The organism is Stenotrophomonas sp. 78350_Sma, assembly GCF_056482105.1.
Map to the genome: position 1 here is coordinate 3682838 of NZ_CM151182.1, position 56970 is coordinate 3739807.

48 protein-coding genes (2 of these 48 only partly in view) are annotated in these 56970 nt (G+C 67.3%); 14 read left to right on the top strand and 34 right to left on the bottom strand.

The features are described 5' to 3' along the window. The 3 genes in view from ACZK4H_RS17075 to ACZK4H_RS17085 are tightly spaced (at most 27 nt apart) and all read left to right on the top strand, a layout consistent with a single transcriptional unit that may run on beyond the window. Positions 1–114, top strand: the 3' end of a protein-coding gene (locus tag ACZK4H_RS17075; RefSeq protein ID WP_005410813.1) for a thiazole synthase. Its footprint begins 681 nt before the window's first position; the window shows 114 of its 795 coding nt (coding positions 682–795); its start codon lies off the left edge, out of view; it ends in the stop codon at positions 112–114. Continuing rightward, positions 114–848 (top strand): tRNA (guanosine(46)-N7)-methyltransferase TrmB, encoded by a 735-nt coding sequence (trmB, locus tag ACZK4H_RS17080; RefSeq protein WP_010481468.1) that lies wholly within the window; start codon positions 114–116, stop codon positions 846–848. The genes ACZK4H_RS17075 and trmB overlap by 1 nt, the downstream gene beginning before the upstream one ends. 27 nt (positions 849–875) lie before the next feature. Next, positions 876–2723, top strand: a complete 1848-nt coding sequence (locus tag ACZK4H_RS17085) for an SLC13 family permease (protein WP_099553757.1) — start codon at positions 876–878, stop codon at positions 2721–2723. A 506-nt stretch (positions 2724–3229) separates the two neighbouring features. On the opposite strand, the gene ACZK4H_RS17090 is transcribed toward ACZK4H_RS17085, so the two are convergent. Continuing rightward, positions 3230–3565, bottom strand: coding sequence for a Rieske (2Fe-2S) protein (locus ACZK4H_RS17090; protein WP_099553760.1), 336 nt, complete (start codon positions 3563–3565; stop codon positions 3230–3232). A gap of 178 nt (positions 3566–3743) precedes the next feature. On the opposite strand from ACZK4H_RS17090, the gene ACZK4H_RS17095 reads away from it, so the two are divergent. The 4 genes from ACZK4H_RS17095 to ACZK4H_RS17110 all read left to right on the top strand — a co-directional run bounded on the left by ACZK4H_RS17095 (position 3744) and on the right by ACZK4H_RS17110 (position 6942). After that, positions 3744–4025, top strand: coding sequence for a hypothetical protein (locus ACZK4H_RS17095; protein ID WP_005410817.1), 282 nt, complete (start codon positions 3744–3746; stop codon positions 4023–4025). Between the two features lie 75 nt (positions 4026–4100). After that, positions 4101–4817: a fumarylacetoacetate hydrolase family protein gene (locus ACZK4H_RS17100; RefSeq protein WP_099553762.1), complete on the top strand. Its 717-nt coding sequence runs from the start codon at positions 4101–4103 to the stop codon at positions 4815–4817. A gap of 55 nt (positions 4818–4872) precedes the next feature. Then, the gene (gene mscL / locus ACZK4H_RS17105) at positions 4873–5277 is read left to right on the top strand and encodes a large-conductance mechanosensitive channel protein MscL (RefSeq protein ID WP_093999605.1); all 405 of its coding nucleotides are present in this window, start codon (positions 4873–4875) and stop codon (positions 5275–5277) included. 243 nt (positions 5278–5520) lie between these two features. Continuing rightward, complete coding sequence (locus tag ACZK4H_RS17110; RefSeq protein ID WP_099553764.1) at positions 5521–6942, top strand: M28 family peptidase; 1422 nt, start codon at positions 5521–5523, stop codon at positions 6940–6942. 164 nt (positions 6943–7106) lie between these two features. On the opposite strand, the gene ACZK4H_RS17115 is transcribed toward ACZK4H_RS17110, so the two are convergent. The 8 genes from ACZK4H_RS17115 to ACZK4H_RS17150 form a co-directional block, all read right to left on the bottom strand. Then, positions 7107–7940, bottom strand: coding sequence for a TrmH family RNA methyltransferase (locus tag ACZK4H_RS17115; protein ID WP_099553766.1), 834 nt, complete (start codon positions 7938–7940; stop codon positions 7107–7109). Next, positions 7933–9453, bottom strand: coding sequence for an alanine/glycine:cation symporter family protein (locus tag ACZK4H_RS17120; protein ID WP_099553768.1), 1521 nt, complete (start codon positions 9451–9453; stop codon positions 7933–7935). Before ACZK4H_RS17120 ends, ACZK4H_RS17115 begins: the two co-directional genes overlap by 8 nt. Before the next feature lie 180 nt (positions 9454–9633). After that, positions 9634–10215, bottom strand: coding sequence for a GNAT family N-acetyltransferase (locus ACZK4H_RS17125; RefSeq protein ID WP_099553770.1), 582 nt, complete (start codon positions 10213–10215; stop codon positions 9634–9636). Beyond that, positions 10208–13333, bottom strand: a complete 3126-nt coding sequence (locus ACZK4H_RS17130; protein WP_099553772.1) for an efflux RND transporter permease subunit — start codon at positions 13331–13333, stop codon at positions 10208–10210. Before ACZK4H_RS17130 ends, ACZK4H_RS17125 begins: the two co-directional genes overlap by 8 nt. After that, positions 13330–14436: an efflux RND transporter periplasmic adaptor subunit gene (locus ACZK4H_RS17135; protein WP_099553775.1), complete on the bottom strand. Its 1107-nt coding sequence runs from the start codon at positions 14434–14436 to the stop codon at positions 13330–13332. The genes ACZK4H_RS17130 and ACZK4H_RS17135 overlap by 4 nt, the downstream gene beginning before the upstream one ends. A 312-nt stretch (positions 14437–14748) precedes the next feature. Beyond that, positions 14749–16812, bottom strand: coding sequence for a TonB-dependent copper receptor (locus ACZK4H_RS17140; RefSeq protein ID WP_099553777.1), 2064 nt, complete (start codon positions 16810–16812; stop codon positions 14749–14751). 71 nt (positions 16813–16883) lie between these two features. After that, the gene (locus tag ACZK4H_RS17145; protein WP_099553808.1) at positions 16884–17315 is read right to left on the bottom strand and encodes a DUF2946 family protein; all 432 of its coding nucleotides are present in this window, start codon (positions 17313–17315) and stop codon (positions 16884–16886) included. A gap of 590 nt (positions 17316–17905) precedes the next feature. Next, complete coding sequence (locus ACZK4H_RS17150; protein ID WP_010481448.1) at positions 17906–18889, bottom strand: LysR family transcriptional regulator; 984 nt, start codon at positions 18887–18889, stop codon at positions 17906–17908. A gap of 207 nt (positions 18890–19096) precedes the next feature. Between ACZK4H_RS17150 and cysK the strand changes: the two genes are divergently transcribed. Beyond that, positions 19097–20056 (top strand): cysteine synthase A, encoded by a 960-nt coding sequence (gene cysK, locus ACZK4H_RS17155; RefSeq protein ID WP_049427425.1) that lies wholly within the window; start codon positions 19097–19099, stop codon positions 20054–20056. Between the two features lie 211 nt (positions 20057–20267). Beyond that, positions 20268–20867, top strand: a complete 600-nt coding sequence (locus tag ACZK4H_RS17160) for an O-acetyl-ADP-ribose deacetylase (protein WP_099555127.1) — start codon at positions 20268–20270, stop codon at positions 20865–20867. Positions 20868–20959: 92 nt separating this feature from the next. Here ACZK4H_RS17160 and ACZK4H_RS17165 read toward each other — a convergent pair whose 3' ends face one another. The 8 genes from ACZK4H_RS17165 to gap all read right to left on the bottom strand — a co-directional run bounded on the left by ACZK4H_RS17165 (position 20960) and on the right by gap (position 32782). Beyond that, positions 20960–22105 carry an iron-sulfur cluster assembly protein gene (locus tag ACZK4H_RS17165; protein ID WP_099555129.1) on the bottom strand — a complete coding sequence of 382 codons (1146 nt, stop codon included), beginning with the start codon at positions 22103–22105 and terminating at the stop codon, positions 20960–20962. Positions 22106–22234: 129 nt separating this feature from the next. Next, positions 22235–23239 carry a class I fructose-bisphosphate aldolase gene (locus ACZK4H_RS17170; RefSeq protein WP_005410832.1) on the bottom strand — a complete coding sequence of 335 codons (1005 nt, stop codon included), beginning with the start codon at positions 23237–23239 and terminating at the stop codon, positions 22235–22237. A 227-nt stretch (positions 23240–23466) separates the two neighbouring features. Beyond that, positions 23467–24933 carry a pyruvate kinase gene (gene pyk, locus ACZK4H_RS17175; protein WP_099555131.1) on the bottom strand — a complete coding sequence of 489 codons (1467 nt, stop codon included), beginning with the start codon at positions 24931–24933 and terminating at the stop codon, positions 23467–23469. Between the two features lie 215 nt (positions 24934–25148). Next, the gene (locus ACZK4H_RS17180; protein WP_099555133.1) at positions 25149–25802 is read right to left on the bottom strand and encodes an HAD hydrolase-like protein; all 654 of its coding nucleotides are present in this window, start codon (positions 25800–25802) and stop codon (positions 25149–25151) included. Then, on the bottom strand, positions 25799–26974 hold the full coding sequence (locus ACZK4H_RS17185; protein WP_099555135.1) for a phosphoglycerate kinase: 1176 nt from the start codon (positions 26972–26974) through the stop codon (positions 25799–25801). The genes ACZK4H_RS17180 and ACZK4H_RS17185 overlap by 4 nt, the downstream gene beginning before the upstream one ends. 626 nt (positions 26975–27600) lie before the next feature. After that, entirely contained in the window at positions 27601–28977 is a 1377-nt protein-coding gene (locus ACZK4H_RS17190; protein WP_099555190.1) for a DUF3999 domain-containing protein, read from the bottom strand. Beyond that, complete coding sequence (locus ACZK4H_RS17195) at positions 28974–31652, bottom strand: DUF2339 domain-containing protein (protein ID WP_099555187.1); 2679 nt, start codon at positions 31650–31652, stop codon at positions 28974–28976. Before ACZK4H_RS17195 ends, ACZK4H_RS17190 begins: the two co-directional genes overlap by 4 nt. A gap of 125 nt (positions 31653–31777) precedes the next feature. After that, positions 31778–32782 carry a type I glyceraldehyde-3-phosphate dehydrogenase gene (gene gap, locus ACZK4H_RS17200; RefSeq protein ID WP_099555186.1) on the bottom strand — a complete coding sequence of 335 codons (1005 nt, stop codon included), beginning with the start codon at positions 32780–32782 and terminating at the stop codon, positions 31778–31780. A gap of 192 nt (positions 32783–32974) precedes the next feature. Between gap and ACZK4H_RS17205 the strand changes: the two genes are divergently transcribed. The 3 genes from ACZK4H_RS17205 (at position 32975) to ACZK4H_RS17215 (ending at position 35780) form a co-directional block, all read left to right on the top strand. Continuing rightward, entirely contained in the window at positions 32975–33604 is a 630-nt protein-coding gene (locus ACZK4H_RS17205) for an OmpW/AlkL family protein (protein ID WP_099555183.1), read from the top strand. A gap of 557 nt (positions 33605–34161) precedes the next feature. After that, the gene (locus ACZK4H_RS17210) at positions 34162–34968 is read left to right on the top strand and encodes a S1/P1 nuclease (protein ID WP_099555181.1); all 807 of its coding nucleotides are present in this window, start codon (positions 34162–34164) and stop codon (positions 34966–34968) included. Between the two features lie 11 nt (positions 34969–34979). Continuing rightward, positions 34980–35780 carry an MBL fold metallo-hydrolase gene (locus ACZK4H_RS17215; RefSeq protein ID WP_099555179.1) on the top strand — a complete coding sequence of 267 codons (801 nt, stop codon included), beginning with the start codon at positions 34980–34982 and terminating at the stop codon, positions 35778–35780. 22 nt (positions 35781–35802) lie between these two features. On the opposite strand, the gene ACZK4H_RS17220 is transcribed toward ACZK4H_RS17215, so the two are convergent. The 5 genes from ACZK4H_RS17220 to ACZK4H_RS17240 form a co-directional block, all read right to left on the bottom strand. Further along, positions 35803–36207: a hypothetical protein gene (locus tag ACZK4H_RS17220; RefSeq protein WP_143567728.1), complete on the bottom strand. Its 405-nt coding sequence runs from the start codon at positions 36205–36207 to the stop codon at positions 35803–35805. 43 nt (positions 36208–36250) lie between these two features. Continuing rightward, positions 36251–37129, bottom strand: coding sequence for a hypothetical protein (locus ACZK4H_RS17225; RefSeq protein ID WP_099555175.1), 879 nt, complete (start codon positions 37127–37129; stop codon positions 36251–36253). 80 nt (positions 37130–37209) lie between these two features. After that, positions 37210–37773 carry a hypothetical protein gene (locus ACZK4H_RS17230; RefSeq protein ID WP_099555173.1) on the bottom strand — a complete coding sequence of 188 codons (564 nt, stop codon included), beginning with the start codon at positions 37771–37773 and terminating at the stop codon, positions 37210–37212. Next, positions 37770–39011 (bottom strand): M56 family metallopeptidase, encoded by a 1242-nt coding sequence (locus ACZK4H_RS17235; protein WP_099555171.1) that lies wholly within the window; start codon positions 39009–39011, stop codon positions 37770–37772. The genes ACZK4H_RS17230 and ACZK4H_RS17235 overlap by 4 nt, the downstream gene beginning before the upstream one ends. After that, positions 39004–39369 (bottom strand): BlaI/MecI/CopY family transcriptional regulator, encoded by a 366-nt coding sequence (locus tag ACZK4H_RS17240; protein ID WP_010484077.1) that lies wholly within the window; start codon positions 39367–39369, stop codon positions 39004–39006. Before ACZK4H_RS17240 ends, ACZK4H_RS17235 begins: the two co-directional genes overlap by 8 nt. A 118-nt stretch (positions 39370–39487) precedes the next feature. On the opposite strand from ACZK4H_RS17240, the gene ACZK4H_RS17245 reads away from it, so the two are divergent. Beyond that, the gene (locus tag ACZK4H_RS17245) at positions 39488–40045 is read left to right on the top strand and encodes a flavin reductase family protein (RefSeq protein ID WP_099555169.1); all 558 of its coding nucleotides are present in this window, start codon (positions 39488–39490) and stop codon (positions 40043–40045) included. A gap of 33 nt (positions 40046–40078) precedes the next feature. Beyond that, complete coding sequence (locus ACZK4H_RS17250; protein ID WP_099555168.1) at positions 40079–42031, top strand: acetyl-CoA hydrolase/transferase C-terminal domain-containing protein; 1953 nt, start codon at positions 40079–40081, stop codon at positions 42029–42031. A gap of 126 nt (positions 42032–42157) precedes the next feature. On the opposite strand, the gene tkt is transcribed toward ACZK4H_RS17250, so the two are convergent. The 12 genes from tkt to ACZK4H_RS17310 all read right to left on the bottom strand — a co-directional run. After that, entirely contained in the window at positions 42158–44155 is a 1998-nt protein-coding gene (gene tkt, locus ACZK4H_RS17255) for a transketolase (protein ID WP_099555166.1), read from the bottom strand. 215 nt (positions 44156–44370) lie between these two features. Then, a complete protein-coding gene (locus ACZK4H_RS17260; RefSeq protein WP_099555164.1) occupies positions 44371–45690 on the bottom strand; it encodes a dicarboxylate/amino acid:cation symporter in 1320 nt (439 codons plus the stop codon). 57 nt (positions 45691–45747) lie between these two features. Further along, complete coding sequence (locus ACZK4H_RS17265) at positions 45748–47463, bottom strand: BatD family protein (protein WP_099555162.1); 1716 nt, start codon at positions 47461–47463, stop codon at positions 45748–45750. Next, positions 47460–49298, bottom strand: a complete 1839-nt coding sequence (locus tag ACZK4H_RS17270) for a VWA domain-containing protein (protein WP_099555160.1) — start codon at positions 49296–49298, stop codon at positions 47460–47462. The genes ACZK4H_RS17265 and ACZK4H_RS17270 overlap by 4 nt, the downstream gene beginning before the upstream one ends. Next, positions 49295–50299, bottom strand: a complete 1005-nt coding sequence (locus ACZK4H_RS17275) for a vWA domain-containing protein (RefSeq protein ID WP_099555158.1) — start codon at positions 50297–50299, stop codon at positions 49295–49297. Before ACZK4H_RS17275 ends, ACZK4H_RS17270 begins: the two co-directional genes overlap by 4 nt. Then, positions 50296–50745 (bottom strand): DUF4381 family protein, encoded by a 450-nt coding sequence (locus ACZK4H_RS17280; protein WP_049432655.1) that lies wholly within the window; start codon positions 50743–50745, stop codon positions 50296–50298. Before ACZK4H_RS17280 ends, ACZK4H_RS17275 begins: the two co-directional genes overlap by 4 nt. After that, entirely contained in the window at positions 50742–51671 is a 930-nt protein-coding gene (locus tag ACZK4H_RS17285; RefSeq protein ID WP_099555156.1) for a DUF58 domain-containing protein, read from the bottom strand. The genes ACZK4H_RS17280 and ACZK4H_RS17285 overlap by 4 nt, the downstream gene beginning before the upstream one ends. An 8-nt stretch (positions 51672–51679) precedes the next feature. Further along, positions 51680–52705: an AAA family ATPase gene (locus ACZK4H_RS17290; protein ID WP_099555154.1), complete on the bottom strand. Its 1026-nt coding sequence runs from the start codon at positions 52703–52705 to the stop codon at positions 51680–51682. A gap of 198 nt (positions 52706–52903) precedes the next feature. Further along, positions 52904–54871 (bottom strand): type IV pilus secretin PilQ, encoded by a 1968-nt coding sequence (locus ACZK4H_RS17295; protein WP_099603963.1) that lies wholly within the window; start codon positions 54869–54871, stop codon positions 52904–52906. A gap of 21 nt (positions 54872–54892) precedes the next feature. Beyond that, positions 54893–55396, bottom strand: a complete 504-nt coding sequence (locus ACZK4H_RS17300; protein ID WP_043035665.1) for a pilus assembly protein PilP — start codon at positions 55394–55396, stop codon at positions 54893–54895. A gap of 26 nt (positions 55397–55422) precedes the next feature. Continuing rightward, positions 55423–56079, bottom strand: a complete 657-nt coding sequence (locus ACZK4H_RS17305) for a type IV pilus inner membrane component PilO (protein ID WP_005410857.1) — start codon at positions 56077–56079, stop codon at positions 55423–55425. Beyond that, on the bottom strand, positions 56076–56970 hold the 3' portion of the coding sequence (locus ACZK4H_RS17310) for a PilN domain-containing protein (protein ID WP_099552985.1). The gene runs 8 nt beyond the window's last position; the window shows 895 of its 903 coding nt (coding positions 9–903); its start codon lies off the right edge, out of view; its stop codon occupies positions 56076–56078. The genes ACZK4H_RS17305 and ACZK4H_RS17310 overlap by 4 nt, the downstream gene beginning before the upstream one ends.

Genomic DNA, 56970 nt, shown 5'->3' on the forward strand with positions numbered 1-56970 from the left:
GCCAGCGCCATGCGCAAGGCGGTCGAGGCCGGCCGCGAAGCCTTCCTGGCCGGACGCATCCCGCGCAAGCGCTACGCCAGCGCCTCTTCTCCGGTGGATGGGCTGATCGGCTGATGACCAATCCATTTGACAGCGCCGGTTCCAAGGCCCCGCCCAAGCCCTTCACCGTCAGCGAGGGCCGCCGCGAGGTGCGCAGCTTCGTGTTGCGCCAGGGCCGTTTCACTCCCGCCCAGCAGCGCGCGTTCGACGAACGCTGGCCGCGCTTCGGCATCGACTACAACGGCCAGCCGCGTGACCTGGACGCCACTTTCGGCCGCCCGGCGCACAAGGTGCTGGAAATCGGCTTCGGCAACGGCGCCGCGCTGCGCTTCGCCGCCCAGCACGATCCGTCGCGCGACTACATCGGCATCGAGGTGCACGCCCCGGGCGTGGGCCGCCTGCTGAACGCGCTGGCCGACGACAACGCCGACCACGTGCGCCTGTACCACCACGATGCGGTGGAAGTGCTGCAGAACGAGATCGCCGATGGCGCGCTGGATGAAGTGCGCATCTACTTCCCGGACCCGTGGCACAAGAAGCGCCACAACAAGCGCCGCCTGCTGCAGCCTGCATTCGCCGAGCTGCTGGTGCGCAAGCTGCGCCCGGGTGGCCGCCTGCACTGCGCCACCGACTGGGAAGACTACGCCGAGCAGATGTGGGACGTGCTTGACGCGACTGCCGGACTGGTCAACCGCGCCGGCCCGCGGGGCAGCGTGCCGCGCCCCGACTGGCGCCCGCAGACGCACTTCGAGACCCGCGGCCAGAAGCTCGGCCACGGTGTCTGGGACCTGTTGTACGACCGCACCTGACGATCGCCTGAGGACGCCGCGCCCCACATGGATACCGCGCTGACGCTGACCAACGACATGAAGCTCGTGCTCGGGCTGGTCGGCTTCACGATGGCGATGTTCCTGTTCGAGCGCATCCGCGCCGACGTGGTCGCGCTGGTGGTGCTGGTGGTGCTCGGTGTCACCGGGCTGATCGCGCCGGAGGAAATCTTCGGCGGCTTCTCGGGCAACGCGGTGATGAGCATCATCGCCACCACCATCCTCGGTGCCGGCCTGGACCGCACCGGGGCACTGAACCGGCTGGCCGCGTGGCTGCTGCGGCGCGGCCATGGTGTCGAGCAGCGGCTGCTGATGATGACCACGGCCATCGCCGGCCTGAACTCGTCCTTCATGCAGAACCCGTCGGTGATGGCGCTGTACCTGCCGGTCGCCTCGCGACTGGCGGCGCGCACCGGCCTGACGATGCAGCGCCTGCTGCTGCCGATCTCGGCAGCGATCGTGATGGGCGGCGCGCTGACCATGGTCGGCAACTCGCCGCTGATCCTGCTGAACGACCTGCTGGCCTCGGCCAACAACAACCTGCCCTCGGGCCTGGCCACCATCGAGCCGCTGCGCATGTTCGCGCCGCTGCCGATCGGTGTGGCCCTGCTGATCGCCTCGCTGCTGTACTTCCGCTACTACGGCGACCGCAAGCTGGTTGAAGAAGAAAGCCTGGTCAACGACGGCGTCACGCCGGCACGCACCGAGAGCTACTTCGCCAAAACCTACGGCATCGAAGGTGATGTGTTCGAGCTGGTGGTCAGTGCTGAAAGCCCGCTGGTCGGCATGACCCTGGGCGAGGCCGAGAACCTGCACGATGCCCCGCTGCTGCTGGCGCTGAAGACCGGCAATGACACCCGCCTGGCACCGCCTGCGGAGATGCGCATCTGGGTCGGCAGCGTGCTCGGTGCAATGGGCCCGCGCGAGCAGATCAACGACTTCGCGCAGAACCAGTTCCTGCGCATGTCTTCGCGCCTGAAGCACCTGGGTGACCTGTTCAACCCGAGCCGTGCCGGTATTTCCGAGGCGGTGGTGCCGCCGACCTCGAACGTGATCGGCAAGAGCGCGGCCGACCTGCGCCTGCGCAAGGAGCGCGGCATCAGCCTGCTGGCGATCAACCGCGACAAGCAGGTGATCCGCGAGGACGTGCGCGACGTGCAGCTGCGTGCCGGCGACATGCTGGTCTTCCACAGCATCTGGACCGACCTGGCACAGGCGGCCAAGAGCCGCGACTTCGTGGTGGTGACTGACTACCCGACCGGCGAGCAGCGACCGCACAAGTTCAAGATCGCGATGGCGATCTTCGCGTTGACCATCCTGATCGCGCTGACCAGCAAGCTGCCGGTGGCGCTGACGCTGATGACCGGCGTGGCCGGCATGCTGCTGACCGGCGTGCTGCGCATGGACGAGGCCTATGCCTCGATCAACTGGAAAACGGTATTCATGATGGCCGGGCTGATTCCGCTCGGCTGGGCAATGGACTCCAGTGGTGCGGCGGCATGGGTGGCCGGCCATACCATCGACAAGCTGCCCACCGGCATTCCGGTGTGGGTGCTGGAGGTGGCGCTGGCACTGCTGACCACGGCGTTCTCGCTGGTGATCAGCCATGTGGGCGCGACCATCGTAATGGTGCCCATTGCGGTGAACCTGGCACTGGCGGCGGGTGGCAACCCGACCGCGTTCGCGCTGATCGTGGCGTTGTCGGCATCCAACAACCTGATGACGGCCTCCAACCCAGTGATCTCGATGATCACCGGCCCGGCCAACTACACCCCGCGCGAGATGTGGCGGGTCGGCGGCCCACTGTCGCTGATCTACACCTGCGTGGTGGTGCTGATGATCAACCTGATGTTCTGAGGGTTGGGGTTTGTTGGCAGGGCTGCGCCCTGCACCCGCAGAAGCCGAAGCAACAGCAACAGCGTGCATTCCGTGGGATGGCGGGGTGGGTCCAGTTGCGGGGGACGTCGTGAACCCGTCCATGGGGGCTTGGCCGCGGCATCCATGCCGCGGACACCCCCGCAACCGGACCCACCCCGCCTTCGACAGATTTCTGCCATCTGCCGGAACGGCATTCTGTGCTGCTGGTGGGTGTCGACCTTGGTCGACACAGTAGATCCACGCCATGCGTGGATGAATCCATGGATACCCATTGATCCTGTGGGTGCGAACCTTGGTTCGCACGCCGGTTGCCTCAAGCCAGATAGACCTGCCCGTCGCGCACATCCATCTGCCAGAACGGCGTCGTGCATCGCTTCGGTAGGTGTCGACCTTGGTCGACACAGTAGATCCACGCCATGCATAGATGAATCTCTGGATACCCATTGATCCTGTGGGTGCGAACCTTGGTTCGCACACCGGTTACATCAGGCCAGGTAAACCTGCCCGTCACGCACGTCCACCGGCACGGCGCGCAGGCGGTCGCCCTTGCACGGGCCGGCAATGCAGTCGCCGCTGTCCAGTGCGAACGAGGCGCCATGCGCGGCGCACACCAGGTGGCCCTCGCGGCTCTTCAGGAACTGGCCAGGGGCCCAGTCCAGGCGGCGGCCGGCGTGCGGGCAGATGTTCAGGAAGGCACGGACCTGCCCGCCGTCGCGGTACAGCACCAGCGACTCGGCATCGCCATCGACCACCGCTTCGACCTCGGCAAACGCGCCATCGGCAATGGCTTCAAGGGCGATCAGGGCAGCGGCGGTAGTCATGGCGAAGGCTCGGACGGTAAACCGGAATTGTCGCATGCCTGCTCAGGTGACTGGCTGCGACATGAACACAAGTCATTGATCCGTAATAAGCACAGGCTATATTTAACGAGTTTTTCACTCAATGACAGTGGCACGTCCCGATACTTTGGTTTCGCTGATCCCAGCCTATCGAGCCGCCATGTTCAATCGCGCATCCGCCTTCAACCAGTTCCGCACCCTGTTCGCGCCGCGCAAGCCGCGCCATCCGTTGGTGCGCGTTGCCGTGGGCCTGCTTGGCCTGGCGATCCTGGCGGCGATGGTGTTCATCGGCGTGTTCGTCGGTGCAGCGATGATCCTGGTCGGCCTGGCGTGGAAGCTGCTGGCCTCGCGCAAGCCGGGCGTTGCCCGTCCTGTCGATCCGACGGTGGTCGAAGGCGAGTACCGCGTAGTGCGCAAGCCGGTGCTGCCGGCCTCGCGCTGATCCACGTGCTCCGCGCCCGCTGACGGCGGGCGCCATGCGTTCTAGACTGCGGGCACGCCCTTCCTGGATGCCCGCATGTCCGATGTCTCCGATGTGATCCCTGCCGTAGCCCTGCCGCGTGTACCGGTAGCCGGTGGCGGCAGTTTCCCCGTGCACCGCATCTACTGCGTCGGCCGCAATTTCGCCGACCACGCCCGCGAAATGGGCGCGGCGGTGCCGGCGGCCGATGACCGTGGCCGCCCGATGTTCTTCAGCAAGCCGGCCGATGCGATCGTGGTCGGCCATGACGACGCCATCCCCTACCCGCCGGCGACCGCCAATCTGCACCACGAAGTGGAGCTGGTGGTGGCGATCGGCCGTGATGCGCCCGCAGGCGAGCTGGCCGTGGCCGATGCCGAAGCACTGGTCTACGGCTACGCCGTCGGCTTGGACCTGACCCGCCGCGACCTGCAGGCTGCGGCCAAGGACAAGGGCCACCCGTGGGATGCTGCCAAGGGTTTCGATGCCTCCGCGCCAATCAGCGAAATCGTCCACGCCGAGGAAGTCGGCGACCTGGCCGCGCTGAACCTGTCGCTGGAGGTCAATGGTGAAGTGCGCCAGCAGGCGCTGCTCGACCAGATGATCTGGAACGTGCCGGAGATCCTGCATGAGCTGTCCAAGCTGTGGCAGCTGCGTGCCGGCGACCTGGTGTTCATGGGTACCCCGTCCGGCGTGGCAGCACTCAAGCCGGGCGACCGCTTCAGCGCGCGCCTGGAGAACGTGGCCGAGCGCCACGGCGTGATCGCCGGCTGACACCACCTGCGCTACCCTGCGCGCTGTCCACTTCCCCCACCGGAGAAAAACAACAATGGGAATGCTCACCGAGTTCAAGGAATTCGCGATGCGCGGCAACGTCATCGACCTCGCCGTCGGCGTGGTGATCGGCGCGGCCTTCGGCAAGATCGTGACCGCGCTGGTCGAGAAAATCATCATGCCGCCGCTGGGCATGCTGATCGGCAAGGTGGATTTCTCGCAGCTGGCGTGGACGTTGTCACCGGCCAGCATCGGTGCCGACGGCAAGGAAATCCCGGCCGTGGTGATCGGCTACGGCGACTTCATCAACACGCTGATCCAGTTCGTGATCGTGGCCTTCGCCATCTTCCTGGTGGTCAAGGCGATCAACCGCCTGTCGCGCAAGCAGGAAGCCGCTCCGGCCGCTCCGGCCGAGGAAGTGGTGCTGCTGCGCGAGATCCGCGACAGCCTGAAGAAGTAAGGGGATCGGGCGCCGACTGGCGTCCCTCCCATCTGTAGAGCCGAGCCCACGCTCGGCTGATCTGCAAAAGGCAGCCGAGCATAGGCTCGGCTCTACAGAAGCACACGAAAGCCCCGCTCCGGCGGGGCTTTCGCTTTGCCGGTCATGGCGGAAAACAGCGTTCGCGCCAGCCATGACCTCCCGCCCATGCGCCGGGCTGAACGACTGTTAAGCTCCAAGGCTTGGTCCCTTCCGGAGTTGCCCATGCGTCGCCGCGTCCTTGCCATCGCATCCTCCCTCGCCCTGCTGGCCGCTCCGGCCTTTGCGGCGCCGCACACCACTACCCTGCCCCCGACGTCTCTGGCCACCGCTGCGCAGCTGCGCGACCAGGCACTGGCCGACGACACCGGCTGGAAGGTGGTCGAGTCGCTCACCACCGAGATCGGCCCGCGCATCGCCGGCAGCGAAGCCGACGCCCGCGCCGTGGCCTGGGCTGAGGCCAAGTTCAAGGCACTGGGCTTCGACAAGGTGTGGAAGGAACCGGTGACCTTCCCGAAGTGGGAGCGCCGCAGTGAACATGCTGCCGTGACCGGCAGGAACCCGCAGCCGCTGCAGATCACGGCGCTGGGCGGCAGCCCGGGCGGCACGGTGGAAGCCGAGGTGGTGCGCTTCGCCGACCTGGCCGCCCTGCAGGCCGCGCCCGCCGGTTCGCTGAAGGGCAAGATCGCCTTCGTCGATTACCAGATGCTGCCGTTCCGCGATGGCCGCGACTATGGCCGTGGCGGCGCGATCCGCAGCAAGGGCCCGTCCGAGGCGATCCGCAAGGGCGCGGTTGGTTTCCTGATGCGCTCGGCCGGTACCGATTCGCACCGCGTGCCACACACCGGCATCACCCGTTTTGACGATGGCCTGACCCCGGTGCCGTCAGCCGCGCTGTCGGTGCCCGATGCCGACCAGCTGGCCCGCCTGCTGGCCCGTGGCAGCACCACGGTGAAGGTGGCGCTGGACTGCGGCTGGGATGGCACGGCGACCTCGTACAACGTGATCGGCGAGATCACCGGCCGCAGCCTGCCGAAGGAAGTGGTGGTGATCGGCGGTCACCTGGATTCCTGGGACCTGGGCACCGGCGCGGTGGATGACGGCGCGGGCGTGGGCATCACCATGGCTGCGGGCCACCTGATCGGCCTGCTCAAGCAGGCACCGAAGCGCACCATCCGCGTGATCGCCTTCGCCAACGAGGAGCAGGGCCTGTACGGCGGCAAGGCCTACGCCGAGGCGCATGCCAAGGACGTGGCCCTGCACCAGCTGGCTGCCGAGAGTGACTTCGGTGCCGGCCGCATCTATGCCTTCAATACCGGTTCGCCGAACCCTGAAGGCTCGCGCGAAGCGACCAGGCAGATTGCCGAAGTGATGAAGCCGCTGGGGATCGAGTACCAGGCCGACAAGGGGGGCCCGGGCCCGGACGTCGGCCCGCTGGCCGCCAAGGGCGGTGCGTGGGCGTGGCTGGCGCAGGACGGATCGGACTACTTCCACCTGCACCACACCGCCGACGACACGCTGGACAAGATCGACCCGAAGGCGCTGGCGCAGAACGTGGCCGCATACACCGTGTTCGCGTACCTGGCGGCGGAAGCCGATGGCAGCTTCGGCAGCGAGGCCAAGGCGACCACGCCGCCGAACGAATGATGCGGTAAGCGCCGGGCCATGCCCGGCGAACGCAGCGGCAGGAGCGGTGCGAACCAAGGTTCGCATCCACCACCGCAGATCCTGCATCGGTAGTGCCGGGCCATGCCCGGCGAGCGCAACGGGAAAAGCGGTGCGAACCGAGGTTCGCACCCACCGGGCGTCACTCAGCCGCGGCGACTTGCCCACTGCGCCAGCAGCACGGCCGTGGCGGAAGCAACATTCAGGCTTTCAACCGCACCGCTGCCGGGAATCGACAGCTGCTGGTCACACTGACTGGCCAGGCTGCGGTCCATGCCCTCGCCTTCAGCGCCCATCACGTACACAAGACGCGACGGCAGCGACGCACGGAACACGTCATCACCGCCCTCGACCAGGGTTGCGGCCAGACCGAAACCGGCACTGCGCAGCTGCGCCATCGCCTCTGCAGTCTCCGGCAACTGCACCAGCGGCACCGATTCCGCACCGCCTTCGGCCACGCGTGCGGCAGCACCGGACAGCGCCAGCGTGCTGCCGGCCGGCAGCAGCAGCGCCTTGACGCCGAAGTGCGCGGCCGAGCGCAGGATCGCACCGAAGTTGTGCGGGTTGCCGACACCATCCAGCCACAACGCCAGCGCCGGGCCCTGCTCCAGATCGGCCAGCCACTGTGCCAGCGGCACGACCGGCGCGCGCAGCACGTCGGCCACCAGGCCTTCGTGGTGCGTGGTAGCGGCCAGCTTGTTGAGGTCGCCCTCCTCCACCACGCGATAGCCCACGCGGTTGGCCACGCACCACTTCAGCACCGGCTGCATGCGCGGAATCAGCGCGTCCACCAGGTACAGCTTGCGCAGCGCCTGCGGGCGCTTGGCGAACAGCGCCTGCACGGCGTTCCAGCCATACAGGCGCAGTTCGTCGTTGCCGCGCCCCGGCGGCGGCGGGGTGCCGCCCTCACGCGGAGGCAGCGGGGTGGCCCGCGGCGGTCGCGACGACGGGCGGCGGGCATTCTTCCAGGGATCATTCACTACGGGACAACTCCAGCTTGCGTTGACGCCAGAAATCGGCGTTCTTGATGCCCAGGGCATCGGGGTCGAAGATCGGATCGAGGCCGAGCTTCTTCTGTCGTTCGTAATCACGCAGGGCCAGCATGGCCGGCTTCTGGATGATGAGGATGGCAATGATGTTCAGCCAGGCCATCAGGCCCACGCCGATGTCACCCAGCGCCCAGGCCAGGGTGGCATTGTGGAACGCACCGAACACCACCATGCCGATGATGCCCAGGCGCAGCAGCAGCACGGTCAGCGGGCGCTTCTTGTTGTGGTTCACATAGCTGAGGTTGGTCTCGGCCATGTAGTAGTACGCCATGATGGTGGTGAAAGCGAAGAAGAAGATGGCGATCGAGACGAACGCCGAGCCCCAGCCCGGCAGCACCGCTTCCACGCCGGCCTGGGCGTAGCCCGCGCCTTCCGGGATGCCGGCCAGGCCCTGGAAGATCGGCGGGGCGCCGGCACCTGCCGGCGAGTACACGTTGTAGGTGCCGCTGGCCAGGATCAGGAACGCGGTGGCGGTGCACACCATCATGGTGTCGAAGTAGATGGCGAAGGCCTGCACGTAGCCCTGCTTGGCCGGGTGCGAGACTTCCGAAGCGGCCGCCGCGTGCGGGCCCGAACCCTGCCCGGCTTCATTGGCGTAGATGCCGCGCTTGATGCCCCACTCCACCGCCAGGCCCATCATCGCGCCGAATGCGGCGTGGGTGCCGAAGGCGCTCTTGAAGATGATGCCGAACATTTCCGGCACGCGATCGTAGTTGATGATCATGATGACGATGGCCATCAGGATGAAACCGGCGGCCATGAACGGCACCACCACTTCAGCGAAGTTGGCGATGCGCTTGACGCCACCAAAGATCACCACGCCCAGCAGCAGGGCCACGACGATGCCGATGCCCAGCTTCAGCGCCTGCACCGACTCCATGCCGAAGGCCTGGCCATCGAGCGGGCCGCACAGTGCGGTGCCACGGCAGGCGTTGATGATGCTGTCGGCGATGGCGTTGGCCTGCACGCCCGGCATCAGGAAGCCGGCGGCGATGATCGTGGCGATGGCGAAGGCCAGCGCGTACCACTTCAGGCCCATGGCCTTTTCGATGTAGTACGCCGGGCCACCGCGGTAGCGGCCTTCGGCGTCCTTGGTCTTGTAGATCTGCGCCAGGGTGCATTCCACGTACGAGGTGGACGCGCCGAGGAAGCCCATCACCCACATCCAGAAGATGGCACCCGGGCCGCCGAAGGCGATGGCGGTGGCCACGCCGGCGATGTTGCCGATGCCCATGCGGCCGGCCATCGACATGGCCAGGGCCTGGAACGAGGACACGCCAGCGTCGGATTTCTCACCCTTGACGGTGAGGCGGCACATCTCGAAGAAGCCGCGGATCTGCATGAAGCGGGTGCGCAGGCTGAAGAACAGGCCGGCGGCCAGGCACATGAAGATCAGTGCCTTGCTCCAGATGATGCTGTTGATGAAATGTACGGTAGCTTCCACGCGCGCTCTCTCCAGTCGGCGGGTTGTAAGGACGTCCCGTCGGCTGGAGGGGACCGGTCGATTCTCCCTGATCGAAGGCCGCTGCGGTAGCGCTGTTTTGTAGAGCCGAGCCCATGCTCGGCTTGGGCCCCCGAGGGCAGCCGAGCATGGGCTCGGCTCTACAGCGGCCAGCCTGCGTGTTCAGGGCAGCTGGGTGCGCACCCGGGCGAAACGGCGCAGGTCGTGCAGTTCGCCGCGCTTGTAGACCGCGCAGCGGTCCACGCCCTCTTCCTGGAAGCCGTTCTTCTCCAGCACCCGCGCCGAGCCGAGGTTGAAGTCGACTACCCCGGCCTGCAGCCTGAACAGGCGCAGCTCATCCATCACCCACGGCGCGAACAGGCCGACCACGCGGGTCATCAGGCCCTGGCCCCAGTAGGCCTGGCCCAGCCAGTAGCCGAGTTCAGCCATATGACCGCGCTCGGCACTGCCCTGCTGGGCGCCGACGCTGCCGCAGGCCTGGCCATCGATCTCGATGGCCAGATTCAGGGTACCCGGCGTGAGCACGCGACCGGCGAGGAAGGCCTCGCCGTCGGCGCGCGTGTACGGGTACGGGAAGCGGTCGCGCAGGCCGCGCGACACGTCGGGGTCGTTGGCGTGGCGCAACAGGGATTCCAGATCATCCGGGCGCCAGGGGCGCAGCTGGAAGCCGTCGCCTCGAAGTGGGGTCAGCGCCCTTTCCCTTTGGGAAAGGGATCCGACCCCGTCGGCGGGCCGGTCAGGCATGACCACCCACCGAGGGCGATTCCGCTTCCTGCTTCTCCAGCTCGCGCTTCACCGCTTCCGGCGAACGCGTGTACGGGGCCAGCCGCGCGTAGAACGCCGGCACCACGAACAGAGACAGGAAGGTCGAAAGAGTCACGCCGAAGATGATCACGATGCCGATGGTGCCACGGCTGGCCGAGCCGGGGCCACCGGCCACCACCAACGGGATCGCGCCGACCACGGTGGCGATCGAGGTCATCAGGATCGGGCGCAGGCGCACCATCGCCGATTCGATGATCGCCTCGCGTACCGTGCGCCCGTCATCGCGCAGCTGGTTGGCGAATTCGACGATGAGGATGCCGTTCTTTGCCGCCAGGCCCACCAGCATGACGATGCCGATCTGGCTGAAAAGATTCACCGTGCCCCCGCTCACCCACAAGCCGACCAGCGCGCCGAGCACGCCCAGCGGCACTGTCAGCATGATGGTGAGCGGGTGGATGAAGCTTTCAAACTGCGCGGCCAGCACCAGGTACACCACCAGCAGGGCCATGGCGAAGGTCAGCAGCACTGCGCCACCGGCACTCTGGTATTCGCGCGATTCGCCCTTCCAGTTCACCTGCGCGTACTGCGGCAGCTCTTCGCGGGCCACGTTCTGCGCCCAGGCGATGGCCTCGCCCAGCGGATAGCCCGGCGCCAGGCCGGCGGTGATGGTGATCGAGCGCAGGCGGTTGAAGCGGTTCAGCGTGCCCGCCTCGGCCACTTCACTGAGCGTGACCAGGTTGGACAGCGGCACCAGCTCGCCGGAGGTGGCACGCACGCGGATCGCGGCCAGGTCGGCCGGGCTGGCACGGCCATCGCGACCGGCCTGCACCAGCACGTCGTACTCCTCGCCGTTGTCGACGAATGTAGTGACGCGGCGCGAGCCCATCATGGTTTCCAGCGCCGAACCGATCGCGGTGACCGGCACGCCGAGATCGGCCGCACGCTGGCGGTCGATGTTCACCCGCATCTGTGGCCGGGTTTCCTTGTAGTCCGAATCCGGGCCGACCAGGCCGGGATTGTCGGCCATGCGCAGCAGGATGCGGTCGCGCCACTGCGCGATCTCGGCATATTCCGGGCCGCCCAGCACGATCTGGAACGGCTGGCCGCCGCTGCGCACCAGGCCACCGCCCACCTGCGTGCGAACGCGTACGCCGCGCATGGTGTCCAGTTCTTTCTGCAGCTCATTGGCCACTTCCGGCGTGCCCTCGCTGCGCTGGCGCCACGGCTGCAGGAAGATGCTGACGCGGCCGGTATGCATTTCCTCGCTGGCGCCCCACCCGCCGGGTACGCGCGGGTTGGCGCGCACAATCGGCTTGTCCGGACCGACGTGCGGGGCCAGCAGCGCTTCCACCTGCTGTACCTGCTGCACGGTGTAGTCGTAGCCGGCGCCTTCCGGGCCGTCGATCATGATCTGGAACGAACCGCGGTCTTCGGCTGGCGCCAGCTCCGATGGCAGCAGTTTCAGCAGGCCCCAGCTGGCGGCCAGCGCGGCCACCATCACCAGCAGATAGATCCAGGTGCGGTCGACATGGTGGTCGAGCACGCGGCCATAGCCCGAGGCCAGGCGTTCCAGGTTGCGGTTGATGAAGCCATGCAGGCCGCGCGGTGCCTGCCCGGTGTGTGGCTTGAGCAGCTTGGAGGCCATCATCGGCGTCAGCGTCAGCGCCACGAACGCGGACAACGCCACCGCTGCCGCCAGCGCCACCGCCAGTTCGCGGAACAGGCGGCCGGTATTGCCTTCCAGGAAACCGACCGGCAGGAACACCGCCACCAGCACGGCGGTGGTGGCGATCACCGCGAAGGCAACCTGCGTGGTACCACGCTTGGAGGCCACCAGCGGGGGCTCGCCCAGGTCGATGCGGCGCTGCACGTTCTCCACCACCACGATCGCGTCGTCCACCACCAGGCCGATGCACAGCACCAGGGCAAGCAGGGTCAGCAGGTTGATCGAAAAATCGAACGCATACAGTGCGATGAACGCAGCCACCAGGCAGACCGGCACCGTCACCGCCGGAATCAGTGCGGCGCGGAAGCTGCCGAGGAACAGCCAGATCACCGCCAGCACCAGGATCATCGCCTCCACCAGCGTGGCGTAGACGCGGTCCACGGCAGCTTCGATGAAGGTGGTGTTGTCGAACGCCACGAAGATCTGCGTGCCCTTGGGCAGCGACAGCGCAACGCGTTCGGCTTCGGCACGCGCGGTGCGCGCCACGTCCAGCGAGTTGGCGGTGGAGGTCTTGACGATGCCCAGGCCGATGCCGGGCTCACCGTTGCTGCGGTAGTACGCGCGACGCTCGGCCGAGGCCAGTTCGATCTTCGCCACGTCGCCCATGCGCACCACGTAGCCGTCGCGCCCCTTGCCCAGCGGGATGGTCGCAAAGTCTTCCGGCTTGACGTAGTTGCGCTCCACGCGCAGGGTGAAATCGCGGTCGGTCGACTCGATGCGGCCGGCCGGCAGTTCCACATTCTCGTTGCGCAGTGCGGTTTCCACATCGCCGGTGGTCAGCCCGCGCGCGGCCAGCTGGTCACGGTCCAGCCAGATGCGCATCGCATAGCGCTGGCGGCCGCCGATGCGGACCTGGGCCACGCCATCGAGGCTGGAAAAGCGATCAACCACGTAGCGGTCGGCGTAGTCGCTCAGTTCCAGCGTGTCCATGGTCGAGGAGACCATGTTGAACCAGATGATCGGGTCGGCATCGCTCTCGACCTTGGCGATTTCCGGCGGCCGCGCTTCTTCCGGCATGCGGTCGGCGACGCGGCTGACCGCATCGCGCACGTCGTTGGCCGCCGCTTCGATATCGCGGTTGGAGGTGAACTCGATGCTGACCTGCGAACGGCCGTTGGTGCTGCGCGCGTTGATGGTATCGATGCCTTCGATGCCGGCCAGCGCATCTTCCAGCACCTGGGTGATGCGGCTTTCGATGACGGCCGCCGAGGCGCCGGTGTAGTCCACCGACACCGACACGATCGGTGGATCGATGGCGGGCAGTTCGCGCAGGGTCAGGCGGGTAAAGGACATCACGCCCAGCACCAGCAGCAGCAGGCTCATCACCACGGCGAACACCGGCCGCTGGATGGAGATGTCGGACAGCTTCATCCGCCGTGGCCCTCGGCCGCGACCGGAGCCGGCGCATCAGCCGGCTTCGCACCGCTGGCCGGTGCCGCATCCTTGGCCGCGACCTTCAGGCCCGGGCGCAGCTTGCCGGTACCATCGACCACGATGCGCTGGCCGGCGTCCAGGCCCTGCTTGATCTCGACCACGCCGGCACGGCGAGCACCGGTCACCACGTCCACGCGCTCGACGCTGTCGTCGTTCTTGATGCGGTACACGAAGGTATCGCGGCCCACCTGCACCACGGCGATTTCCGGCACCACCAGCGCCGGGCGCTCGGGACGGAACAGGCGCACGTCCAGCAGCATGCCCGGGCGCAGTGCGTGGTCGCCGTTGGCGAAGTCGGCACGCACGGTCACCGCACGGGTGGCCGGATCGATACGTGCATCGATGGTGCTGACCACGCCTTCGAAGCTGCGGCCCGGCCACGCCACGCTGGTGGCGCTGACCTTGTCACCGACGCCCAGTGCGGCCAGTTCCACTTCCGGCACCTGGAAATCGATGTGCATGTGCTCGATGTCGTCGAGCGTGGCGATCACCGTGGTCGGCGTCAGCAGCGTGCCCGGGCTGACCTGGCGGATGCCAAGCACGCCGGCGAACGGCGCGCGCACACGACGGTCACCGATGTCCGACTGCATCTGCGTCACCCGCGCCTCGGCGGCATCGCGGATCGACTTCTGCGTATCCAGCGTGGCGCTGGACACCAGCCGCTGCGTGGCCAGTTCGCGCTGCCGCTTGTACAGCTGGTCGGCTTCGTGGAAGGTGGCCTGCGCCTGCACCAGCGCCGCTTCCTGGGCCTGCCCGCGCAGGGTCACGATCGGTGCACCGGCGGCAATGTGCTGGCCGCTTTCGAAATGCACCTTCTCGACGATTTCGCTGACCTTGGCGGTGACGCTGATCGACTCGCGCGCCTTGGCCGTGCCCAGCGCCTGCAGGGTGTCATTCCACAACGTGGGCTGCACCACCTGCGCAGTGACCGGCACCGCTTCGCCCTGCCGACGTGCGGCGGCCTCCTGTTTGCCTGCGCACCCGGCCAGCACAGCCAGGCTGAGGCCAAGGGCCAGGGTCGAAGCGATACGAGCCAACATGAACGGTCCTGATTGATCCACGGCCGCCGAGTGTAGGCAAGGGCCCGCAAAAGCGGTATGTGCCAAGCGTTTACCGGCGTGGAACCGAAGCCGTGATAGCGCCTTGAACCCGTTCCGTGCAAGGCTGCCCCTGGCAGTGTCGGCGTGTGTCGGGGTGTATCCAGCTACCCATCGCCGGTGCCGCCATCGTAGAGTCGAAGCTGCCCGACGGAGGGCGTTGGGCAGGGGGCGGATCCTGGCGGGGATCCGGCCCCGTTTTTTTGTCCGGCAGCAACGCCGGGCATGGCCCGGCGCTACCGTTCCGCACGTTGGTCAATACCGGTAGTTCACCTTCATCCACAGGCTGCGCCCGGGCTCATTGATGCGCACCGGGTCGGCCGGAAAGCCGAAATCGGCACTGCCGGCCAGGTTCAGGTGCTCGCTGTAGGCGCGGTCGAACAGGTTGTCGACGCCCGCGCTGAGCTGCAGCTGCGAACTGAAACGGTACGCGGCGTTGAGCGCGAACGTGGCGAAACCGGCACTCGGCCCGAGGTCCTGGGCCACCACGTTGCCTTGACCGTCGGCCACGCGGTGCTGGTGGGTGACCGCACGCAGCAGTGCCCCGGCACTCCAGCGCTGGCCTTCCCAGTTCGCACTCAGGCGCGCTTCCAGCGGCGGCATCTGCGGCAGCGGACGCTGCTGGTCGCGGTTCTCGCCCCACGCGTAGGCCAGCGTGCCCCCCAGCTTCCACTGTTCGGCCAGGCTTACTTCCAGCCCCGCCTCGGCACCGGCGATGCGCGCATCAATGTTGCTGGCCTGGCTCATGCCCATCATGCCGCTGCCGTGATAGGTGAACAGGATGTAGTCCTGGATCTGCCCGGCGTAGGCCGAGACCCAGGCCTGCACGCGTGGGCCCTTGTACTGCAGGCCGACGTCGAGCTGGGTGGTGTGCTCGGGCTGGATGCCGGCGAAGGCGTTCGATGCACCGGCCGGACCGTGATCGGGCGAGAACAGCTCCCAGTAATCGGGCATGCGCTGGCTGTGGCCGAGACCGGCATACCAGGTCAGGCCGTCGGCCAGGTCCTGCTCGTAACGCAGGAAACCACTGCCGAGCCACTCCTTGCGACGCTGGCCTGCGGTCGGATTGGGCATGTTCCCCATCATCCCGCGGATCGACTGCCGCTCATCGCGCACGCTGGCGCGATCGATGCGCAGACCACTGATCCAGCGCTGGTCGGTGCCGGCGCCCAGGGTCAGTTCGGTGAACACGCCATAGCGACGGAAGTTGGCATCGGTCTGCCAGTCGGCCTGCCTGTAGGTGTCACGCCCCATGCCCATGCGTCCACGATGGCGGCTGTCTTCGCCATCCACCCCCGCCACCAGCTGCACGTCCTGCCAGCGCCACTCGGAACTGACCCGGCCGCCCTGGGTACGGCGGTCCACGTTCGACGCCATCGGCATCGGCATCATGCTGTTGGGATTCGGCGTGCGCAGCGTGTAGTTGTCCATCACGTGGTCGGCTTCGTTGTAGTACACGTTGGCCTGCACCGTGTCCCACGCGCCCGGCAGGTTGCGCTTCTCGAAGCGTGCCGCGTAACTGGTGCGTTCGAACGCGGCGCCGTCCATGCCACGCCCGGCATAGCGCGCGATCGCATCACCGGCCCCGGCGGAGATCTCCAGCAGCGTGTCGGCATCCGGCGTCCAGCCAATGGCCACGTCACCGTTCCACTTGCGCCACTTCGACGGCACCACATCGCCGTGGCCGTCCTTGTAGTCATCGGCTTCGGACCGGTTGCCGCTGGCGCGCACATAGCCGGTCGGGTTGCCCAGGGTCAGGTCCAGCACCTGGTCGTTGCGGTTGCGCGAGCCAACCAGCGCACTGGCATCAGCACGCAGGCCCGGTTCCTCGAAGCGCGGCGTATCGCGCTCGAAACGCACGGTGCCGGCCGAGGCGCCTGCGCCCCAGCGCACGCTCTGCGGGCCCTTGATGATGGTCAACCGATCGAAGCTCTCCGGCGCGATGTAGGACAACGGATTGTCCATGCGCGACGGGCAGGCACCGATCAGGTTGCCATCGTTGCTGAGGATGTTCAGCCGCGAACCGAACATGCCGCGCAGCACCGGGTCGCCGTTGGTGCCGCCATTGCGGATGGCGGAGAAGCCGGGGACGGTCTTCAGGTAATCGGCACCGTCGCTGGCCGGCACCGGCTGCCGCGGCAGGCGCGGATCGGTCACCCAGTGCAGCGGCGAGGACGGTGCGGCGGCGGTGACCACCATCGTGTCGAGGGTGCGCGCCTCGTCGGCGGGCGCAGCGTGGGCCAGTGACGCGGCCACGGCCAGGCCAAGGGCAACCGGCAGGCGCGCACGGGCACCCGCGGGGCGGGAAGTCATTTTCATCGGAACAGCTCCAAAGTACGCACGCGCGCACGGCGCCCGGGCAGGCGTCGTGCGGCAGATTCATGGGGATATCAGCGGACGATGGAGGGGGGCGGTGGCCCACGTGCGGCGTGCGCCGGCCAGCGCAGTGCCAGCAGCACCTGCTGTGACCACGGGAACACCAGGCGCGGCCGCCACAGCAGCGGCAACAGCAGCACCAGCACCGCCAGCCATGGCAGCAGGCGCATGGCCAGTACGCAGTACTCGCAGGCTTCGCCATGCATGGCGTGGGGGTCGGCCGGGCGGTCAGGCGCTGCCGGCGTGGCCCCGTGTAGATCGTGCCCGGCCATGGCCATGCCGTGCATGTCATGGCCCATCGCGGCGTGGTCCATGCCCGCCATTGCAGCGTGGTCCATCGGGTGCGCCTGCAGCGCGCGGCTGACCAGTGGCGCAAGCACCATCAGCAGCGTCGCCAGGATGGCGAGCCGGAGCAGAAGGCGTTGCGGGCGGGACAGGCGGGTCACCCCGCTAGTGTAGAGCCGGGTCCAGGGTTGCCCGTGCGACGAACGGTCGCAGGAAGGGGGGGTTATCGGCAGGGCTGCGCCCTGCACCCGCAGAGACCACGGCAAGAGCCGAAGCAAAAAGCAAAAGCGGTTTCCTGTGGGTAGGCGGGGTGGGTCCGGTTGCGGGAGACGCCGTAAACCCGTCCTTGGGGGCTTGGCCGCGGCATCCATGCCGCGGACACTCCCGCAACCGGACCCACCCCGCCTTCGACAGATCTCTGCGATCTGCAGTAGATCCACGCCATGCGTGGATGAATCTCCATCGGAATCGAATATTTCGAATTGGAATCGAAAAGCATCCACGCATGGCGTGGATCTACCGTGTCGACCAAGGTCGACACCTACCAACAGCCATCGGAATCTGTCAGAGGTGGGGCGGTGTCGGAGTGCGGGGTGTCAGCCGCATGGATGCGGCTGCCAAGCCCCCAGGGACGGGTTCACGGCGTCCCCGCACTCCGACACCGCCCCGCCATCCCACGGAATGCAAGCTTTTGCCATTGACGTTGCCGTTGATTCTGCGGGTGCAGGGCGCAGCCCTGCCCGACCCACCCTCACACCGTGATGGTCTGGGTCAGTGACTCCCAGGTCGGTGGCACCGGCCACGCGGCCGCCTGGTTGCCATCCAGCACCCGCCGCAGGTCACGCGGATCGATCTGCGGTGCCAGTACGTGCACCAGCTCCAGCGCGTAATCGCGCAGCACGCGGTCGCGCGGCAGCACCGCCCAGGCGATGCACTCGCTGATCGGATCCGGAGCAGGCCACGACCTCAGGTCTTCGTCGTTGGAACTGACCGCCATCTCGGCCAGCAGCCCCACGCCCAGACCCGTACGCACGTAGGTCTTGATCAGGTCGGCATCGAGCGCGGTCAGTGCCAGGTCCGGCACCAGCCCATTTGCGGCAAAGGCGCGCTGCAGCGACGAGTTCGGCCGTGTCGAGGATTCATAGCTGATCAACGGCTGGCGGGCCAGCGCGGCCAGGTCCGGCGCACGACCGGCGCGATCCAGTGGATGGCCCTTGGGCACCACCACCAGCCGGCGCCAGCGGAACAGCGGCACCGCGATGCCATCGGTGGGTTCGCCACCGGCGGTACTGATGATCGCGATATCGGCATCGCCCTGGTTCAGGCGGTCCAGTGCGTCGGCTTCACCGGCCTGCTGCAGGTGCACGCTCACCTGCGGGTAGGCCTGCTTGATCGCCGCCACCGCCGGCGGCAGCACGAAGCGCGCCTGGGTGTGGGTGGTGGTCAGGATCAGCTGGCCCTGGCTCTCGCGGCGCTGGTTGGCCGCGTAGGTGCGGATGTTGTTGGCCTCGGCCAGCACCGCGCGGGCGCGGGCGATGACCTCGGTGCCGGCCGGGGTGACCGACTCCAGACTGCGGCCCTTGCGCACGAACAGCAGGAAGCCGAGCTCGTCCTCCAGCTGCTTGAGCTGCTTGGACAGGCCGGGCTGGGTGGCGTGCACGCGCGAGGCGGCCAGCGTGATGTTCAGCTCGGCGTCGGCGATGGCAACCAGGTAGCGCAGCTGGGTCAGCGTCATGGGAGGCAGGCGGCGTGGGGCGGAGGTCCACTCTAGGGTCAATTGCCGTCACCAGCTTATAACCAAAGGTTGTTTAAGAAAGGTATCTGGTCATTTCCGGGCGTCATATGCCGGCGCTACGGTCAGCCGGCAGCCGCTGGCCTGAACAGCCAGCCCTCCCCTTTCGCCCGCCGGCGTCCGGCGCGGCCCCGTTCCCGGAGCGCTTCCATGGCCCTGTACGACTCCATCCTCGATACCGTCGGCAACACCCCCATCGTCAAGCTGCAGCGCCTGGCGCCGCCGCAGGTCAGCCTCTACGCCAAGGTCGAGTCGTTCAACCCGGGCGGCTCGGTGAAAGACCGCCTGGCACTGGCGATCATCCTCGACGCCGAAGCGCGCGGCCTCCTCAAGCCCGGCGACACGATCGTGGAGGCCACCTCGGGCAACACCGGCGTGGCGCTGGCGATGGTCGCCGCGGCACGTGGTTACAAGTTCGTGGCGACCATGGTCGAGACCTTCTCGGTGGAGCGTCGCAAGCTGATGCGCGCGTATGGCGCGAAGGTGATCCTGACCCCAGCCGCCGAACGCGGCAGCGGCATGGTGCGCAAGGCGCGCGAACTGGCCGAGCAGCACGGCTGGTTCCTGGCCAGCCAGTTCGCCAATCCGGCCAATCCGGCGTATCACCGCAATACCACCGCCGCCGAAATCCTGCGCGACTTTGCCGGCAAGCGGCTGGACTACTTCGTCAGCGGCTGGGGCACCGGTGGCACGCTCACCGGCGTGGGCGAAGTACTGAAGGTCGCGCGCCCGCAGACCCGCATCATCGCCACCGAGCCGGCCGGCGCCGCACTGCTGAAGGGCGATGACTGGAAGCCGCACAAGATCCAGGGCTGGACCCCGGATTTCGTGCCCGACGTACTCAACCGCGATGTGGTGGATGAACTGGTGTCGGTTGATGATGACCGCGCCATCGCCACCGCGCGCCGGCTGGCGGCGGAGGAAGGCATCTTCGTCGGCATCTCCGCCGGCGCTACTGTGGCCAGCGCACTGGACGTGGCCGCACGCGCCGAACCGGGTTCAGTGATTCTGGCCATGCTTCCGGACACCGGTGAGCGCTACTTCTCCACGCCGCTGTTTGCCGATGTGAATGAAGGCTCCGACGACGAGTGGCTGGCCGGCCTGCCGTGATGCACAGGGTCGGATCCCTTTCCCGTCGGGAAAGGGCTCTGACCCCCTTCTGCTTCAGCCTGCGTGAAGGCGTCGCCCGCCATCGTGCATGAAGGCCGTCGGATCGCAGCGCGTGAGACGGTCATGACGCAGTATCGATGCCCTGTCCCCTACCGTGGGAACAGCCGGCGCAGATGCTGCGCGGATCACCTCACAGGCAGGAGACGGACGCATGAAGATCGAAGTTTGGCAGGGCGACATCACGACCCTGGCGGTGGATGCGATCGTCAACGCGGCCAACGAAACACTGCTCGGTGGCGGCGGTGTCGACGGCGCGATCCATCGTGCAGCCGGCCCCGCATTGCTGGCCGAATGCCAGCAGTTGCCGGAGCTGCGCCCGGGCGTGCGTTGCCCGACCGGCGAAGTGCGCGCCACCGGTGCCCATGCGCTGCCGGCACGCCACGTACTGCACACGGTCGGTCCGGTCTGGCATGACGGCCAGCGCGACGAACCGGCACTGCTGGCCAACTGCTACTGGAAATCGCTGCAGCTTGCCGAGTCGCTGGGCGTACAGTCGATCGCGTTCCCGGCCATCAGTTGCGGCGTGTATGGCTATCCGCTGTACCAGGCTGCACAGATCGCGGTGACGGAAACGCTGGCATGGCAGCGCAGCCACGCGCAACCGATGCGCATCGTGCTGGTCGCGTTCAACACGGCCACTGCCAAGGCCTACCAGCAGGCGCTGGCCACCGCCGGACAGAGCACGGAAAGCGAGCCACGCGGCACGCTGCTGCCGCCGCTCGGCGATGCAGGCCTTGCCGCCGCGCATTGAAACGCGACGCAGCATGGAAAGGAAAAGGCCGGGCATTGCCCGGCCTTTTCCGTTGCACCGTCGATGTCATCCACGCATGGCGTGGATCACACTCAACGACTGGCAGCTTCCACCGCAGCAGCGTCATCGGCCACGGCGGCTGCCGCGTCGGCTGCGGCGCGTGCAGCCGACGCGGCAGCACCGTCGGCACTGGCGCCCTCAACCTGCACGCGCACTTCCACCATGCCTGCGCCATTGTTCAGGCCGGACACGTCGACGGTGTAGTGGCCGGCCGGCAGCGTTTCTTCCAGCCGCGCATTGGTGCCATTGCCACCGTCGTCGTTGGTCAGCTCGACATCCCCGCCGACCACGCGCAGCACGGTATCGACCTGGCTGGAGATCGCATCCAGGCGCACGTCGGCGGGACGATCCAGGGTCAGCAGGAAGCGGCGACGGCCGTCGTTGTCCAGCATGGTGTACACGCTGCCCGACTTCGGCAGGGCGGTACCATCGCGCTCGACCAGATTCCCCGGCAGTTCGATGCGGTTGGCCGACAGGGTGAACATGCCATTGACGCCGCTGCCGAGGCCACGCGCGGTCAGGGTGTACTTGCCCGGCTTCAGCGACAGGGTCAGCCGCGAGTTGGTGCTGTCGTTGCCATCGTCGTTCTCGGCTTCAACGCCCTGGCCCGACAGCTTCAGCACCGGATCGAAGACATCCGACACCAGGCGGATTTCGTACAGGCCGGCCTTGTCCACCTGCAGGGTGTAGTCCTGCGAGTCACTGGCCAGCATGTCCACGATTTCGCCACTGCCCGCCAACGGCTTGCCGTCGTAGGGTTTCAGCTTCTCGGCGCGCAGGCGATACGGACCAAAGGCGGTCGGGCCATCGGCATTGACCGCCACCTGGTAGGTGCCGCCGCCATTGGCACGGAACGCCAGCGAGACGTCGCCTTCGCGTTCGTAACCGGTGTTGCTGGTGGAAACAAGGCTGCCGTTGTTGAACACGGCGATCGAGCCGCTGAGGGCACCGGTCAGCTTCAGGCCAACCAGTTCCCTGTCTTCCAGCTTGATCTGGTAGAGCTGGTGATGGCTGCCGTCGTTGAAGTTGATGCCGCTGCGCGAGGTGATCTCGCCGGACACCGGCTTGTCGAAATCGAGCGACGCGGCCTTGCCTGCGTCACCACTGCTGCCGATGCGGTTGCAACCGCCGGCGACCAGGACCGCGGCTACGGTCAGTGTGAGTGCTGCCAAACGCATGTTGTTTCTCCTTGGCCTTCCATGTAGTTCCCGCGTGCCGGCCGGGCGCGCGGGGCCGGAAACGATACCCGCAAAAGCAAACGCCGGCGTGATGCCGGCGTTGCCCTGTTCATCCAGCGATGGGACGGATCAACCGTTCCACTTGCCCAGCGCGGCCAGGCCGTTGTCCTTGGCGCGCTCGTACACGGTCTTCTGGGCAGCGGCGTAGTTGCCCTTCATGTCCTTGGCCCACAGCTTCAGCGCGGCCTGCTGCATGGCGCGGCCGTAGGAGAAGCTCAGCGGCCACGGCAGGTTGCCCAGCTGGTTCATCGCGTTCAGGTGCTCGGTCGACTGTTCGTCGCTCTGGCCACCGGACAGGAACACCACGCCCGGCAGGATCGCCGGCACGGTGCTCTTCAGGCACATCACGGTCGACTCGGCCACTTCCTCGACGTCGGCCTGCTCATCGCAGTTCTTGCCGGAGATGACCATCGACGCCTTCAGGATGGTGCCTTCCAGCAGCACGTTCTGCTGGTACAGCGCGTCGAACAGCGAACGCAGGGTGGCTTCGGTGACTTCGTAGCAGGTCTCGATGTCGTGGTCGCCGTCCATGATCACTTCCGGCTCGACCATCGGCACCAGGCCGCATTCCTGGCACAGGGCGGCATAACGGGCCAGCGCGTGAGCGTTGGACTCGATGCAGGTGCCCGACGGAATGCTCTCGCCGATGTTGATGACCGCACGCCACTTGGCGAAGCGCGCACCCAGCTTGTAGTACTCCTGCAGGCGCTCGCGCAGGCCGTCCAGGCCTTCGGTGACCAGTTCGCCCGGGCAGCCGGCCAGCGGGTGCGCACCCTTGTCCACCTTGATGCCCGGAATCATGCCGTGGTCGGCCATGTACTTGGCGAACGGCACGCCGTCCCTGGTCGACTGGCGGATGGTTTCGTCGTACAGGATGGCGCCGGAAATGTGCTCGTTGAGCTTCGGCGTGGTCAGCAGCAGCTCGCGGTAGGCACGACGGTTCTCCTCGGTGTTCTCGATACCGACGCCGGCGAAACGCTTGGCGATGGTAGCGGTGGATTCGTCGATCGCGATGATGCCCTTGCCCGGGGCGACCATGGCCTGGGCGGTTTCGGCCAGCTGTTCGATGCTCATGTATTTCCTGTGGCGGGTGCGGGAAAAACGTAAGTATAGCCCCGCTGCCCGTTGCCCCGGTGTCGAGGTCAGGATGGAAACGATTCCAAGTCTGCACAGGACAAAGAATGTCCTGCCGTTGGGGGTCAGAGCCCCTGCGGGGATCTGCCTCTGGGCCGGCGTGAGGGTCAGATCCCTGCAGGGGCTCTGACCCCGGATCGGCAGCGCCGACCCGATACCGTCAAGGCTTACAGATCGCCCAGGCCGATGGCGCGGCCGTCGTCGCCCACTTCCAGCAGGCGCAGGGTGTTGGTCGCGCCCAGGGTTTCCATATGCTCGCCGCTGGTGAACACGACGCGGTTGCCGGCCTGCAGCAATTCGGCTTCGACCAGCAGGCGGATGCTGCCACGCGCGGCTTCGCGCGGGGTCAGGCCGCGGCTGTCGAAATTGATCGGATAGACATCGCGCATCAGCGCCATCTGCCGGCGTGCGCCGTCATGGCGGGTGACCGCGAACACCGGCGCCTTGGCACGGAAACGCGACAGGTAACGCGCAGTGCCACCGGATTCGGTCATCGCCACGATCGCGCGCACGCCCACGTGCTGGGACAGGAACATGGTGGCCATGGCAATGGCCTGGTCGGCACGTTCCAGGTTGCGCGGCGAAGCGTTGAAGTCGGTCTCGGTCTGGAACTGGCGCTCGGCCCCCAGGCAGATGCGCGCCATCGCTTCGACGGCCTTGACCGGCCAGGCACCGGCAGCGGTCTCGGCCGACAGCATCACCGCATCGGTGCCATCGATGACCGAGTTGGCCACGTCCAGCACTTCAGCACGGGTCGGGATCGGGCTTTCCACCATCGACTGCAGCATCTGCGTGGCGGTGATCACCACCTTGTTCTGCGCCAGCGAGGCCTTGATGATCTTCTTCTGCAGGCCCGGCAGTTCGGCATCGCCGATTTCCACGCCGAGGTCGCCACGGGCCACCATCACCACGTCGCTGGCCTCGACGATTTCTTCCAGGTTCTCGATGGCCTCCGTGCGCTCGATCTTCGACACCAGCGCAGCGTCACAGCCATGCGAGCGGGCGATATCACGCGCGTCGTTCATGTCCTGCGCGTTGCGGCAGAACGACACGGCGATGAAGTCGACGCCGATCTTGGCGACGATGCCGATCAGCTCCTTGTCACGCTCGGTCAGCGCGCCCAGCGACAGGCCGCCGCCCTGCTTGTTCAGGCCCTTGCGGTCGGACAGTACGCCGTCGTTGAGCACGGTGTTGATGATGCGTTCGCCCTGCACCTCGACCACCTGCAGCTGCATCAGGCCATCGTCGAGCAGCAGCACATCACCCGGGCCGACGTCCTGCGGCAGGCCGAGGTAACTGACACCGACCTGGGTGGCATCACCCGGGCCGGCGTTGGTGCTGGCGATCAGGTCGAAGCGGTTGCCCGCCTTCAGTTGCACCTTGCCTTCGGCGAAGCGCTCGATGCGGATCTTCGGGCCTGGCAGGTCGGCCAGGATGCCCACTTCCACACCCACGCGGGCGGCGGCGGCACGCACTTCGGCAGCACGTTTGGCCTGGCCGGAGGGGTCACCGTGGCTGAAGTTGAGGCGCACCACGTTGACGCCGGCGCGGAACAGATCCTCCAGCACGCCCGGCGGATCAGTGGCCGGGCCGAGGGTGGCAAGGATCTTGGTGCGACGCTGACGCTCGAACATGGTGAATGGGCCTCTCCCGATAAAGAACGGAAATTAGCACATCCTTCACGCCGCATGTATACGGTTACAGCCTTGTGCTGCCTGACTCCGCGGGTCATGGAACGGACATGGTCCGGACATACGCTGGCGCAGGCCCCCCGGTAGCGCCGGGCCATGCCCGGCGGGCGTTGGGCAAAGCCGCCGGGCATGGCCCGGCGCCACCGGTCAAAGGTGTGTCAGGCCAACAGCGTCGTCAGCTGTGCCGGCTCGCGTGCCAGCTGGCCCGCACCGGCTTCAGTGAGTTCCGCTTCACCACCAAAGCCCCACAGCACGCCCACGCTTCGCAGACCATGGTGGCGAGCGCCCTCGATGTCCATGCGGCGGTCGCCGATCATCCAGCACTGCACGGGCTGCACCTGCAGGCGGCGCAGCGCCTCCCCGACCAGTTCCGGCTTGTGGCTGCGCGAACCGTCCAGGGTCGAACCGACGATCTCCTCGAACAATCCACCAAAAGGCAGGTGGGCGAGGATGCGGCGCGCGTGCGGCTCGTTCTTGGCAGTGACCACCGCCAGGCGGTGGCCACGACCATGCAGCGTACGCAGCGTGTCTTCAATCTGCGGGTACACCGTGTGCTCGCGCCAACCTTCGGCGTCGAAGCGCTCGCGGTAATAGCCCACCGCCTGCTCCACCCGCGCCGGTTCACCGAACAGCGGCGCGAAGGTGGTGCGCAGCGACGGACCGATCCAGCCCAGCAGCGTTTCCTGCGCCGGCACCGGATGGTCCATCTTCTGCAGCGCGTAGGCGATGCAGGCGGTAATGCCCACCTGCGAATCGATCAGCGTGCCGTCCAGGTCGAAGAACAGGACATCCTTGCCGTGGCCGGCACTCATGCGCCGCGCGCGTCGAGTGCCGCCACTGCAGGCAGGGTCTTGCCTTCCAGGAACTCCAGGAACGCGCCGCCACCGGTGGAGATGTAGCTGACGTCCTTGGCGATATCGAACTTGTCGACCGCCGCCAGAGTGTCGCCGCCGCCCGCGATGGAGAAGGCCGGCGAGCTGGCAATCGCACGGGCCAGTGCTTCGGTGCCCTTGCTGAAGGCTTCGAACTCGAACACACCGACCGGGCCGTTCCAGACCACGGTGCCGGCCTTCTCGATCAGCTGCGCGTACTGCGCGGCGGTCTGCGGGCCGATATCCAGGATCAGATCGTCTTCGGCAACGGCATCGACCGCCTTCACTTCGGCGACGGCGTCGGGCAGGAACTGCTTGGCGGTGACCACGTCCACCGGCAGTGGAATGTCGGCGCCACGCGCCTTGGCATCGGCCACGATCTTCCTGGCGGTGTCCAGCAGATCCGGCTCGCACAGCGACTTGCCGACGTTGTAGCCAGCGGCAGCGATGAAGGTGTTGGCGATGCCGCCACCGACGATCAGCTGATCGACCTTGACGACCAGGTTGGCCAGCAGTTCCAGCTTGGTGCTGACCTTGCTGCCGGCAACAATGGCCAGCAACGGCTTGGCCGGTGCGTCCAGCGCCTGTGCCAGTGCATCCAGCTCGGCCATCAGCAGCGGGCCACCGGCAGCCACCGGGGCGAAGCGGATGACGCCGTGGGTGGAGGCCTGGGCGCGATGCGCGGTACCAAACGCATCCATCACGAACACGTCGCACAGCGCGGCGTACTTCTTCGACAGGGCCTCATCGTCCTTGCCCTCGCCGACGTTCATGCGGCAGTTTTCCAGCAGCACCAGCTGGCCCGGCTGCACGTCGACGCCGTCGATCCAGTCGCGCACCAGCGGAACCTCGCGGCCGAGCAGCTCGGACAGGCGCGCCGCCACCGGTGCGAGTGAGTCGGCTTCGGTCCACACGCCTTCCTTCGGGCGACCCAGGTGCGAGGTGACCATCACCGCCGCGCCCTGCTCCAGCGCGCGCTTGAGCGTCGGCAGCGAAGCGGTGATGCGCTGTTCGGAAGTGATGCGGCCATTCTCGATCGGCACGTTCAGATCCTGGCGGATCAGCACGCGCTTGCCGGAGAGGTCGAGGTCGGTCATGCGGACGATGGACATGGGCAACTCTTTGGCTCAGGGACGGGATGCCGGGATGCGGCAGGCGGCCATTGTATCGGGTGCGGGTGGAGGGAGGGCCGATGCCTGCGGCAGGCAGAGGCGCAGAGCAACAGCAACAGCCAAAGCCAAAGCGCTGACGCTTCGTGGTGCTGTGGATGGGCCGGGGTGGTGTGGGCTGGCAGGGGACGCCGTGAATCCGTCCCTGGAGGCTTGGTCGCCGCATCCATGCGGCTCACACCCCTGCCAGCCCACACCGCCCCGGCCTCGACAGGTTCATGAGGTAGAGCGGATGGCAAAGGCTCAAGCAGTGTGTGGTGTCGGATGAAGAAAGAAGGGGTCAGATCCGTTTTCCTGCGGAAAACGGATCTGACCCCGAGGGCCGTCGAGCGAAGCGACCCGCTTCCGCTCTTGCTCTTCTTCTTTCTCTTCCGTGGGTGGACGCACACGGAAACCGTCAGAGGCCGGGTGGGGTGGGTTCGCGGGGGTGTCAGCCGCATGGATGCGGCTGCCAAGCCTACAAGGACGTACTTGCGGCGTCCCCCGCTAACCCACCCCGCCCGGCCAAGCGCGGCTGTTGCTTTACACGACCAACCCCACCCACGAGGGGCTCCGCCGTTCGCCGGAAACTACGCCGAAGGCGCAGGCTTCTGCCGAAGCAGGCTGACCGCCAGGCCACCCACCACCAGCACCCCCAGCCCCAGCAGTGCCCACAGCAACCACGCCTTCCAGTCGCGCTGCGGTTGCAGTGCCACGTCTCCCGCCAGCGGCTCCGGGCTGCCTTCCAGGCGCGCCAGCGTGGGTTGCCATGACGGGTCATTGCGCTGGCGCAGCTCCTCGATCAGCACACCGATCGGCGCCTCCATCCTGCGTGCAGTGCTGCTGCCCACCGCCAGTGCATAGGGCGCCGCGCCCTGGCTCAGGAACACCAGTACTTCCGGCTGGTAGCCCAGGCGCAGGGACGGCGCAGTCGCGGTTTCGGCAGGGTTCGCGACCAACTTCCAGTAGCGGTCGCGATGCACGCCGCCCAGTGTCTGCGCAGCCGACTGCTGCCGCGGGCCCTGTGCGCCCTGCTGCAGCTGGTAAGCAATCCACGGCGCACTGCGGCGCTGCCACTCCGCACTTTCGTCGTCGCGGCTGAACAACGTCCACTGCACCAGGCTGTTGTCGGTGCTGGCCACATCCGCGCGGGCCACCGGGAAACGGCCATCCATCTCGAAGGTGTATTCGCCCTTGCCCTTCGAGGTCGGCTCCAGCGACAGCCACTCCCACGGCAGCGTCGCCGGCGCCGGCGGCAACTCGGCCAGTACGCTGCGCAGCGTCGGCAGGCGTGCATCGCCCTGCGCCAGCACGCGCAGGTAGCGGGCCTCGCCGTCCACCTGCAGGCGGCGCTGCAGCAGGCGCTTGCCAGCGCGCTGCAGGTCGACCAGCGGGATATCACGCCCGATCGGACGCCAGTGCTGCAGGTCGTCGCTGGCATCCAGCTGCACCTGTGCCTGCAGCGGCTGGCCACTGTCGGCCCAATCCAGCACCAGGGCCGCCAATGGCTGCTGGCCGAGCACGCTGGCGTCGATCAGCCAGCCTCCCTGCCCGTTCGCCACGGCACCGCCACTCACGCGTGCCTCGACGCGACGCACGCGGCCATCGGTATCGCGCTCGGTCAGCAATTGCAGATCGTTGCGCTGTGCTTCGGCCAGCGGCGGCAGTGCGAACCAGGGCAGTTCACGCTGTACCGGCGGCTGCGCCAGCGGTTGATCGGGCGCCAGCAGTGCAGACGGCAACGATTGGCCAGCCGCGTTGAACACCTGCAGATCGCTCAGGTCCGCGGTACCGGCGCGACGGTAGATCGCCGGCTCCAGCACGACGCGATAGGCACCGGACTGCGCGCTGGACAACGTCAGCGGCCACTGTTCGGCGTACTGCGTGCGGTAATCGGCGGCCTGCGCCGCGACGGCGGCCAGCAAGCCGAACATCGCCGGCAGCATGGCCCTGCTCCACGTCTTCATTGCTTTTCCTCCACGCTCGGCGCCGCGCTGGGCGGTGCCGGTGCCAGATAACCCACGACGGTGCACAACAGGCCGTAGGCGATGAACGATGCGATTCCCAGCAGGTTGCCCAGGTGCTGGCGATCGACAATGACCAGTTTGGCCAGCACCACGCCCATCAGCACGGCACCGACCATCCACAACACGCGCTGGCCACGGCGCGAACCCCAGACCCAGGCGATCACGCCGAGCACGCTCCACAGCACGGTCAGGCTGGTCTGCGCCAGGCTGAAGCGCATCATCGATGCGTTCCACGACAGGCCGCCCCACTGATGCACGCCATGCAGCACCACGCTGGTCAACGCAACGAACGTTGCCAGTGACAGCAGTGGCATGCGGATACCCAACAGTGCCTTCGGCGCCTGGTCGCTGTACAGCCAGCGCGCGAGCAGCAACAGGCTCAGCCACTGTCCAAGCTCGGCCGGGTTCAGCACCGGCAGCCACAGCAGCGGGGAAGCATCGCCCGGCAACAGCTGGCCCAGCAGCCAGCCGATCGACAGCAGGCCGAACAGCACGCACTGCAGCGGCGTGCGCACGCGGTCGAACGCTTCACCCAGCGGCCAGCGCAGCGCACTCCAGCGCCACAGCGACAGCGACGCCAGCAGCAGCCACGGCAATGTGACCAGCAGCAGCGTCCACCCCTGCGCCAGACCGGCCTCGCCACCGCCCCAGAGGGCCAGCAGCGAAAGCAGGGACGGCCACAACAGCCACCACAGGAACTGCGCGATGCGCGCCACGCTGTCACCGCCCTGGCGCAGGCACAGCAGCGTGCGCACACCCAGCACGGCGAACACCGCCCAGGCCAACGCACCGTAGCCGGCAAACGGCTGGTGGTGCGCGTCGCTCTGCATCAGCGCCAGCGGGAAGCCCAGCGCCAGCATCGCCAGCGCGGTCACGCCCAGTGCACGCGCTGGCTGGTGGCGCTGCATTTCGGCGGCCAGCCACGCGGTGACCGCAGCCAGTACCAGCAGCGCGTCCACTTCGATGCGGTACGGGAAGAAGCGGGTGATCTCGTGCACCAGGCCGCCCAGCCACCACAGCAGGCCCCACAGGTAGTAGACCAGTGCGACCTCATGGCGCGGCCGGCGCTGGTAGCTCCAGGCGGAGGCGAAACCTGCCAGCGCCAGCAGCAGCGCGCCGATGGCGGTCGGGTTGAGCAGGAAGCGGGCATCTTCAAGCCAATGATCGGCGCCGGCAACGAAGGCGAACGCGGCGCCCATCTGCAGCAACGCGCCAGACACCTGCGGCAGCCAGCGCTTCTGGCGCAGGCCCAACCAGGCCAGGCCGGCACCTTCCAGCGCGAACACCGCGCCGGTGGCGCGTGCCGACAGGGCCAGCGGCACCGCCAGCGTGGCAAAGCCCACCGCCAGCACCGCGTGCGACTGCGCCAGCACGGTGTACGACGCACGTCGGATCAACGCCCACGCCAGCACCGCGTAGATCGCGGCCAGGCCCAGCGCACACAGGGCCAGCGTCATCGGCTGCTCATGCAGCATGCCGGCCTGCAGCGAGAACGCGACCAGCGGCGTACCGAACACCAGGCTGCCATCGACCAGGTCGCGGCGGCCGGCCGGCTGCCGGCGTGCGTACAGCAGCGGGATCAGCAGGTAGAAAGCGAAGAACAACAGCAGGAACGGCTCGGTACTGCTGAATTTGTCCGGGGCGTACTGCAGCACGCCCCAGAACGTACCGATGCCGAACGTGAAGGCGAAACCCAGCAGGTTCAGCGCGCGCCACGGGCGGAACCAGGCGATGGTGAAGATGCCGGCGTTGAGGACCGCGTAGTAGCTGAACAACCCCACGTGGTTGCCGCTGCCGGTGGACAGCCACAACGGCGCCATGAAGCCGGCCAGGATGCCCAGCACCGCCAGGGTGCGCGAGTTCTGTACCACCGCCAGCACGCACAGGCCTGCCACCAGCGCGATCGAGCTGACGAAGGCAAAGCCCGGGGTGACCAGCTCGAATCGCTTGAAGGCGGCGAAGATGGTCAGCAGCAGCACGCCGATGGCACCGCCCTGCAGCGCAAGCGCGAACATGCGCCTGCGTTCGCGCTGGTGCCAGCCGAAGGCCAGCAGGCCCAGCGCGCCCACGGTGACCCCGGCCAGGCGCAGCTCGATCGGCAGCACCAGCCAGCCCTGGTCACTGACGTACTTCAGCAGCGCGGCAACACCGGCCAGCAGCACCAGCATGCCGATCTTGACCGGCACGTTGCCCTCGGTGAACCAGCGCTTGACCGCACCGATGCCGCGTTCGATCACGTTTGGCGGCGCCGGTTCGGCCGGCAGCGGTGGCGCCAACGGTACCGGCGGCGGCGTGACCGGACGGGGCGCAGGCGTCTCGGCAGGCGGGGCTTCAGGCACTGACGGCTGCGGCGGCTGCGGCGGTTGTGGTGTCGCCGCCGCGACCGGCCGCAGGAACGGAGGATCGGCGCTGGCCGAAGGTGTCACCACTGGCCGAGCAGGCGCCGCTTCGGTGGCGGTGTCCACAGTGGCCGGCCGGGAGACAGGTGCGGCCGCCAGCGTGCTTTCCAGCGCGGCCACACGACGGCGCAGGCCGGCGATCATCACCAGCGCCACCACCAGCAGCAGCGGGATGGCCAGCAGGACCAGTACCACCAGGGCTATCAATGCTTCCATTGCATGCTTCCATTGCAATCCCGCGCCCCAGCGGCAGCGGTCGACCGCCCCATGCTACGACAGGGCTGGCCCCATAAACGACGAACCCCGGCCAGGCCGGGGTCCGTGTGCGATCTTCGCCAGCCTTACTTGGCGGCGATGACCTTGGCCATTTCCAGGCACTTGTTCGAGTAGCCCCACTCGTTGTCGTACCAGGTCACCAGCTTGACGAAGGTGCCGTCCAGGGCGATGCCGGCGTCGGCATCGAACACCGAAGTGCAGGTCTCGCCGCGGAAATCGGTGGCCACCACCTTGTCTTCGGTGTAGCCCAGGATGCCCTTCAGCGGGCCTTCGCTCTGTGCCTTCACTTCGGCGCAGATCTCGGCGTAGGTGGCTTCCTTTTCAAGCTCGACGGTCAGGTCGACCACCGACACGTCCGAGGTCGGGACGCGGAAGCTCATGCCGGTCAGCTTCTTGTTCAGTTCCGGAATGACCACGCCGACGGCCTTGGCCGCACCGGTGGACGACGGAATGATGTTTTCCAGGATGCCGCGGCCACCGCGCCAGTCCTTGTTGGACGGGCCATCGACGGTCTTCTGGGTGGCGGTGGCCGCATGCACGGTGGTCATCAGGCCGCGCTTGATGCCCCACTTGTCATTGATGACCTTGGCCAGCGGAGCCAGGCAGTTGGTGGTGCACGAGGCGTTGGAGATGATCGCCTGGCCGGCGTAGGTCTTGTCGTTCACGCCGTACACGAACATCGGCGTGTCGTCCTTCGACGGGGCCGACATGATGACCTTCTTGGCGCCGGCATCGATGTGCTTCTGCGCGGTTTCCTTGGTCAGGAACAGGCCGGTGGCTTCCAGCACCACGTCGACACCGACTTCGTCCCACTTCAGGTTGGCCGGGTCGCGTTCCTGGGTCAGGCGGATCTTCTTGCCGTTGACCAGCAGGTCGTTGCCCTGCACCGCCACGTCGGCCTTGAAGCGACCGTGCACGGAGTCGTACTTGAGCATGTACGCCAGGTAGTCCGGCTCCAGCAGATCGTTGATGGCCACGATTTCGATGTCGTCGCCGAAGTTCAGCACCGCCGAGCGCAGGACGTTACGCCCGATGCGACCGAAACCGTTGATACCAACCTTGATTGCCATGTTCTCAAGCTCCTGCGGCCGCGACGGGTGCGGCGGGATGGATAGGGCCCACAAGTCTAGCAAACCGGGGCTGGCCACCGTGGGCCAGCCCCCCAGCCAGAGGGCCGGCGGACAGGATTTGATCCGGATCAAAGCGTTAGCGCGGCGTGAGGTCGAGACTGTCGCCATCCACCCAGCAATGAGATCACCCCCATGCGCAAGACCTCCCCCCTGATCGTGGCCGGCCTGGCCGCCGCCCTGTCCCTCGCCGCCGCCCCGGCCATGGCCCAGTCCAAGGGCGACTGGACCGTCTCGGCCGGCATCCACCAGGTGGCGCCGAAGTCGAACAACGGCTGGCTGGCGGGCCACACCCTGAAGGTCGACGTCGACAATGACGTCAAGCCGACCATCACCGGCGAGTACTTCATCGCCGACAACCTGGGCATTGAAGTGCTGGCCGCGCTGCCGTTCAAGCACGACATCAACATCAACGGCCTGGGCCGCGTGGGCAGCACCAAGCAGCTGCCGCCGGTGGTGACCCTGCAGTACCACTTCAACAGCAAGGGCAAGGTCTCGCCGTTCGTCGGCGCCGGCGTGAACTACACGACCTTCTTCAGCGAAGACACCACCGGTGCGCTGGCCGGCAGCAAGCTGAAGCTGCAGGACTCGTGGGGCCTGGCCGCGCATGCGGGCATCGACTTCGCGATCGGCGAGAAGGGCGCCCTGCGCGTGGACATGCGCTGGATCGACATCGACAGCAAGGTGAAGTTGAACGGCGAGAAGATCGGCACGGTCAACATCGATCCGCTGGTCTACGGTGCTTCGTACGTCTTCAAGTTCTAAAGCGGTGTGTTGAGCGCGGGGGCTTCGCCCCCGCTCCCCCGCTACACGCAACACCCTCGCAGCATGTTGCCCCGGTGATTGCCGGGGCTTTTTTTTTGTGCGAGAAGCACCGGCTTCTGGAATTGGGCGGAGAGGGTGAGGTGATCGGGACACGCCGTAAATACGTCCCTGTAGGCTCGATCGCCGCATCCATGCGGCGAACGGTCCCGATCACCTCACCCTCTCCACCCTTCCTATCTGCGCGCGCGTGCCAGCTCAAGCAGAGGCAAGAGCAGAACCTGTACATCCGAAGCGTAAAGGTTGCCTGCAATTGCAGGATGCAGACATTGATCCTGCATTTGTTTTTGATCTTGCCTTTGACGTTTGCATCCGTCTCCGCGGCCATGTTTGGAGGGGAACGCAGTGGGAGGGGCGGCGGGACCGTTGGCGCCATGGATGGCGCCATCGAGCCTCCAGGGACGGATTCACGGCGTGTCCCGCCGCCCCTCCCACTGCGCTCCCACTTCGGAACAGGAACGCGCCGCTCTTCAATCCACCTACCCCGCTAGAATGTGTGCATGAAAGCCCTGCACTCCCTGTTCCTCGCCGCCGCCCTGGCGCCGGCCCTGCTGTCCGTCTCCGTCCCCGCCCACGCCTGGGGCGCGCAAGGCCACCGCCTTGTCGCCGAGGTCGCCGACGCCCGCCTCAACCCCACTGCCCGTGCCGAAGTGGACCGCCTGCTGGCCACCGAACCGGACGCCACCCTGGCCAGCATCGCGCCGTGGGCCGACCAGCTGCGTGCCAAGGACCCGGGCCTCGGCCGTCGTTCGGCCGGCTGGCACTACGTCAACATCGCCGAAGACAACTGCCATTACGAAGCACCGAAGCACTGCAGGAACGGCAACTGCATCGTCGAGGCCCTGAAGGCACAGAGCGCCATCCTCGGCGACCGCAGCCTGACCGACGGCGAGCGCCTGCAGGCGCTGAAGTTCGTCGTGCACCTGGTGGGCGACATCCACCAGCCGATGCATGCCGGCTATGCCCACGACAAGGGCGGCAACGATTTCCAGCTGCAGTTCGGCAACCGTGGTACCAACCTGCACTCGCTGTGGGACAGCGGCATGCTCAATACCCGCAAACTGGACGACGCCGGCTATCTGCCACTGCTGCAGAGCCAGCGCGCGCCGAAGCTGGCGCGCCAGTCCAACCCGCAGACGTGGGCCGAGGCCAGCTGCCGCATTTCCATGCAGGCTGGCGTTTATCCGGCCTCGCGTAAGATCGGTGATGAATACACCGAGCGCTATCGGCCGCTGGCCGAAGCGCAGCTGCGACTGGCCGGTGAAAACCTGGCGCAGTTGCTGAACCGCGTGCTCGGCACGCGCTGAGGAGCGTTCCAATGTCAGTCCAGGTGCAGTCGTTCTTCCACCGTGACAGCAACACCTTCAGCTATCTGGTCAGCGACCCGGCCAGCGGCGAGGCAGCGCTGATCGACCCGGTGCTGGACTACGACCCGGATACCGACGCCAGCAGTGAATCGCCGCTGCATGCCGCGTTGCAGGCCATCGAACAACAGGGCCTGCAGCTGCGCTGGCTGCTGGAAACCCACGCCCATGCCGACCATGTGTCGGCCGGGCGTCGGCTCAAGCAGCGCTTCCCGCAGGCCACGCTGGCCATCGGCGAAGGCATCCGAGCAGTACAGGCAACGTTTGCACCGCGCTATGGCCTGCAGCTTCCTGCTGCGGATGAAATCTTCGACCACCTGTTCAGCGATGGCGAAACCTTCGCCCTTGGTGGACTGGATGGCCGGGTGATCGCCGTGCCCGGCCATACCAGCGACAGCGTCGCCTACCTGATCGGCGATGCGCTGTTCACCGGCGACTCGCTGTTCATGCCCGACGGCGGCACCGCCCGCTGCGACTTCCCGGGTGGTGATGCCGCGCAACTGTATCGCTCGATCCAGCGCCTGCTGGCCCTGCCCGATGCGACCCGCGTGTTCGTCTGCCACGACTACGGTCCGGGCGGTCGTGATTTCGCCAACGAAACCACCATCGGCAAACAGCGCGCGCACAACATCCACGTACATGACGGCGTGGCCGAGGCGGAGTTCGTCAGCGTGCGCCAGGCGCGCGATGCCACGCTGGCCGAACCGGCGCTGATGCAGCCCGCAGTGAAGGCCAACATCCAGGGCGGGGCGTGAGCCTTCGCCCCGGAGCCGGACATCACCCGCACACTGCAGGGCTGTTCCGTGCTGCAGTGGGTGCAATGCCACTGCGAATGCGCGCAATGACGACGCTGCGCCGGGTTCCCAGCGTGTTCTTCAGCAAGGGGCACACTGCAGGCCCCTGCTTGCGGTAAAGCGTCGCAGCCATCTCGCTGACTTCTTCACTGGCCATGCCATCGGCCACGATCATGCAATCGATCAGTGCCTGCAGCTGCGCCCGCGTCAATCGACCACCATCGCGTTCCACCATCGCGTGTACGGCAGGGATCACACGGTCTTCGATGAAGGGTTCGTCTGCATTGCGCGCTGTGTCAGCACGCGCGTCGTGGATGGCGATGAACCGGGTTGCGATAACCACCATATCGGCGCCCTGGTCTCGCTCCATGGCCAGGCGAGGCGTCATGTGCGCCCGAGGTACGCCAGGATGATGGTAACGAACGCTCTGATCATTCGTAGATCACCTCGCAATAGACGGTTTCCTGCAGCAGGTCATCCTGCGCCGTGCCCGCGTACACCTGCCGTGACAGCACGCGCTGCGCATCGAAGCGGATACGCGCGGTGTAGCTCTCCGACGCGTCGCCGCCCTGCAGGTCCAACACACCGCCGCCCGCATCTGCCTTCAGGGTTCCGCGGTGCAGATCGAAGAGATCGCGGTACACCGAGTACGCCACGGGAACCGGCCGGCCATCCACGCGCAGTTCCAGATGCGTGACCTCACGGCATGGCGAGGTGGTCCCGCCGCACACAACACCGCTTGCGGCCGGTGCGTCGGCCGTGCGCATGGCAAGCGTGGCTTCCACCCGTCTGGTGGCAGATGCGCCTGACAGGTATACCTTCGACTTCTGCGTCAATACACGCGAGGAAGGGTCTTCCAGTTCCTGCAAGGCCTGCCGCAGGTGCCGCAGCTGTTCCACGCATTGCACCGGCGCTCCCGGGGAATCGGTACAGGCCACCTGCAACTGCAGCGCATCCACCTGTGCAGCGGTGATTTCGCCGCGATCGACCTTCATTGCCACCGCGCCGACCAGAAGCGGAAGATCACTGCGCTCTCCCCCATCGAGGATCGCCTGCCGTGCAACCTTCAGGAAGGCCGGCGGCTGGGCGGCGAGCAGTTCGGCGATGCAGGGTGATCGCGGGCGGACCTGCAGCGCCCCCCGCAGATACGCCAAGCGAGCAGGCTCGGCCAGCGCTGCCAGGTAGCCGCTGGCCGAGCAGGCCGGTGGACCATTTCGATACGCGTCCAGGTCGTGGTTGTCCCGCCCATGCGGTGTGCAACCGGCCGATACGCAGGAAAGCCCGGCCAGCATGGTTGTCCAGATCTTCATCCCCAGCGCCCGTTGCCGTGTCGCCCGCACTGTACGCCTGTGCGGGCGACGGCGTCTGCCTGGCCGGGTATGGCCCGGCGCTAGCGCCCCTGCGTGCGCACCACATGCTGGCCCTTCACGACCTCGAAGGTGAAGGCGTACTGCAGGGTGACGGCCACCGGTTCGACCCGTTCGGCACTGCGGCAGTCGCCGCGATCAGCCGGTACCTGGCCCGGTGCGAAGTGGCAGACAGCGGCGGACGAGTACTTCCACATCGCAACCGCCTCCTGCGCGGCCTGCAGCAAGGGCGCATTCTCCGGCGCCCCACCCGCACTGCATTCGCTGCGGTCGGTCAGCGGCATGCTGCGCTCAACGCTCCCCTGCGCATCCACCACCACCTGCAGGCAGACCGTGGTCGGCGGCAGCGAGGTGCGTGGATCGCGCTCGCCCACGACCGGGTCCGGTGCCGTATGCAGCTGTGGCATGCGGTAGCCTTCACTGGCGGCCAGCGTGTAGGGCTGGATCTGCCCGGCGCCTCCTCCCGCATCGGACCGCAGGCGCTGGTGACCGACATTCTCGCTGCGGGTATCGACGGTGGTCAGGCGACCCTGGGTTGCACACCCCACCAGCAGCGCCGCCATCATCAGCAGCGGCGCGGATTTCACTTCGCGTCCTCGGTGTCATCCATGGCGTAGGTGATCGGAATGCGTACAGCACCGGCCACCGGCTTGCCGTTCTTCATCGCCGGCCGATAGGTCCAGCTGCGCGCCGCAGCAATCGAGACGGCGTCGAACACCCCTGGATTGGTCGCACTGAGCACCTGCACATCGGTCGGATGGCCCTGTGCGTCCACTTCGATACGCAGATTGACCACGCCTACCTGGCGCTGCTCGAAGGCGGACTTCGGATAGGACGGTGGCGGCATCTTGTCCACCTGGATGGGACGGTCCAGCCCCGCCTTGGCCGCGTCTTCCTGCGCATGTTCGAACGGCTCGACACCGATCCGGGTGCCACCGGCCGCACCGCCCTGGCTGGCCCACGCCACTGCGCCCATGCCCACGCACAACCCGACCACCAGCACCTGCCCGGACACCCACGGCAATGCCTTCCGCTTGGACTGCTTCAACATGGCGATACGCTCCTTCAACACGGGTTGGCTGCGCCAATGGCAGACCGCTGGCGCAACCGGGTGAACCAGCTGCGCCTTCAGCAGCGTGCTGGCGTAGAGGCCGCGCAGCGCAGGCTGCGGGCCGATGGTGCGGGCATCGCAGGCCAGCTCCTGGTCGCGCAGGAAGCGGCGTGCGGCCCACGGCAACAGCGGGTGGAACCAGAACACCGCGCGGACCAGCAGCAACGCGCCGTTGGCCCAGTGATCGCCATGGCGGCGATGACTGCGCTCGTGCTGCAGGATCAGGTTCTGCTCCTGTGCGGTGAACTGCTGATCGAATGCCGGGCCGACAATGATGCGCGGCCGCCACAGGCCGACCAGCGCCGGCAGCCCGGGATCACCGCTGGCCTGCCAGCTGCCATCGGCACGCGCACGCAGTGAGCCCATGCTGCGTTCGAAACGGCGCTGCGCACGCAGGTCGCGCAGCAGGCAGATGCCCGTGCCCAGCGCCCAGGCCAACAGCAACAGCAGGGCCCACGGCAGCGACTGCCCGGTCAGTCCATCCACCGCCCCCGGCACCACTTTCAGCGGCACTGTCGGCACGTGCTGCAACAGTGCAGCCTGTGGCAATGGCAGCAGCAAGGTCACCAGCAGCAACGGCAGCAGCCACCAGCTGCGATAGGCCAGCCCGGCGCCGCCCAGGCTCACCAGCAGCGGTCGCAGCGCCGCCAGCAGCAGCACGCCTACCGCCAGCCACAGGCTGGCCCGCCAGAGTCCGTCGAGCAGCTCAGTCATGGTCCAGCTCCTGGATCAGCTTCTTCAGTTCGGCAATGTCCTGCGCGCTCAGCTGCCCACGCTCGCTGAAGTGCGCCACCAGTGGCGCGACGCGGCCCTCGAAGACGCGGCCGATGAAGTCCTGGCTCTGCGCCTCCACCCAGGCCTGCCGCTGCAGCAGCGGCCGATACAGGTAGCGCCGTCCATCGCGCTCGGCGGCAATCGCACCCTTGGTCAGCAGACGGTTGAGCAGGGTCTTGATGGTCGGCTCGGCCCAGTCGCGATGGGCCAGCGCGGCCACCACGTCATCGGCACTACGTGGTGCCTGCTGCCACAGCACCTCCATCACAACGGCTTCGGCTTCGCTGATCGGGGTCATGGTTTACATCCGTAATCGACAACCCGATTACGCGCGTAATCGAATTGTCTGTCAAGCCCCTCGACTCCAGGTTCATCCCGGCTGCGCCAGCATCGATTCCTCCCGCCCCAGGCCCCGGATGAAAGCGCTGCCCAAGAAGGATTTCCCGATCGAGCAGGCCCGCCGCTTCCTCGAACCCGGTCCGATCGTGCTGGTCAGCACCGCCTGGCGTGGCCAGCGCAACCTGATGACGATGGGCTGGCACATGGTGATGGGCTTTTCGCCTTCACTGGTCGCCACCTACCTGTGGAACGAGAACCACAGCCATGCACTGGCCGTCGGCAGTGGCGAGTGCGTGATCAACGTACCCGGCGTGGCGCTGCTCGATACGGTCGTGGACATCGGCAACTGCAGCGGTCGCGAGGTCGACAAGTTCGCCCGGTTCGGGCTCGACGCGCTGCCCGCACGCGAGGTCGGCGCGCCGCTGGTGGGGCAATGCCATTCGTGCTTCGAATGCCGCTTGTACGACGACAGCCAGGTGGCGTCGAACAGCCTGTTCATCTGGGAAATCGTGCGCGCACACGTGGCGCCACGACCGAAGCTGCCGCGCACGGTGCATTACCGGGGCGATGGACAGTTCATGGTGTCCGGCGCCGAAGTCTCGCGTCGACGGCGGTTCAAGCCCGACATGCTGTAATGCCAGCACTCCCCACACGCAGGACCGCCGCGCATGACCGAACACCTCACCGACCTGGACGCCGCCGTCGACTGGTTGTTTGCGCGCGTGGACGGGCCGCTGCGGATCGGGGCACCGCTGGCACTGGGCAAGCCGCATCGGCTGCTCAATGCCCTCTATGCACGCGTCGAGCACGATCCGTCGCGACCGCTGCAGCTGTATACCGCGCTGTCGCTGAACCCGCCGAAGGCGCGCGGCAACGGCCTGGAAGCGCGCTTCATGGCGCCGTTCGCGCAGCGCCACTTCGGCGATGATTTCCCGCGCCTGGCCTATGCCGATGCGATCGCGCGCGACGCGCTGCCTGCACATGTGCAGGTGGAAGAGTTCTACATGCAGTCCGGCGCCCTGCTCGGTTCGCGGCAGGCGCAATCCAGCTATACCAGCCTGAACTACACCCACGCCGCCGATGCGGTCGCGCAGCGCGCGCCGCAGGTGATCGTGCAGAAGGTGGCGATGCGGCCGAATGATCGCCGGCTGTCGCTGTCGTGCAACAACGACATCACCCAGGACACGCTGGATGCGATGACCGCTCGCGGCCTGCCGCGCCCGTTGCTGATCGCCGAGATCGATCCGCAGCTGCCTTACATGGGGGGCTCGGCCACGGTCGATGTGTCGTTCTTCGATCTGGTGATCACCCCGCCGCCGCCGTATCCGGCGCTGTTCGGGCTGCCGCGGCAGCCGGTCGGCGATGCCGACTACGCCATCGGCCTGTATGCCAGCACGCTGGTGCGCGACGGCGGCACCCTGCAGATCGGCATCGGTACGCTGGCCGATGCACTCAGCCATGCGCTGGTGCTGCGCCACACCGACAACGCACGCTACCGCCGCGTGCTGCATGCGCTGGATCCGCAGCTGGCCAGCCATCCGCTGGTGCAGGAAATCGGTGGCGTGGATCCGTTCGAGGTGGGCCTGTACGGCTGCAGCGAGATGCTCAACGAAGGCTTCCGCCGGCTGGTGCAGACCGGAGTGATCAAGCGCAAGGTGCATGACGACCTGGCGCTGATGCAGCGCATCGAGAACGGCAGCACGCTGTCCATCGACCACGCCACGCTGGCTGCCGAAGGCGAGTACCTGCACGGCGCGTTCTACCTGGGTTCGCCGGAATTCTACGAATGGCTGCGCACGCTGCCGGAAGACGAATGCCGTGCGATCGGCATGCGCCGCATCAGCGAGATCAACCAGCTGTACGGCGGCAACGAGACGCTGGAACGCCTGCAGCGCCGGCACGCGCGCTTCTTCAACTCCTGCATGATGGCCACCGCGCTGGGCGCGGCAGTCTCGGATGCGCTGGACGACGGACGCGTGGTGTCCGGTGTGGGCGGCCAGTACAACTTCGTGGCGATGGCACATGCCCTGCCGGAAGCGCGCAGCGTGTTGATGTTCCGCGCCGCCCGCGACGACAAGGGCCAGCGCGAATCCAACGTACGCTGGAACTATGGCCACACCACCATCCCGCGCCACCTGCGCGACATCTACCTCAACGAGTACGGCATCGCCGATCTGCGTGGGCTGACCGACGAGGACTGCGTGCATGCGATGACCGCAATCACCGAGGCTCCGTTCCAGGGCGGCCTGCTGCAGCAGGCACAGGCCTCGCGCAAGCTGCTGGCGGCGTCCCAGCCCGACCCGCAGCGCCTGCAGCGGAACACCCCGCAGGCATTGGCCGCCGCACTGGCACCGTTCCGTGCCGATGGCAGCCTGCCCGACTATCCGCTGGGCAGCGACTTCAACGAGATCGAACAGGTGCTGGTGAAGGCGCTGGGTTGGCTGAAGGCCAACACGCAGACCCGTAGCGACAAGCTGAGCACGGTCTGGGCCGCGCTGCGCCAGCCGGCCGGCGACGGCGATGCGGTGTACCTGCAGCGCATGGGCCTGCAGGCGCCGAAGGATTTCGCCGAGCGCCTGGACGCGCGACTGCTGCGCCTGGCGCTGGCCCGCACCGCCTGAGAAAAGGGGACGGAGGGGATTAAGTCGTTTGTGCACAAACGACTTAATCCCCTCCGTCCCCTTTTTCTTGCGGCAAAGAAAAGGCCGGCGTGCGCCGGCCTCCCCTTCGTTACGTCGCGAAGCGGCTTACAGCGCCTTGGCAGCTTCCACCACGTGGGCGGTGGTGATGCCGAAGTGCTTGTACAGCTGGTCGGCCGGGGCCGAGGCGCCGAAGGTGTCGATACCGATCACTGCACCGTCCAGGCCGACGAACTGGCGCCAGAAACCGGTGACGCCGGCTTCCACGGCCACGCGCTTGCGCACAGCGTTCGGCAGCACCGACTCACGGTAGGCCGCATCCTGGCGCAGGAAGACGTCGGTGGACGGCATCGAGACCACGCGGGTCTTGAGGCCGGCCGCATCCAGCTGGGCCTTGGCTTCGGTAGCCAGCGAGACTTCCGAACCGGTGGCGATCAGGATCACGTCCGGGGTACCGGCAGCATCGGCCAGCACGTAACCGCCACGCTCGATCTGGGCGATCTGCTCGGCGTCGCGCGGCTGGTGCGGCAGGTTCTGGCGGCTGAACACCAGGCAGCTCGGGCCGTCCTGGCGGGTGATCGCGGCCTTCCAGCTCACTGCCGATTCAACGGCGTCGCACGGGCGCCACACGTCGTTGTTCGGGATGTAGCGCAGCGAGGCCAGGTGCTCCACCGGCTGGTGGGTCGGACCGTCTTCGCCCAGGCCGATCGAGTCGTGGGTATAGACGTGGATGGCGTGGGCCGGGATCAGCGCGCTCATGCGCACGCCGTTGCGGGCGTAATCGCTGAACACCAGGAAGGTGGCATCGAACGGAATGAAGCCACCGTGCAGGGCCAGGCCATTGGCGATCGCGGTCATGCCGAACTCGCGCACGCCGTAATACACATAGTTGGCGTTGGCGTCGTCGCTGGCGACCGACTTGCTGCCCTTCCACAGGGTCAGGTTGGAGTGCGCCAGGTCGGCCGAGCCACCGACGATTTCCGGCAGCAGCGGGGCGTAGGCTTCGATGGCCAGCTGCGAGGCCTTGCGCGAGGCAATCGTCGGGCCTTCAGCGGCCACCTGGGCGATGTAGGCATCGGCCTTGGCAACGAAGTCGGCCGGCAGTTCGCCGTGCGAGCGACGGGTCAGTTCGGCGGCTTCGCCCGGGTACTGGCTGGCGTACTTGTCGAACAGCTGTTCCCACTCGGCCTGGCGCAGCGTGCCGGCGCCATTGGCGCGCCAGCCGTCGTAGATCGCCTGCGGGATCTCGAACGGACCGTATTCCCAGCCCAGCTGCTTGCGGGTGGCTTCCAGTTCGTCCTTGCCCAGCGGGGCACCGTGGCTGGATTCCTTGCCCGCCTTGTTCGGCGAACCAAAACCAATGGTGGTGCGACAGCAGATCAGGGTCGGCTTGTCGCTCTGCGACAGCGCGGCCTCGATGCCGGCCTTGATGCTTTCCGGGTCGTGGCCATCGACGTCACGGACCACGTTCCAGCCATAGGCCTCGAAACGCTCCGGGGTGTTGTCGGTGAACCAGCCCTCGACGTTGCCGTCGATGGAGATGTGGTTGTTGTCCCAGAAGCAGACCAGCTTGTGCAGGCCCCAGGTGCCGGCCAGCGACGCCGCTTCATGCGAGACGCCTTCCATCAGGCAGCCATCACCCATGAACACCCAGGTGCGGTGATCGACCACTTCCAGTTCCGGGCGGTTGAAGCGCTGTGCCAGCAGCTTCTCGGCCAGGGCGAAGCCCACGGCATTGGCGAAACCCTGGCCCAGCGGGCCGGTGGTGGTTTCCACGCCCGGAGTCTCGTGGCGTTCCGGGTGGCCAGCGGTGTGGCTGCCCAGCTGGCGGAACAGCTTCAGCTGCTCGATCGGCAGGTCGTAACCGCTCAGGTGCAGCAGCGCGTACTGCAGCATCGAACCGTGGCCGTTGGACAGCACGAAACGGTCGCGGTTGAACCAGTGCGGATTGCTCGGGTTATGGCGGAGATAGTCGTTCCAGAGGACTTCGGCAATGTCGGCCATGCCCATGGGCATGCCGGGGTGGCCGGACTTTGCGGTTTCAACCGCATCGGCGGCAAGGAAGCGGATGGCGTTGGCCAACTGGCGACGGGTAGGCTGCGTCATGGTTCTGTCGGAATCGGGAGGCGGCCGCGGACGTGCGGGCGGCCTATTGTCCCATAGTCGCCGGGCCGGGGGTCGGTACATCGTGCCCGCTCGTGCCGGCCGCTGGCCGGCAGCGTCGTGATCTCCGCCGGATTCCGCATGTGAAACGGGGTCGGAGCCCTTTCCCTGCGGAAAGGAATCCGACCCCGATCAGGTCGCCAGCGGTGGCGTTGGACTCAGTCCTGGTGCGGGGTCAGCGCCGGGCCGTCGTGGGACTCGCCCTTGGCCACCAGGGTGGTCAGGGCCAGGTCGCCGGTCACGTTCAGCGCGGTACGGCACATGTCCAGGAAGTGGTTCACGCCCAGGATCAGGCCGATGCCCAGCGGGTTCACGCCGACCATCGCACAGATCATCGCCACCACCGGCAGCGAGCCCGACGGCACGCCGGCGGTACCGATGCCACCGAGGATGCAGACCGCCATCACCATGATCTGCTGGCCGATGCTCAGGTCCACGCCGAAGAACTGGGCCAGGAAGATCACCGTCACGCCCTCGAACAGCGCGGTGCCGTTCTGGTTGGCGGTGGCGCCCACGGTCAGCACGAAGCGCGACACCCGCTGCGGCAGGCCCATCTGGTCGGCCACGCGCAGCGCGGTCGGCAGGGTGGCGTTGCTGGAGGCGGTGGAGAACGCCATCACCGTCGCTTCCTGGGTATCGCGGAAGAACGACAGCGGCGAACGGCCGGACAGCCACACGGCGGTACCGTAGGTCACGACCATGTGCAGGCCCAGTGCCAGCACCACCACGCCTACGTAGGCACCCAGGCGGATGATCAGCTCGAAGCCGAACAGTGCCGCCAGGTTGAACATGAAGCAGGCCACCGCATACGGGGCCAGGCGGATGACCAGGTTGATCAGGGTCATCGAGATTTCGAACACGCCCTCGATGGCGCGGCGCAGCGGGGCCACCTTCTCGTTGTCGGTCAGCACCATGCCGATGCCGAACATCAGCGCGAAGAACATCAGCGACAGGATCGCGCCATTGTCAGACGCGGCCTGCAGCACGTTGCTCGGCACGATCGACAGCAGCATGTCCATGCCCTTCGGCGTGCCGTGGATGCCAGCAACGATTTCCTTGCTGCGCTCGGCGTTCTCCGACAGCATCATCGCGGCGACCTGCGGATCCACGCCGGCGCCCGGCTTGAGCAGGTTGACCAGCACCAGGCCGATGCCCACGGCAATGCCGGACAGCAGCACGGTATATGCCAAGGTCTTCCAGCCGATGCGGCCGAGGGCGCGGATGTCGCCCATTTCCGACACGCCCATGATCAGCGCCGAGAAGATCAGCGGCACGATCAGCATGAAGATCAGATTGAGGAACAGGCCCGACGCCGGGGTGGTGACGTAGTCCATTACCCACTTGGCACCGGCCTGCAGACCATCGACGCTGCCACCCAGGGCGTGCACGATCAGTCCCAGGACCAGGCCGATCGCAAAGCCGATGCCCATCTTCCAATGCAGGGGCAACTTCTTCTTGTCGGCAGCAGCTGCTGTCATACGCGGGTTTCCTCGAAAAATGAATGCACTCTAACAAAGCGCGCAAGCGGCGCCGGTTCAGGTTCGCCGCGGCGGATACAGCGGCGCCAGGCCAGTGTCAGCGGTGATCGCCGCCGCCGACCAGTGCGGTCCGTCACGGAAGACCTCGCGCAGGCGCGTGCGCAGCGGCGCCAGATCACCCTGGCCGCCCCATCGGGCCTGCTGCAGATCCTGAAGCACCTGGCGCTGGGCCGGGTCATCCAACCGTGCAATGACCTGCTCGATGCGTTCGACGCCGGCCATCGCGCACAGCTGCGCCTCCACCTGCTCGAACCCTTCGCCATCCAGCGTGCGGCGCAGTTCGGCCAAACCGGCACGTCCGCTCGCCACGGTCGGCACAGCACCCCTGCCCACCTCAGGCGCCGCCACGCGCGGGCGACGGCCACGCTGCCAGCCCCACAACAGGGTCAACAGCCACAGCAGCGCCAGGCCGATGGCCGCGCCCATCCACGGCCACGGACGTTCGGCCAGGCCACCGGCGCGCGGATCGGTCGCGGCGATGCGGCTGTCCTTTCCATCGCTGCCGGGCAGCGCGGCGTCGGTGTCGATTGGCGGCAGCGGTGCCGGCGAGCCGTTGCCAGCGCCATTGCCCGCCGCAACCGTCAGCGTCAGGTCCGGCAGCTTCGCTTCCTCTGCCTTGCCATTGCGCACGTCCCACCACGGAAGGCGCGGCCCCGGCACCACCAGCGAACCCGGCTGGCGCGGCACGATCGAATAGCGGCGGGTGATCTTCAGCCGCGGCGTGCTGCCATTGAACGATTCTTCGTACTGCGCAGGTTCGGCGAATACCTGCGCATGGGTGCCCAGGTCCGGCACCGGCAGGTCGGTGAACTGTGCGCGGGTTGCCCCTTCGGCAATCGCCTCGACCACCACATTGGCGGCCTCACCGGTACGGGCGCTGGTCGGCGCACTGGTGTAGCGCAGCAGAAGGCTCTGCAGCGGAAGCCATGGCTGCGGCGCCTGTGCCGGTTGTGCCTGCACCTGCAGCGTGCGATCGGCACCGGTGGCATTCATGCGGCCATCCCCACCACCGAAGAAATCATCGAAGAAGCCACCGGCGCTGCGCCCGTTGAAGCGCGCACCTGCGAGGCGCAGGGTGCCGCTGCGCTCCGGGATCAGCAGGAAGCGGCGCTCGACCACGTTGTAACGGCGGCCGTTGACCTGGCGAACATCGGTTCGGTCATCGCCTACACGCTGCAGCGACGCACCGGCAGGTGTATCCAGCACCAGCTCGCCGGACGCCAGCTGCGAGGCGAAATACAGCCGCACCACCACGCCTACGCTCTGCTGCACGTACGGCGTCTCGTCATCGACAACGGTTTCGATGAAGGCCATTGCATTGCTGTCGGGGCCGGCCACGGCGGCGGCATCCACCTGCAGGGTCAGCGGCGCGGTACGGACGCTGCCCACCTGCAGGCCCGGCACCACCAGTGCACCGCTACGCCGTGGCGTGAGTGCCACGCCATACAGATTGCGCTGCTGCATGCTGCCGTTGCTCCACTCCACCTGGCGGCTGCTGGTCTGCCCGCTGAGGTCGAAGTCGGTGCGCAACGGTGTGAAGTCAGGGGCGCCCTGGTCGCTCTCGACATTGAGCGTGACCGTGTCACCCATCGCGATGCGGTCGCGGTCCAGCCACGCGCGCGGCTGCGCCCAGGCCAGCAGCGGCAGCCACAGCAGCAGCGCCGCCAGTACCTGTCGGGGCCAGTGCCCGTGCATGTTGATCGCCCGCATCATCGCCCTTCCCTCTTCCTGCGTTCGTTTTCCAGCTGGAACTTGGCCCGCAGCAATGCACCCGGATCATCCGGCACGCGCCGCATCCAGGCCTCCACCGCCTGTTGCTCCTCGCGTTGGCGCGGAGTGGTGCCGTCGCTACCTGGCACCGGTTTGCCATCCTGTTCGCCCTTGCCCTGGCGTGCCTGCTGCATTGCCTGCTGCATGCGCTGGCGCTGCTGCTCATCAGCCTGGGCCTGCGCCTTGGCATCCTCCACCTGTGGTGGCGCCTGCTGTCCATCGCGGCCGCGCTCGCCGGACCGAGGCGTCGACTGCGCGTTGTCGTCACCCGCCCTGGGCTGGCCCTGCTGGCCCTGCTGCGGTTGGCCCTGCCCCGGATCCTTCTGGCCCTGCTGCGGTTGCTGGCCCTGCGGGTTCTGCTGGCCCTGTGAATTGTTCTGCTGCTTCTGCTGCCCGTTCTGCCGCGGCTTCTGCTGGTCCTGCCCCTGCCCCCCCGACTGCCTGCGCTTGCGCGCGGAATCGACCACCGCGCGGTTGGCCACCGCATCGGGCATGCCGGGATGCAACGCCAACGCGCGGTCGTAGGCGGCGATGGCCTCATCGTAGCTGCCCTGGCGCGCCAGCGTGTTGGCCAGGTTGTACCAACCGGCATCACTGTCGATGCCCTCGAACTGCTTGCGCGCAGTGGCGAAGTCGCCCTTGCGATAGGCCTGCACGCCGTCGTCCAGGCGCTGGTGCTGCAGCTGGTCGCCCCGCTTCCACAGGGTGCCCTGCGGCGGCGGCGAAGCGGGCGCGGCAGGTGCCTGCGCCTGCACATCACTCATCCACGGCAACAGGCCCACCGCCAGCACCGTTGCCAGCACTGCGCGGCGGCGGAAGGCAAGCAGCGCCAGCAGCATCAGCGGCGGCAACAGCCAGAAGCCCTCGTCACGCCATTGCTTGCCTTCACCCGGCCGTTGCGCGGCCGCACCCTCGCGTGCATCGAGCACGCCCAGCGCACGCAGGTCACTGTCATCGGCGGCAATGCGCGCATAGCGACCGCCACCTGCCGTGGCAACGGCACGCAGGCTGCCCTCATCCAGTGCGGCCTTGCGGATCTGCCCACTGCCGTCACGGTACGCCGCACCCGCCGATGTGCCGAGCCCCAGCACCGACACCTGCAGGCCGAGACCACGTGCCTGCGCGGCCGCCAACGCAGCTTCACCATCAGCTTGATCGGTGACCAGCAGGATCTGTCCCTGCGGTGCAGCGATCTGCCGCATCAGCCGCGTGGCCCAGTCGATGCCACGGTCGGCACGCTGGCCATCACGCGGCATCACATCCGGCGACAAGGCATCCAGATACAGCGCGACGTTGCTGCCGTCATCGGTCAGCGGCGCCACGGTGTAGGCATCTTCTGCGTACACCACCAGACCGACCTGCCCGCCCTTGCGTGCGCGCAGGAGCTCGCCGACCTTGGCCCGTGCCTGCAGCAGGCGCGACGGCGGCAGGTCGGTGGCAGTGATGCGGCTGGACAGATCCAGCACGACCAGCAGCGGTGCGCTGGGCTGGAACATCGGTTGTGCCTGCTGCCGCCAGCTCGGTCCGGCCATTGCCAGTGATGCGAGCGTCCAGCCCAGCAGCACCGCCAATGGCAGACGCATGCGACGGCGCGTACCAGCCGCCAGCAGATGCGGCAACAGATGTGCATCCACCGCCTGCCGCCATGCATCGCTGCGCCGCTGCCGGTACAGCGCCACGGCGAGAATCACCGGCAGCGCCAGCAATGCCCACAACCATTCGGGGCGCAGGAAGTGCAGCGCGCTCCAGTCCGGAAGATGGGAAGCGAACGCGATCATCGACGACGCTCCGGCCACACCCAGGCCAATGCGCCCAGCAGCAACGCCAGGCCCAGCGGCCATGCATAGCGTTCCTCGCGCGGGCGCAGGCTCGGTCCCTTCGCGGCGATCGGCTCCAGCCGGTCCAGTTCGGCGTAGATGCCGGCCAGCTGCGCGGTATCGCGTGCGCGGAAGAACTGGCCACCAGTCAGGCTGGCAATCTTCTTCAACGTGGCCTCGTCGACCGGGTCCTGGTCAGCGGAAATCGGAATGCCGAGGAAGCGCATGCTGCCATCGCCACCAAACGCGACGGTGTGGATGCGTACCCCTTCGGCCTGCGCGACTTCGGCCGCACGCAGCGGTTCGAGCACGCCGGCATTGCTGACGCCGTCGGTGAGCAGGATCAGTACACGCTGCCCTTCGGGCTGGCTGCGCAGGCGCTTCACCGCCAGGCCGATGGCATCACCGATGGCCGTCTCGCGACCGGCCAGGCCGACCACGCTGTCGCGCAGCTGGTCGCGCACGCTGGCCAGGTCCGCAGTGAGCGGCGTGAGCGTATAGGCGCGGTCGCCAAAGATCAGCAGGCCGATGCGATCACCGGCGCGACGATCCAGGAAATCGGCCAGCACGGCCTTGGCCGCGGTGAGGCGATCCACTGCCTGCCCACCCAGTACCATGTCGCCCTCGCCCATGCTGCCGGATACATCCATCGCCAGCATCATCTGCCGCCCCTGCTGCGGCGGCGTGATGGCCTCACCCAGCTGTTGCGGGCGCGCGAGCGCAATGCACAGTGCGCACCAGCCCAGCCACAGCAGCAGCGTGCGCAGCCACGACACGTCGACGCGGCCACCACCGGACAGCGCTTCCAGTTCACTCGCCGCGTACGGCACGCGCAGTGCCGCACCCGGGTCGGCGCGGCGCTTCCACCAGCGCATCAGCAACGGCAACGGCAGCGCCAGCAGGGCCAGCGGCCACGCCAGCTGCAGGTCCGGCCACGGCCAGTAACTTGCCAGCAGGCTCATCGGCGCCGCTCCAGCAGCATGGCCAGGTAGCGCTCGCGGGCCCAGCTGCGCACGGCCGCCACTTCGCTGGCGTCCACGCGGGGACGATAGGCACCTTCGGCCAACAGGCTGCGGCGCGCGTCGGGCAGCGTGCCCTTCGGATCCACGCGCTGCCACCAGGCATCGTCGCGCAGGGATTCACTGCCCGGCTGTGCCTGACGCGCAGCGCGACGCAGCAGGCCGGCGATCACCGCCAGTTCCGCGGTGGCATCGGTGGTGGTGGCCAGCTCCTGGTCGAACGCCTGCAACCAGCGTTGGCGACGGCGGCGGCGTTTCCACCACAGCAGGGCCAGCGCCAGGATCACCAGCAGCACTGCGCCGCCGATCATCAGGTAGCCGGGGGCCGGCGGCCACCACGATGGTGCCGGCGGCAGCTGCACATCGCGCAGCGGAAGGTTGGCGCTCATGCCGGCACCTCGGTCATCGACGGTGCCAACCAGGCGTCGCTGGGCGCATCGGTGGACAACACCTGCACGTCAACGCGGCGTGCGCCAAGCTGGCGGCGCAGCTCCTGCAGCGGTTCGACGAAGTGCGCGTGCCAGTGCGACTGCACTTCGCTGCGACGCAGATCAAGGCCAATGCGCTGCTGCGCGGCCTGGAACTGCAGGGCAGCCGAGGGCGGTTGCAGCTCGAGGGGATCGACCAGCAACACCAGGCTGAGGTCATGGTGCTGGGCCAGCGCGCTCCAGCGCACGACGGGAATCCGGGCGGCCTGCTGCGGATCGGCCAGCACCAGCATGCGCGCCCCGGGGCGCAGCACGCGGGCGGCATGGTCCAGCGCGCGTTCCAGGCCGAGATCGTCGGCGGGCGGCTGCGCGTACCAGCGGGTGAGTGCGTCGAGCACGCGCAGTACGCCACGCGGGCCACCCGCAGGTGCAATCGGCGCTTCGCGGTCGCTGCCACGCAGGGCACCCACGCGATCACCGCGACGCTGCGCCGACCACGCAGCGACGGCGCCCGCGCGGGCCGCCTGCACCGACTTGAATCGGACGCGGGTGCCGAAGTACAGCGCTGGCGAAGTATCGGCCACGATCAGGCTGACCCGCTCGCGTTCGGCCTGGAAAAGCTTGGTATGGGCACGCCCGGTCCGCGCGGTCACCCGCCAGTCGATATGCCGGGCATCATCACCGGCCACGTACTCGCGTGACTCGGCGTACTCCATGCCACGGCCACGCAGCGGCGACGGCGCCTGCCCGGCATTGCCGGCGCGGCCACGGCGCGGCGGCGGCGGCCGCTGTGCCAGCCGGCGCAGGGCCACCAGTTCGGACAGGTGCGGGCGCAGTCCGTCGCCATCACTGACGGTGGATGCGGCTTCCAGGGATGGATCGGTCATGCGCAGGCTCAGGGTGCCGGCACCCGGGCCAGCAGCTCCTGCACCAGGCGCTCGCCATCCCAGCCTTCGGCGGTGGCTTCGTAGCTGGGCAGCACGCGATGGCGCAGCACGTCGGCGGCGACCGCACGCACATCGTCGGGGGTAACGAAGTCGCGGCCGGCCAACCAGGCGCGTGCACGTGCGCAGCGTTCCAACGCAATGGAGCCACGCGGGCTTGCGCCCCAGGCGATGCGGCGCCCGAGGCCGGCGTCATAGCGCGACGGATCACGCGAGGCCAGCACAAGTTCGACCAGATAGCGCTCCAATGCCGGTGCCATATGCAGGTCCAGCACTTCGCGGCGGGCGTCGAACACATCCTGCATCGGCAGCTTCTCCGGTGCCGGTGCCGCCTCGCCCAGTGCGCCACGGGCACGCTCGCGGGCGAGCCGCAGGATCTCCGATTCGGCCGCCTGGTCAGGGTAGCCGATGCGTACGTGCATCAGGAAACGGTCCAGCTGCGCTTCCGGCAGCGGGAAGGTACCTTCCTGCTCGATCGGGTTCTGCGTGGCCATCACCAGGAACAGCGGCGGCAAAGCGTAGGTGTGGCGGCCAACGGTGACCTGGCGCTCGCCCATCGCTTCCAGCAGCGCCGACTGCACCTTGGCTGGCGCACGGTTGATTTCATCGGCCAGCAGGATCGGATGGAAGATCGGGCCGGGTACGAATTCGAAGCGGCCTTCCTGCGGGCGCCAGATTTCGGTACCGGTCAGGTCAGCCGGCAGCAGGTCGGGGGTGAACTGCACGCGGGCGAAATCCGCCTCCAGGCGCGAGGCCAGCGCGCGGATGGCCGTGGTCTTGGCCAGGCCCGGGGCGCCCTCCACCAGCAGGTGCCCGTCGGCCAGCAATGCGATCAACAGGCGTTCGACCAAGGCCGCCTGGCCGACGATTTCGGCCGACAGCGCGTCGCGCAGCTGGTTGAAGGCGCCATGCAGGCGGGAGGTGGGCGGCGCGGGCGGCGGCGAGACGGTTTCGGGCATCGGCGGTGGCAGGTTCATGGGGGCCTTTGACCGGCGCGGGACGGCACGGGTTCCCGACATCATCGCAGGGTGCCTTGCGATTGGCATCAAGAACGGCTGAACGGGCATCTCATCCACGCATGGCGCGGATCTACCGGATCATTCACGGATGGCGTCCGGCATGAACGAGGAAGGGCCGCACATGGCGGCCCTTCTTCAAGTCTCGGGTGTGCTGGCTCAGTTCTGCTTGGCCACGCGCAGCACCTTCGGGGTGACGAACACCAGCAGCTCGGCCTTGTCCTTGCTGCGGCCACGCTTCTTGAACAGGTTGCCCAGGAACGGTACATCGCCCAGGAACGGAACCTTGCTGATGCTGTTGCGGTCGGTGAACTCGTACACACCACCGATGACCACGGTCTGCCCGTCCTCGACCAGCACCGCGGTGTTCACTTCGCGGCGGTTGATCGACGGCACGGTGCCATAGCCTTCCAGCTGGATCAGCCGATCCACTTCATCCTTCTTCACCTGCATGTTGAGGAACACGCGGTTGTCGTTGGTGATGGTCGGGGTGACCTTCAGCTCCAGCACCACTTCCTTGAACTGCACGTTCGGCGTAGCGACACCACCTGCACCGGCACTGATGGTCACGTAGCCGATTTCCTTACCCTGCTTGATCAGGGCCTCGCGCTGGTTGGTGGTGACCACGCGCGGGTTGGAGATCACTTCACCACGCGACTCCTCCTGCATGGCCGACAACTCGACGTCCAGCAGGTAGCCGGCATTGAGGATCGACAGCGCCAGCGAGCCCGCCGGGTTGGTGGACGCCGCCGGCATGGCCCAGTTCAGGCCGCGGGTGATTGCCGAGCCGACCGGCACCGGCGCCGGGCCCGTACTGCCACCGGCCAGCCAGTCGCGGTAGGCCTTGGCGTTGGCCGCATCGGCTTCGACCTGCGACTTGCGGGTATCGCGATTGGCCTCCAGATTGCCACTGAAGTAGGCGTTGTCGCGGCTGCCACTGATGCCGAACCGCGCACCCAGCTCACGTGCGAACGTATCGGTGGCGATGACGATGCGGCTCTCGATCAGCACCTGGTCGACCGGACGGTCGATCACGTTGATCAGCTCGCGCATGCGCGCGATCTTTTTCGGAATGTCGCTGATCATCAGCGTGTTGGTGCGCTCGTCGGCGACGATGCGGCCACGGCCGGACAGGAAGCCACTTTCCTCCTGCGACGACCCACCGCCACCGCCACCTGCGCCACCACCGCCACCCCCGCCGATGCCCTTGGCTTCGGTCAGGGCTTTGAAGATCTGAGTGGCGCTGTGGTAGTTGATCTGGACGTAATCGGTCACCAGGTCTTCGCGGTTCTCGATGGCGATGCGCGCGTCTTCCTTCTCCTGCTCGAACTTGGCCAGTTCGGCCTGCGGGCCTACCCAGATCACGCTGCCGTCGCGGCGCTTGTCCAGGCCCTTGGCACGCAGCACGATGTCCAGTGCCTGGTCCCACGGCACGTTGACCAGGCGCAGCGTCACATTGCCCTGCACCGAGTCGGAGGCCACCACGTTGAGGTTGGACTCTTCGGCGATCAACTGCAGCACGGTGCGCACCGGCACGTCCTGGAAGTTGAAGGTCACCGGCTTGCCGGTGAAGCCGCGCTGGCCGACGGCCTTTGCCGCCTGGGTGACGCTGCCGGCGGTCACCGCACCGACGGCGGCCGGAGCCTGCCGCGCGCTGATCTCGACCACGTATTCGTTGCCGCTCTGGTAGGCCAGCGACTCCACCGCACCACCGGTGCTCAGCACCAGCTGGGTGCCGGCGCCGGATGGTTTGGCGTCGATGCGCTGCACCGGAGTGGCGAAGTCGACGACGTTCAACGGCTTCTGCAGGTTGGCCGGCAGGCGGGCATTGCCGACGTCGACCACTACGCTGTTGCCCTGCGTGCGCAGGTCCGGGATCGCGCCCTGGCCGTCAAACTGCACGATCAGGCGGCCCGCGCCATCATCGCCACGCTTGAAATCGATCTTGGCCACCGACAGGCCGGCGGGTGCCGCGGCCGGTGCGACGGTGGTGCCCACCGGCTTCTCCGCCGGTGCGGCGGCCAGCGCCGGAGCGCAGGCCAGCATCAGCGCGACTCCCAACGCGCTGACACGGTTCAAGGTAGAGCGCCGGATGGGACGCAGCCCCTTGGCTTGGTGAAAGGTCATCGTGCTATCCCCAGTAAACGATCATTGATCTTCAAGCGAGAGCGTTGCTGGCCGTTCCAGCCAGCCACCCGCGCCATCCGGCACCAGTTCGATCAGCTCCACACGGTCTTCGAAGACCGCAGTGACCCGCCCGTCGCTCTGCCCCAGGTAACCGCCCGGGCGCACCCGGTAGGTCACCTTGTCCGGCCCCATCACCAGCGCGACGGTGCCGCCGCCGGTGCCGATGGTACCGACCATGTCCAGTGCGTCCAGCGGGAAGCCCTCCAGGGGCTCCTTGCGCCGGTTCGGATCCGGCCGCAGTCCGCCATTCCCCTGCGGATTGGTCCAGGCATCGGTGAACGGATCACGCAGGCCCTGCGCGGAGTACTCGAAGGTCTCGAACTGCTGCATCACAGGCAACGGTTCCAGCGGCTGCGCCGGCCGGGCACGTTCACCTTCCACCCACTTCTCGAGATTCGGCGCGTCGCCCGGCGTGCTGGTCACTCCACGGCCGCAGGCAGCCAGCAGCAACACGGCAGCGACCATCCCGCAACGTGCAAAGAAGGAACGGATCACTTGCTGCCCTCCTTGCCGGCTTCAGCCTTCTGCTGTTCCTGCACCTCGGTCTCGTCAAGATACCGGTAAGTCTTGACAGTGCCGGACAACTCCAGCGCACCGGCACGCGAACCACCGCCAGCCTTGTCCGCCGGCTTCAGGTTGATGTCGTGCATGGTCAGGATCACCACGCGCGGCAGCGAGGCCACGCCACTGACGAACGCACCGAACTGGTGGTAGCTGCCCACCATCTTCAGCTTGATCGGCTTCTCGGCGTAGAACTCCTTGACCTGCTCCTGTTCCGGTTCGAACAGCTGGCTGGTCAGGCCGCTGGACAGCGCGGTCTGCGAGATGTCGATGATCAGGTCCGGCATTTCGGTCTTGCTGGGCAGCTGCCGCAGCATCTGCTGCAGGACCTGCTCCATCTGCGCCAGCTGCTGCTTCAGCGGCCCCAGGTTCACCGCGCGTTCCTGCTGCTTGGAGAACTCGGTGCGCAGATCGCTTTCCTTCGATTCCAGGCTGGCCAGTTCATCGCGCTTGCCGCTGATCAGCAGCATCCACGCAACGAACATGATGACCAGGGCCAGCAACGAACAGAAGACGATCTTGGCCTTCTGCGGCCAGTTGCCGATGTCGTTGAAATCCAGGTTCTTCAGATCGATTTTCTGGCTCATGCGCGATCCCCCTGCAGCGGGGCGTAAGAGGCCTGCGGCGGCTGCGCCAGGCGGCTGCCCTCAGGCCTGGCGGCCGGTGCCGGTGCGGCGGGCTGGTTCGGCTTGGCCGGTGCAGGCGCCGGTGCAGGCGCCGGTGCGGTGGCCGGAGCGCTGGCGGGCGCTGCTGCCGGGGCCGCCGCCGGTTGGGCCGGGGCCGTGGCCGGTGCTGGAGCAGCGGCCGGGGCCGCCGCATCGGGGCCGGCGGCAAGCGGCGCCACGGCGGGCGTCGCAGCCGGCGCGGCCGCCACGCTGCCATCGGCGTTCAAACCGGGGGTGCCGGTCTCTTCACTCTGTGCAGGCAGCTTCACCGTGACCTTGAACATGTACGGCAGCGCCTTGATGTCCGAGACCGGACCGGCTGCACTCTTGTCCCCGGCACTGGCCTGGATGATCGACAGCTCCGGGTTGGTCATCCAGCCGGAGGTTTCCAGGTTGCGCATGTAAGCCGACACACGTGCATTGGACTGGGTGCGTCCCTCAAGGGTGAGCATGTCCCCTTCCTGCTGCAGGGCGGTCAGCACCACGCCGTCAGGAATCGTGCGCACCAACGCATCGAACAGGTGGACCATCTGCGAGCGCTTGGCCTGCAGTTCCTCGATCACCTTCTTGCGGGCCAGCAGGCGATCCTTCTGCGCATCGAGGCGATCGATCTCCTTGTTCTGTTCCTTGACCTTCTCGATCTCGGCTTCCAGATAGGCGTTGCGGTCCATCTGGCCGCTCACCTGGCGGTCGTAGTAGAACCAGATCATCAGCGACAACAGCAGGCCACCGACAGCGGCCATGCCCAGCATTGCGTAGAACTCGCGCTGGCGTTGCTTGCGCCGCTCGGCGCGCCAGGGCAATAGATTGATG

Excerpts from the sequence above, each read along its gene's own strand:
- trmB (WP_010481468.1), top strand. The coding sequence starts at position 114 with ATGACCAATCCATTTGACAGCGCCGGTTCCAAGGCCCCGCCCAAGCCC.
- ACZK4H_RS17085 (WP_099553757.1), top strand. The coding sequence starts at position 876 with ATGGATACCGCGCTGACGCTGACCAACGACATGAAGCTCGTGCTCGGG.
- ACZK4H_RS17090 (WP_099553760.1), bottom strand. The coding sequence starts at position 3,565 with ATGACTACCGCCGCTGCCCTGATCGCCCTTGAAGCCATTGCCGATGGC.
- ACZK4H_RS17095 (WP_005410817.1), top strand. The coding sequence starts at position 3,744 with ATGTTCAATCGCGCATCCGCCTTCAACCAGTTCCGCACCCTGTTCGCG.
- ACZK4H_RS17100 (WP_099553762.1), top strand. The coding sequence starts at position 4,101 with ATGTCCGATGTCTCCGATGTGATCCCTGCCGTAGCCCTGCCGCGTGTA.
- mscL (WP_093999605.1), top strand. The coding sequence starts at position 4,873 with ATGGGAATGCTCACCGAGTTCAAGGAATTCGCGATGCGCGGCAACGTC.
- ACZK4H_RS17110 (WP_099553764.1), top strand. The coding sequence starts at position 5,521 with ATGCGTCGCCGCGTCCTTGCCATCGCATCCTCCCTCGCCCTGCTGGCC.
- ACZK4H_RS17125 (WP_099553770.1), bottom strand. The coding sequence starts at position 10,215 with ATGCCTGACCGGCCCGCCGACGGGGTCGGATCCCTTTCCCAAAGGGAA.
- ACZK4H_RS17130 (WP_099553772.1), bottom strand. The coding sequence starts at position 13,333 with ATGAAGCTGTCCGACATCTCCATCCAGCGGCCGGTGTTCGCCGTGGTG.
- ACZK4H_RS17135 (WP_099553775.1), bottom strand. The coding sequence starts at position 14,436 with ATGTTGGCTCGTATCGCTTCGACCCTGGCCCTTGGCCTCAGCCTGGCT.
- ACZK4H_RS17140 (WP_099553777.1), bottom strand. The coding sequence starts at position 16,812 with ATGAAAATGACTTCCCGCCCCGCGGGTGCCCGTGCGCGCCTGCCGGTT.
- ACZK4H_RS17150 (WP_010481448.1), bottom strand. The coding sequence starts at position 18,889 with ATGACGCTGACCCAGCTGCGCTACCTGGTTGCCATCGCCGACGCCGAG.
- cysK (WP_049427425.1), top strand. The coding sequence starts at position 19,097 with ATGGCCCTGTACGACTCCATCCTCGATACCGTCGGCAACACCCCCATC.
- ACZK4H_RS17160 (WP_099555127.1), top strand. The coding sequence starts at position 20,268 with ATGAAGATCGAAGTTTGGCAGGGCGACATCACGACCCTGGCGGTGGAT.
- ACZK4H_RS17165 (WP_099555129.1), bottom strand. The coding sequence starts at position 22,105 with ATGCGTTTGGCAGCACTCACACTGACCGTAGCCGCGGTCCTGGTCGCC.
- ACZK4H_RS17170 (WP_005410832.1), bottom strand. The coding sequence starts at position 23,239 with ATGAGCATCGAACAGCTGGCCGAAACCGCCCAGGCCATGGTCGCCCCG.
- pyk (WP_099555131.1), bottom strand. The coding sequence starts at position 24,933 with ATGTTCGAGCGTCAGCGTCGCACCAAGATCCTTGCCACCCTCGGCCCG.
- ACZK4H_RS17180 (WP_099555133.1), bottom strand. The coding sequence starts at position 25,802 with ATGAGTGCCGGCCACGGCAAGGATGTCCTGTTCTTCGACCTGGACGGC.
- ACZK4H_RS17185 (WP_099555135.1), bottom strand. The coding sequence starts at position 26,974 with ATGTCCATCGTCCGCATGACCGACCTCGACCTCTCCGGCAAGCGCGTG.
- ACZK4H_RS17190 (WP_099555190.1), bottom strand. The coding sequence starts at position 28,977 with ATGAAGACGTGGAGCAGGGCCATGCTGCCGGCGATGTTCGGCTTGCTG.
- ACZK4H_RS17195 (WP_099555187.1), bottom strand. The coding sequence starts at position 31,652 with ATGGAAGCATTGATAGCCCTGGTGGTACTGGTCCTGCTGGCCATCCCG.
- gap (WP_099555186.1), bottom strand. The coding sequence starts at position 32,782 with ATGGCAATCAAGGTTGGTATCAACGGTTTCGGTCGCATCGGGCGTAAC.
- ACZK4H_RS17205 (WP_099555183.1), top strand. The coding sequence starts at position 32,975 with ATGCGCAAGACCTCCCCCCTGATCGTGGCCGGCCTGGCCGCCGCCCTG.
- ACZK4H_RS17210 (WP_099555181.1), top strand. The coding sequence starts at position 34,162 with ATGAAAGCCCTGCACTCCCTGTTCCTCGCCGCCGCCCTGGCGCCGGCC.
- ACZK4H_RS17215 (WP_099555179.1), top strand. The coding sequence starts at position 34,980 with ATGTCAGTCCAGGTGCAGTCGTTCTTCCACCGTGACAGCAACACCTTC.
- ACZK4H_RS17220 (WP_143567728.1), bottom strand. The coding sequence starts at position 36,207 with ATGACGCCTCGCCTGGCCATGGAGCGAGACCAGGGCGCCGATATGGTG.
- ACZK4H_RS17225 (WP_099555175.1), bottom strand. The coding sequence starts at position 37,129 with ATGAAGATCTGGACAACCATGCTGGCCGGGCTTTCCTGCGTATCGGCC.
- ACZK4H_RS17235 (WP_099555171.1), bottom strand. The coding sequence starts at position 39,011 with ATGACTGAGCTGCTCGACGGACTCTGGCGGGCCAGCCTGTGGCTGGCG.
- ACZK4H_RS17240 (WP_010484077.1), bottom strand. The coding sequence starts at position 39,369 with ATGACCCCGATCAGCGAAGCCGAAGCCGTTGTGATGGAGGTGCTGTGG.
- ACZK4H_RS17245 (WP_099555169.1), top strand. The coding sequence starts at position 39,488 with ATGAAAGCGCTGCCCAAGAAGGATTTCCCGATCGAGCAGGCCCGCCGC.
- ACZK4H_RS17250 (WP_099555168.1), top strand. The coding sequence starts at position 40,079 with ATGACCGAACACCTCACCGACCTGGACGCCGCCGTCGACTGGTTGTTT.
- tkt (WP_099555166.1), bottom strand. The coding sequence starts at position 44,155 with ATGACGCAGCCTACCCGTCGCCAGTTGGCCAACGCCATCCGCTTCCTT.
- ACZK4H_RS17260 (WP_099555164.1), bottom strand. The coding sequence starts at position 45,690 with ATGACAGCAGCTGCTGCCGACAAGAAGAAGTTGCCCCTGCATTGGAAG.
- ACZK4H_RS17265 (WP_099555162.1), bottom strand. The coding sequence starts at position 47,463 with ATGATGCGGGCGATCAACATGCACGGGCACTGGCCCCGACAGGTACTG.
- ACZK4H_RS17270 (WP_099555160.1), bottom strand. The coding sequence starts at position 49,298 with ATGATCGCGTTCGCTTCCCATCTTCCGGACTGGAGCGCGCTGCACTTC.
- ACZK4H_RS17275 (WP_099555158.1), bottom strand. The coding sequence starts at position 50,299 with ATGAGCCTGCTGGCAAGTTACTGGCCGTGGCCGGACCTGCAGCTGGCG.
- ACZK4H_RS17280 (WP_049432655.1), bottom strand. The coding sequence starts at position 50,745 with ATGAGCGCCAACCTTCCGCTGCGCGATGTGCAGCTGCCGCCGGCACCA.
- ACZK4H_RS17285 (WP_099555156.1), bottom strand. The coding sequence starts at position 51,671 with ATGACCGATCCATCCCTGGAAGCCGCATCCACCGTCAGTGATGGCGAC.
- ACZK4H_RS17290 (WP_099555154.1), bottom strand. The coding sequence starts at position 52,705 with ATGAACCTGCCACCGCCGATGCCCGAAACCGTCTCGCCGCCGCCCGCG.
- ACZK4H_RS17295 (WP_099603963.1), bottom strand. The coding sequence starts at position 54,871 with ATGACCTTTCACCAAGCCAAGGGGCTGCGTCCCATCCGGCGCTCTACC.
- ACZK4H_RS17300 (WP_043035665.1), bottom strand. The coding sequence starts at position 55,396 with ATGGTCGCTGCCGTGTTGCTGCTGGCTGCCTGCGGCCGTGGAGTGACC.
- ACZK4H_RS17305 (WP_005410857.1), bottom strand. The coding sequence starts at position 56,079 with ATGAGCCAGAAAATCGATCTGAAGAACCTGGATTTCAACGACATCGGC.